The 57,671-nt window shown below is 41.4% G+C and carries 51 protein-coding genes and 1 pseudogene (1 of these 52 only partly in view); 32 read left to right on the top strand and 20 right to left on the bottom strand.

Features of this window, described 5'->3' with window-relative positions; translation table 11 throughout:
- Window positions 1-442 carry the 3' portion of a hypothetical protein gene (locus CDG76_RS02435; RefSeq protein ID WP_094347482.1) on the top strand. It extends 956 nt beyond the left edge of the window, so the window shows 442 of its 1,398 coding nt (coding positions 957-1,398); the start codon falls outside the window, past its left edge; its stop codon occupies window positions 440-442.
- A gap of 201 nt (window positions 443-643) precedes the next feature.
- Here the strand turns inward: CDG76_RS02435 and CDG76_RS02430 are convergent, their stop codons facing one another.
- Window positions 644-1,531, bottom strand: a complete 888-nt coding sequence (locus CDG76_RS02430; protein WP_094347916.1) for a UTP--glucose-1-phosphate uridylyltransferase — start codon at window positions 1,529-1,531, stop codon at window positions 644-646.
- A gap of 50 nt (window positions 1,532-1,581) precedes the next feature.
- The gene (gene hemW, locus CDG76_RS02425; RefSeq protein ID WP_094347481.1) at window positions 1,582-2,763 is read right to left on the bottom strand and encodes a radical SAM family heme chaperone HemW; all 1,182 of its coding nucleotides are present in this window, start codon (window positions 2,761-2,763) and stop codon (window positions 1,582-1,584) included.
- 251 nt (window positions 2,764-3,014) lie between these two features.
- On the opposite strand from hemW, the gene CDG76_RS02420 reads away from it, so the two are divergent.
- Window positions 3,015-4,091 carry a PIN/TRAM domain-containing protein gene (locus tag CDG76_RS02420; protein ID WP_094347480.1) on the top strand — a complete coding sequence of 359 codons (1,077 nt, stop codon included), beginning with the start codon at window positions 3,015-3,017 and terminating at the stop codon, window positions 4,089-4,091.
- A 67-nt stretch (window positions 4,092-4,158) separates the two neighbouring features.
- Here the strand turns inward: CDG76_RS02420 and CDG76_RS02415 are convergent, their stop codons facing one another.
- Entirely contained in the window at window positions 4,159-4,965 is an 807-nt protein-coding gene (locus CDG76_RS02415) for an Rpn family recombination-promoting nuclease/putative transposase (RefSeq protein WP_094347479.1), read from the bottom strand.
- A 521-nt stretch (window positions 4,966-5,486) separates the two neighbouring features.
- On the opposite strand from CDG76_RS02415, the gene CDG76_RS02410 reads away from it, so the two are divergent.
- From CDG76_RS02410 to CDG76_RS02400, 3 genes are all read left to right on the top strand, one after another.
- Window positions 5,487-7,433, top strand: coding sequence for an amino acid transporter (locus tag CDG76_RS02410; protein WP_094347478.1), 1,947 nt, complete (start codon window positions 5,487-5,489; stop codon window positions 7,431-7,433).
- A gap of 291 nt (window positions 7,434-7,724) precedes the next feature.
- The gene (locus CDG76_RS02405) at window positions 7,725-10,967 is read left to right on the top strand and encodes a PAS domain-containing protein (RefSeq protein ID WP_094347477.1); all 3,243 of its coding nucleotides are present in this window, start codon (window positions 7,725-7,727) and stop codon (window positions 10,965-10,967) included.
- Between the two features lie 97 nt (window positions 10,968-11,064).
- Window positions 11,065-11,637 carry a prolyl hydroxylase family protein gene (locus CDG76_RS02400; RefSeq protein ID WP_094347476.1) on the top strand — a complete coding sequence of 191 codons (573 nt, stop codon included), beginning with the start codon at window positions 11,065-11,067 and terminating at the stop codon, window positions 11,635-11,637.
- 35 nt (window positions 11,638-11,672) lie between these two features.
- Here CDG76_RS02400 and recR read toward each other — a convergent pair whose 3' ends face one another.
- Together recR and CDG76_RS02390 are read right to left on the bottom strand one after the other, a co-directional pair.
- On the bottom strand, window positions 11,673-12,230 hold the full coding sequence (gene recR / locus CDG76_RS02395; RefSeq protein ID WP_262984297.1) for a recombination mediator RecR: 558 nt from the start codon (window positions 12,228-12,230) through the stop codon (window positions 11,673-11,675).
- Window positions 12,231-12,465: 235 nt separating this feature from the next.
- Window positions 12,466-13,503, bottom strand: a complete 1,038-nt coding sequence (locus tag CDG76_RS02390) for an aldo/keto reductase (RefSeq protein WP_094347474.1) — start codon at window positions 13,501-13,503, stop codon at window positions 12,466-12,468.
- 494 nt (window positions 13,504-13,997) lie between these two features.
- Between CDG76_RS02390 and CDG76_RS02385 the strand changes: the two genes are divergently transcribed.
- The 3 genes from CDG76_RS02385 to CDG76_RS02375 all read left to right on the top strand — a co-directional run bounded on the left by CDG76_RS02385 (window position 13,998) and on the right by CDG76_RS02375 (window position 18,039).
- Entirely contained in the window at window positions 13,998-15,890 is a 1,893-nt protein-coding gene (locus tag CDG76_RS02385) for a lipoxygenase family protein (RefSeq protein ID WP_094347473.1), read from the top strand.
- A gap of 47 nt (window positions 15,891-15,937) precedes the next feature.
- Window positions 15,938-17,287 carry a cytochrome P450 gene (locus CDG76_RS02380; protein ID WP_094347472.1) on the top strand — a complete coding sequence of 450 codons (1,350 nt, stop codon included), beginning with the start codon at window positions 15,938-15,940 and terminating at the stop codon, window positions 17,285-17,287.
- Between the two features lie 191 nt (window positions 17,288-17,478).
- Window positions 17,479-18,039, top strand: coding sequence for a hypothetical protein (locus tag CDG76_RS02375; protein WP_094347471.1), 561 nt, complete (start codon window positions 17,479-17,481; stop codon window positions 18,037-18,039).
- Between the two features lie 56 nt (window positions 18,040-18,095).
- Here CDG76_RS02375 and CDG76_RS02370 read toward each other — a convergent pair whose 3' ends face one another.
- The gene (locus tag CDG76_RS02370) at window positions 18,096-18,830 is read right to left on the bottom strand and encodes a chromophore lyase CpcT/CpeT (protein ID WP_094347470.1); all 735 of its coding nucleotides are present in this window, start codon (window positions 18,828-18,830) and stop codon (window positions 18,096-18,098) included.
- A gap of 204 nt (window positions 18,831-19,034) precedes the next feature.
- Window positions 19,035-19,514, bottom strand: a complete 480-nt coding sequence (locus tag CDG76_RS02365; RefSeq protein ID WP_190240731.1) for a GNAT family N-acetyltransferase — start codon at window positions 19,512-19,514, stop codon at window positions 19,035-19,037.
- A 373-nt stretch (window positions 19,515-19,887) separates the two neighbouring features.
- Between CDG76_RS02365 and CDG76_RS02360 the strand changes: the two genes are divergently transcribed.
- On the top strand, window positions 19,888-20,508 hold the full coding sequence (locus tag CDG76_RS02360) for a serine/threonine-protein kinase (RefSeq protein ID WP_094347468.1): 621 nt from the start codon (window positions 19,888-19,890) through the stop codon (window positions 20,506-20,508).
- On the opposite strand, the gene CDG76_RS02355 is transcribed toward CDG76_RS02360, so the two are convergent.
- On the bottom strand, window positions 20,505-21,617 hold the full coding sequence (locus CDG76_RS02355) for an IS630 family transposase (protein WP_094347467.1): 1,113 nt from the start codon (window positions 21,615-21,617) through the stop codon (window positions 20,505-20,507). The two genes, CDG76_RS02360 and CDG76_RS02355, sit on opposite strands and share 4 nt — an antisense overlap.
- Window positions 21,618-21,698: 81 nt before the next feature.
- Window positions 21,699-23,033: an IS701 family transposase gene (locus CDG76_RS02350; RefSeq protein WP_094347135.1), complete on the bottom strand. Its 1,335-nt coding sequence runs from the start codon at window positions 23,031-23,033 to the stop codon at window positions 21,699-21,701.
- A gap of 92 nt (window positions 23,034-23,125) precedes the next feature.
- Between CDG76_RS02350 and CDG76_RS02345 the strand changes: the two genes are divergently transcribed.
- Both CDG76_RS02345 and CDG76_RS02340 read left to right on the top strand, forming a co-directional pair.
- Window positions 23,126-23,848, top strand: coding sequence for a GUN4 domain-containing protein (locus CDG76_RS02345; RefSeq protein WP_094347466.1), 723 nt, complete (start codon window positions 23,126-23,128; stop codon window positions 23,846-23,848).
- Between the two features lie 486 nt (window positions 23,849-24,334).
- Window positions 24,335-25,354 carry a tRNA-dihydrouridine synthase family protein gene (locus tag CDG76_RS02340; protein ID WP_094347465.1) on the top strand — a complete coding sequence of 340 codons (1,020 nt, stop codon included), beginning with the start codon at window positions 24,335-24,337 and terminating at the stop codon, window positions 25,352-25,354.
- A 31-nt stretch (window positions 25,355-25,385) separates the two neighbouring features.
- On the opposite strand, the gene CDG76_RS02335 is transcribed toward CDG76_RS02340, so the two are convergent.
- The 3 genes from CDG76_RS02335 to dpdE form a co-directional block, all read right to left on the bottom strand.
- The gene (locus tag CDG76_RS02335) at window positions 25,386-26,189 is read right to left on the bottom strand and encodes an oxidoreductase (RefSeq protein ID WP_094347464.1); all 804 of its coding nucleotides are present in this window, start codon (window positions 26,187-26,189) and stop codon (window positions 25,386-25,388) included.
- Between the two features lie 626 nt (window positions 26,190-26,815).
- The gene (locus tag CDG76_RS02330; RefSeq protein ID WP_442946347.1) at window positions 26,816-27,094 is read right to left on the bottom strand and encodes a cold shock domain-containing protein; all 279 of its coding nucleotides are present in this window, start codon (window positions 27,092-27,094) and stop codon (window positions 26,816-26,818) included.
- 195 nt (window positions 27,095-27,289) lie between these two features.
- On the bottom strand, window positions 27,290-30,601 hold the full coding sequence (dpdE, locus tag CDG76_RS02325) for a protein DpdE (protein WP_094347463.1): 3,312 nt from the start codon (window positions 30,599-30,601) through the stop codon (window positions 27,290-27,292).
- Between the two features lie 570 nt (window positions 30,602-31,171).
- On the opposite strand from dpdE, the gene CDG76_RS02320 reads away from it, so the two are divergent.
- The 7 genes from CDG76_RS02320 to CDG76_RS02290 all read left to right on the top strand — a co-directional run bounded on the left by CDG76_RS02320 (window position 31,172) and on the right by CDG76_RS02290 (window position 36,942).
- Complete coding sequence (locus tag CDG76_RS02320) at window positions 31,172-31,426, top strand: RNA-binding S4 domain-containing protein (protein ID WP_094347462.1); 255 nt, start codon at window positions 31,172-31,174, stop codon at window positions 31,424-31,426.
- 47 nt (window positions 31,427-31,473) lie between these two features.
- Complete coding sequence (arfB, locus tag CDG76_RS02315) at window positions 31,474-31,890, top strand: alternative ribosome rescue aminoacyl-tRNA hydrolase ArfB (protein ID WP_094347461.1); 417 nt, start codon at window positions 31,474-31,476, stop codon at window positions 31,888-31,890.
- A gap of 49 nt (window positions 31,891-31,939) precedes the next feature.
- Window positions 31,940-32,116, top strand: a complete 177-nt coding sequence (locus CDG76_RS36945; protein ID WP_190240730.1) for a hypothetical protein — start codon at window positions 31,940-31,942, stop codon at window positions 32,114-32,116.
- 573 nt (window positions 32,117-32,689) lie between these two features.
- Window positions 32,690-33,574 carry a lipid kinase gene (locus CDG76_RS02310; RefSeq protein WP_094347460.1) on the top strand — a complete coding sequence of 295 codons (885 nt, stop codon included), beginning with the start codon at window positions 32,690-32,692 and terminating at the stop codon, window positions 33,572-33,574.
- Between the two features lie 131 nt (window positions 33,575-33,705).
- The gene (locus CDG76_RS02305; RefSeq protein WP_190240729.1) at window positions 33,706-34,311 is read left to right on the top strand and encodes an exopolysaccharide biosynthesis protein; all 606 of its coding nucleotides are present in this window, start codon (window positions 33,706-33,708) and stop codon (window positions 34,309-34,311) included.
- Window positions 34,312-35,239: 928 nt separating this feature from the next.
- On the top strand, window positions 35,240-35,797 hold the full coding sequence (locus CDG76_RS02300; protein ID WP_094347458.1) for a hypothetical protein: 558 nt from the start codon (window positions 35,240-35,242) through the stop codon (window positions 35,795-35,797).
- A 368-nt stretch (window positions 35,798-36,165) separates the two neighbouring features.
- Window positions 36,166-36,942 (top strand): SDR family NAD(P)-dependent oxidoreductase, encoded by a 777-nt coding sequence (locus tag CDG76_RS02290; RefSeq protein WP_094347456.1) that lies wholly within the window; start codon window positions 36,166-36,168, stop codon window positions 36,940-36,942.
- 158 nt (window positions 36,943-37,100) lie between these two features.
- Here CDG76_RS02290 and CDG76_RS02285 read toward each other — a convergent pair whose 3' ends face one another.
- The 5 genes and pseudogenes from CDG76_RS02285 to CDG76_RS02260 form a co-directional block, all read right to left on the bottom strand.
- The gene (locus CDG76_RS02285) at window positions 37,101-37,880 is read right to left on the bottom strand and encodes a photosystem II S4 domain protein (RefSeq protein ID WP_094347455.1); all 780 of its coding nucleotides are present in this window, start codon (window positions 37,878-37,880) and stop codon (window positions 37,101-37,103) included.
- A 181-nt stretch (window positions 37,881-38,061) separates the two neighbouring features.
- Entirely contained in the window at window positions 38,062-39,636 is a 1,575-nt protein-coding gene (locus CDG76_RS02280) for a group II intron reverse transcriptase/maturase (protein ID WP_094347454.1), read from the bottom strand.
- Between the two features lie 562 nt (window positions 39,637-40,198).
- Window positions 40,199-40,954 (bottom strand): annotated as a pseudogene (locus CDG76_RS02275) (serine/threonine protein kinase); the annotation flags it as partial.
- A gap of 43 nt (window positions 40,955-40,997) precedes the next feature.
- A complete protein-coding gene (locus tag CDG76_RS38080; protein ID WP_223265102.1) occupies window positions 40,998-41,462 on the bottom strand; it encodes a hypothetical protein in 465 nt (154 codons plus the stop codon).
- Entirely contained in the window at window positions 41,449-41,907 is a 459-nt protein-coding gene (locus tag CDG76_RS02260; protein ID WP_094347453.1) for a PIN domain-containing protein, read from the bottom strand. The genes CDG76_RS38080 and CDG76_RS02260 overlap by 14 nt, the downstream gene beginning before the upstream one ends.
- Window positions 41,908-41,967: 60 nt before the next feature.
- On the opposite strand from CDG76_RS02260, the gene leuB reads away from it, so the two are divergent.
- From leuB to accD, 5 genes are all read left to right on the top strand, one after another.
- Window positions 41,968-43,056, top strand: a complete 1,089-nt coding sequence (leuB, locus tag CDG76_RS02255) for a 3-isopropylmalate dehydrogenase (protein ID WP_094347452.1) — start codon at window positions 41,968-41,970, stop codon at window positions 43,054-43,056.
- A 90-nt stretch (window positions 43,057-43,146) separates the two neighbouring features.
- The gene (locus CDG76_RS02250; protein ID WP_094347451.1) at window positions 43,147-43,407 is read left to right on the top strand and encodes a hypothetical protein; all 261 of its coding nucleotides are present in this window, start codon (window positions 43,147-43,149) and stop codon (window positions 43,405-43,407) included.
- Window positions 43,408-43,516: 109 nt separating this feature from the next.
- Window positions 43,517-44,344 carry a prepilin peptidase gene (locus CDG76_RS02245; RefSeq protein WP_094347450.1) on the top strand — a complete coding sequence of 276 codons (828 nt, stop codon included), beginning with the start codon at window positions 43,517-43,519 and terminating at the stop codon, window positions 44,342-44,344.
- Between the two features lie 192 nt (window positions 44,345-44,536).
- Window positions 44,537-44,710, top strand: coding sequence for a hypothetical protein (locus CDG76_RS36940; RefSeq protein ID WP_190240728.1), 174 nt, complete (start codon window positions 44,537-44,539; stop codon window positions 44,708-44,710).
- 213 nt (window positions 44,711-44,923) lie between these two features.
- Window positions 44,924-45,874, top strand: coding sequence for an acetyl-CoA carboxylase, carboxyltransferase subunit beta (accD, locus tag CDG76_RS02240; RefSeq protein ID WP_094347449.1), 951 nt, complete (start codon window positions 44,924-44,926; stop codon window positions 45,872-45,874).
- 67 nt (window positions 45,875-45,941) lie between these two features.
- Here the strand turns inward: accD and CDG76_RS02235 are convergent, their stop codons facing one another.
- Complete coding sequence (locus CDG76_RS02235) at window positions 45,942-47,363, bottom strand: MFS transporter (protein ID WP_094347448.1); 1,422 nt, start codon at window positions 47,361-47,363, stop codon at window positions 45,942-45,944.
- 224 nt (window positions 47,364-47,587) lie between these two features.
- Between CDG76_RS02235 and CDG76_RS02230 the strand changes: the two genes are divergently transcribed.
- Complete coding sequence (locus CDG76_RS02230; protein WP_094347914.1) at window positions 47,588-48,808, top strand: ABC transporter substrate-binding protein; 1,221 nt, start codon at window positions 47,588-47,590, stop codon at window positions 48,806-48,808.
- 8 nt (window positions 48,809-48,816) lie between these two features.
- On the opposite strand, the gene CDG76_RS02225 is transcribed toward CDG76_RS02230, so the two are convergent.
- Window positions 48,817-49,089 (bottom strand): type II toxin-antitoxin system Phd/YefM family antitoxin, encoded by a 273-nt coding sequence (locus CDG76_RS02225; RefSeq protein WP_223265101.1) that lies wholly within the window; start codon window positions 49,087-49,089, stop codon window positions 48,817-48,819.
- A gap of 379 nt (window positions 49,090-49,468) precedes the next feature.
- Between CDG76_RS02225 and CDG76_RS02220 the strand changes: the two genes are divergently transcribed.
- The 6 genes from CDG76_RS02220 to petJ all read left to right on the top strand — a co-directional run bounded on the left by CDG76_RS02220 (window position 49,469) and on the right by petJ (window position 53,507).
- The gene (locus CDG76_RS02220) at window positions 49,469-50,377 is read left to right on the top strand and encodes a carbohydrate ABC transporter permease (RefSeq protein ID WP_094347447.1); all 909 of its coding nucleotides are present in this window, start codon (window positions 49,469-49,471) and stop codon (window positions 50,375-50,377) included.
- On the top strand, window positions 50,374-51,210 hold the full coding sequence (locus CDG76_RS02215) for a carbohydrate ABC transporter permease (RefSeq protein WP_094347446.1): 837 nt from the start codon (window positions 50,374-50,376) through the stop codon (window positions 51,208-51,210). The genes CDG76_RS02220 and CDG76_RS02215 overlap by 4 nt, the downstream gene beginning before the upstream one ends.
- A 182-nt stretch (window positions 51,211-51,392) precedes the next feature.
- Window positions 51,393-51,608, top strand: coding sequence for a hypothetical protein (locus CDG76_RS02210; RefSeq protein ID WP_094347445.1), 216 nt, complete (start codon window positions 51,393-51,395; stop codon window positions 51,606-51,608).
- Between the two features lie 133 nt (window positions 51,609-51,741).
- A complete protein-coding gene (gene psbV, locus CDG76_RS02205) occupies window positions 51,742-52,233 on the top strand; it encodes a photosystem II cytochrome c-550 (protein WP_094347444.1) in 492 nt (163 codons plus the stop codon).
- Window positions 52,234-52,498: 265 nt separating this feature from the next.
- Complete coding sequence (gene petE / locus CDG76_RS02200; protein WP_094347443.1) at window positions 52,499-52,918, top strand: plastocyanin; 420 nt, start codon at window positions 52,499-52,501, stop codon at window positions 52,916-52,918.
- A 244-nt stretch (window positions 52,919-53,162) separates the two neighbouring features.
- Window positions 53,163-53,507 carry a cytochrome c6 PetJ gene (gene petJ, locus CDG76_RS02195; RefSeq protein ID WP_094347442.1) on the top strand — a complete coding sequence of 115 codons (345 nt, stop codon included), beginning with the start codon at window positions 53,163-53,165 and terminating at the stop codon, window positions 53,505-53,507.
- Window positions 53,508-53,925: 418 nt separating this feature from the next.
- Here the strand turns inward: petJ and CDG76_RS02190 are convergent, their stop codons facing one another.
- A complete protein-coding gene (locus tag CDG76_RS02190; RefSeq protein ID WP_094347441.1) occupies window positions 53,926-55,431 on the bottom strand; it encodes a hypothetical protein in 1,506 nt (501 codons plus the stop codon).
- A 612-nt stretch (window positions 55,432-56,043) separates the two neighbouring features.
- Between CDG76_RS02190 and CDG76_RS02185 the strand changes: the two genes are divergently transcribed.
- Together CDG76_RS02185 and CDG76_RS02180 are read left to right on the top strand one after the other, a co-directional pair.
- A complete protein-coding gene (locus CDG76_RS02185; RefSeq protein WP_094347440.1) occupies window positions 56,044-56,739 on the top strand; it encodes an esterase/lipase family protein in 696 nt (231 codons plus the stop codon).
- 101 nt (window positions 56,740-56,840) lie between these two features.
- Window positions 56,841-57,473, top strand: coding sequence for a cytochrome b N-terminal domain-containing protein (locus CDG76_RS02180; protein WP_094347439.1), 633 nt, complete (start codon window positions 56,841-56,843; stop codon window positions 57,471-57,473).
- Window positions 57,474-57,671 lie beyond the last annotated feature (198 nt).

The raw sequence follows: 57,671 nt of genomic DNA, 5'->3' as shown, positions 1-57,671 counted from the left end.
TATTCTGATCGGGAACAAAGGCAACGATTACCTACAGGGAGATAGTGGGGACGACTTACTAGAAGGAGGCGCTGGCTCAGATAAGTTTGCATTTGCAACAGGATCAAAGTTTAATATTAGGGAACTCGGAGTTGATACTATTAGTGACTTCACTCCTGGGAAAGACAAGATCCAACTGTCTAAATCTACCTTTACTGCTCTAAGGAACTCAGTCTTCCCGACTCAATTAAATTCCGCAGACTTTGCCACAGTGACGAACGATACTTTAGCTGCAAGTAGTAGTGCAGCGATCGTTTATAATAGCGCAAATGGTAGTCTCTTTTATAACCCTAATAGTTCGGCAGATGATTTTGCTGAGATTAATTCCGGGGGTAAATTTGCACAATTGGATACTACCTCTTTTCCTGCTCTAACTACCGCTAGTTTTGAGGTAGTTTTTTAAGGTTTGTGTCTGATTTAGAGTCCTGCATTTTGTAACTCATTTACCTGAAAACTGCTTTAACAAAAAAAGGAGGCTATCACCAGGAGCAAATTAAACAGTATAGTTTCAAGATGCCTCTGCTTACCTCAATAGACTACTATCTATTTGAACCATCTTAAAAAGTGAGATCCTCCCAGACAAATGAATTGAACCGAGATTAATCTATATTTTTCTAAAATCAATCATTGTCTGACGATAAGCATCTGGCAAACCTGTATCAAAACACTTGCCTTTAACAACATATCCTGTCATTCCCTCTTCCTGACGCAATTTTTCCAGACAAGATGTTAACTGAAATTCACCTCGTTCTCGGAAATTTTGGTTGATATGTTCTGCGAGAAAGTCAAAAATTTTCGGTGTTAGTAAATATAAGCCAAATATACATAAAAAATTATTTTCTGACATTCCCTCTATACGTAAATGCTGTTGTGCATACTCTATAGTTGGTTTCTCAGACAGTTGGGTAACTGACAAAATCGAGTTTAACTCTTGCCAAACTCCTGTTACACACCCAGCTTGATGAATAATTTCTGCTGGCATTGTCGTTAAGCCAATAACGTTTTGATTAACTTGTTCGTAAATATCTAAAACTTGACGCGTACAAGATTTTTCAATATCAGATGCATAAATGTGGTCGCCCAACATGAGCAAAAATGGCTCATTTTGTACCCAATCCTTGGCACAAAATACCGCATGACCATAGCCTAATTGTTCCTCTTGTAACAAAATGGTAATTCTACTTCCTAAATTTTCGAGATACCGGCTATATTCTTGATTTTGCGGTGAAAGTTTATCGAAAAGTTCTTTTTTAGGTGGGTTTTTCAAGAAATCTGCAAATATTTCTTTGTCATCTGGCTGCACCACAATTCCTACTTCTGTAATTCCAGCACTAATTGCCTCTTCAATAATTGCGAGAATCACAGGTTTTGCCCTACCATCTCGATCGATAATCGGGAAAAGTTCTTTTTTGACAACTTTAGTAGCTGGAAACAAACGAGTCCCGAAACCAGCTACCGGAATCACAGCTTTTCTAACTTTATTTTTCTGCATAAACCTCTCCTCCCCTCCTCTCTCTGTGCCCTCTGCGCCTCTGCGGTTCGTCATCCCAACTTCTCAAACAATTCCGCCAACACCACATTAGAAAATAAAAACCCTTGGGGATCAATCAAACGCAACCTTCCCCTTGTAACTTCCACCCAACCTTTCTCAAAATACAATTGCAAATACCTGCAAATTTCCTCCACCTTCGCTTCGCCATAAGCTGCCGTCAACGCCGCCAAACTCAAACCCTCTGCCAGACGCAACCCCAACATTAACGTTTCTAACAATACTTCCTTTGGGGGAGTTACATCACAATCAATTACACCGCCAGCTTGTACCCACTGGTAATACTCCTTAGTTTTACGCGGACGGGTGAATCGTTTCCCCTGAACATAACTCGCCGCACCCATACCAAAGCCATAATAAGGGCGGTTTTCCCAATACACGCGATTATGCCGACACTGATGATCGGGTTGAGCATAATTAGAAATTTCATAATGCTCATAACCAGCACTAGTTAAAACCTGCTGCCCCATCTGGTACATTTTGACTGTGGCTTCATCCGTGGGTAAAGGAGTATCGCCAGGTTTGTAGTAACGACCAAAGGCTGTACCTGGTTCGATGGTGAGATCGTAAATGGAAATGTGAGTGGGTGCGATCGCTACGGCTTTTAAGAGAGAATCTTGCCATTGATCCAAAGACTGATGCGGCAATCCAGAAATTAAGTCTAAGCTAAATACGGGAATCTCGACTTGGTGGATTAGTTCCACAGCTGCAAAAATATCTTCAACTGAGTGCGATCGCCCCGCCCTTTGCAATAATTCTTCTTGAAAGGCTTGTACACCCAAACTTACCCGGTTCACGCCTGCACTGCGATAGCCTACTATGTGGGCTAAATCAAAGGTGCCTGGGTCAATTTCCATAGAAATCTCTGCCCCAGACGCAATCCCAAAATGCTTCTGTAGCTCTGTCAGTATCCGTTGTAGCTGCTCTATTGAGAGCAGCGAAGGAGTACCACCACCGAAGAAAATTGTCTTCAGAGGTTGACCAAATGCTGGTGTCATGGCAATTTCTTGACATAGCACCTCAACATATTGGGAGATAGTACCAGATGTTTCGCCCCGCAAGCGATCACCTACAACAGACACCGGGAAATCACAATAAAAACACCGCCGTCTGCAAAAGGGAATATGCACATAAGCAGAACTCGCAATTCCAGAAATACTAAATTTTTTACTCATTTTGAGAAAAGTTTTAAGTTAATCCAACTGCGAATTAGAGACAATGAAAATAAGTAGTTTATTTACAAGTTTTTGTCTTTTTACAACAAAACAATGAAAAATATTAAGATAAAAGCCTTTAGTTATAATAATTGCAGATATTGTCAGCCTAAACCCTTAGTGTAAGTCAATATTGATTAGTTTATCTTACCGATGAAATAAAAAATACTTAACTTTATCGGTGAACACAGTTGCAGGAAAACAAGACAACCATGCTTGACGCCATTATTATTTTCTCATTTATCCTAGCAGCGTCGGGAATAGGGTTCTACAGCATTGAACTACTACCCAATAGCACGCTAGATCAGGTAACGAATCTAGAAGCTCTACGTTTAGTTGTTGCCGTCTTTGCCGCTATTATTGGTGGTGCGATCGGGCTGAGTTTCCAGACGACATATCGTCGCCTAGAATCACAAGTCAAAGAAATGCCTCTAGAAGTGATTTTAACTCGTGCGATCGGCTTAGTGATTGGGCTATTACTAGCCAACTTGATGTTAGCCCCACTATTTTTGCTCCCTATCCCGGCGGATTTTGGATTTATTAAGCCATTGGTGGCAGTTGTTGGTAGTATCATCCTCTCCGTTACTGGCATGAATTTGGCAGACACCCACGGGCGAGGCTTATTGCGGTTCATTAATCCCAACACCGTTGAATCGATGGTAGTGGAAGGAACATTAAAACCAGCCAATACCAAAGTTCTAGATACTAGCTGTATTATTGATGGTCGTATTGAAGCCTTACTAGAAACAGGATTTTTAGAAGGGCAAATTCTTGTACCGCAGTTTGTCTTGCAAGAACTTCAACAAGTAGCGGATGCTAGCAAAGACCAAAAGCGGGTGCGGGGAAGGAGAGGACTAGAAATTCTCAACCGTATTAAGGAAGATTATCCCGATCGCATCCTAATTAATGCAGTTGACTACGAAGATATTCCCACAGTGGATGCCAAGTTAGTGCGCTTCGCCCAAGAAATTAGCGGTACACTGCTAACCAACGATTACAACTTGTCTAAAGTTGCCAGTGTTCAGAAAGTACCTGTTTTGAATGTGAATGATTTAGTGAATGCCGTCCGTCCCAGTTATTTACCAGGTGACAACCTGGATTTAAAAATCCTCAAGGAAGGCAAAGAACCCAGTCAAGGTATTGGCTACTTAGATGACGGCACAATGGTAGTCGTTGAAGAAGGTAGCAGTTATGTGGGTGGTGAACTGCGAGTAGTAGTTACCAGTGCTTTACAAACTACAGCAGGAAGAATGATTTTTGCCAAACCCCAAGCTTCAGCATTGGCGTGAAACAATTGGATGTTTGTTCAATTCGAGTGACATTTGGTAATCGGTGCAGTCAACCTGCACCGATTATTTATTGATTGGACTCACGAGACTCACTTACCTGTAAATACTGTAACTGCTCAATTGATAACCCTGTGACTCTGCCGATTTGCTTTAATGGCATACCAGTACTAAATAGATTTCTTGCCACTTCGAGTAACGCTTCAGCCTTACCTTCGGCCTTGCCTTCAGCCTTGCCTTCAGCTTTACCTTCTTGTAAAATGTCTTGATAAATTGCTGACTCGCGCATAATATCTGACCTCAAAACTCGTTTAATAACCTCTTTATCTAATACTAAACCAGCTAAAATCGCTGTAGAAGCAGCAATATTACTTTGAGTTCTTAATTCTGTAATACCGTTAATTTCCCGTGCCACTTCATTCAGTATAACTTCTGGATCAATTGTACTGCTTAACACCGCCAAGGGTAAAAGTCCAGGTGTTCTCAAAAATACTTCTGTAGGTTGTTCCCAAAGTCTGATAACTGCAAATTCATGTCGTGTCCCAGCAATTGTAAATGTATTTTGTTGCACCAAATTTGAATTTGTCTGCTTGAGGTAAATTACGACTTGATGCATTGCTTTGTCTGGAAAGCGGCGATATACTCGCAATCGATAGTCAATCATCCGAAAAGGAATTTCCGCATCGACTTGGGTTTGAAATTCCAAATGCAATATGCTTTGCTCCGACTGCAACAGAATTAGAGCATCAGCCCGAATGGGTTCGAGAGATAATTCTTTTGGACTTAGTTCTGTTAAATTAATAGATTCGCCTAATAACCATGTAGCGAAGTCACTGGAGAAGTTCTCAACTAAAAACTTACAGATATTGTCAAACATCTGAATTAGTGTAGTTGGTGCAGATGGGTTCGCATGATGCTGGAAACCTATCTAATACATTGTTTGTATATTGTGTACGACTATATATGTCCATAATTCCATCAAACTAAAGTCTACGGCTACACAAACAGAGTTATAGATTAGCAGGCTAATTATCTTATGGTCATTTACACAAACATCATATAACTAAAAGTGACTTTTATTTTAGGGCTGATTTGTTGATTGCGTACATACCTTGTTTAGCAGCATCGTTTTTTTAGAATTTATACGGCTTAAAGGTGCTAAGAGTGCAAAAGCGTTAATCCCAAAATATACGGTTGCAGTATTGATTATTCCTATACCAAAACCTACAACCGATCTTGATATGGTAGACGACTACGAACAGCTACTATATATTTTGTAAATCGGACAGGATGCTTAACATACAATAATAGTGCTATGCCTTTGTAGTTAAAAATTTTAATAAACCACGAAGGCTTAAAAAAATCACAAAGCCGACTTTTGCAACACAACCGTATTTGATGGCTAAATCAATTGTTTCAACAAAACGGCTCGGCAGTCAGTTAATCCACTGGTTGCTTGAAGAAGACCGACGAGAAAAAAAAGGGCCTTACCGCAAAGAAGAAGTACATCGCCAGCATTCTTGGTGGCAGGTGATGTGCTTGACTGGTGTAGATTATTTCTCGACCCTTGGCTATCAACCAGGGATTGCAGCACTGGCGGCTGGCGCTCTTTCTCCTATAGCTACCCTAATTCTGGTTTTACTGACGCTTTTTGGAGCGTTGCCAATTTATCGGCGCATTGCTGCCGAAAGCCCTCATGGTGAAGGGTCGATCGCAATGTTAGAACGTTTACTTCCCTGGTGGCAAGGCAAATTACTTGTACTGTGCTTACTTGGCTTTGTGGCAACTGACTTTATTATTACCATTACCTTGTCAGCAGCTGATGCCACAGCCCATATCATCGAAAATCCGCTGACACCAAATTGGCTTCACAATCAGACGATCGCAATTACCCTGATATTAGTTGCATTACTAGGTGCAGTTTTCTTGAGAGGTTTTCGAGAAGCCATTGGGATTGCAGTAGTTTTGGTGGCAGCTTATCTGCTGTTAAACTTTATTGTCGTTGGCGTCGGTGTGTACCAGATATTAACTCACACAGAAGCGATCGCTAACTGGCAAACTGCACTTTTTGCACGCCATTCTAACCCTTTGATGCTAATCGGCATCTCTCTCCTTATCTTTCCCAAACTCGCACTGGGATTGTCAGGTTTTGAGACTGGTGTTACCGTTATGCCCCTGGTTAAAGGTAGCAGTAACAGCACTCCGCAGCATCCCAAAGGGCGGATTCGGAATACACGCAAGCTGCTCACCACTGCTGCTGTGATTATGAGTTTCTTTCTGCTTACCACCAGCTTTATAACCACTCTACTGATTCCAACCGCAGAATTTGCATCGGGGGGCAAAGCCAACGGACGGGCCCTTGCTTATTTAGCACATTTGTATTTAGGCAATGCCTTTGGCACAATTTACGATTTAAGTACTATTTCTATTTTGTGGTTTGCAGGTGCATCTGCAATGGCAGGGCTATTGAATATCGTGCCTCGCTACCTACCACGCTATGGCATGGCACCCAATTGGGCACGAGTAAGCCGACCTTTAGTGTTAGTCTACACAGCGATCGCTTTTGTTGTCACAATTATCTTCAAAGCAAGTGTAGAAGCCCAAGGTGGGGCTTATGCAACTGGTGTGCTGGTGTTGATCACCTCAGCCGCCTTTGCTGTAACTTTATCAGCCCACCGTCACAGACAGAAGCGAGCAAGATTTGTTTTTGGCATCATTACACTGTTATTTTTATATACCACCATTGTCAATATCATCGAAAGGCCAGAAGGGATTAGGATTGCTGGGTTTTTCATCGGTGCAATCATTTTTACCTCGCTGGTTTCTCGTGTTTGGCGTTCAACGGAACTGCGAGCAGAGCGAATTGAAGTTGACGAACTTGCTAACCAATTCTTTGCTGAAGATAGCCGGGGAACAATACGACTGATTGCAAATCGGTTGAATAAGGGTGATGCCCTAGAGTATTTTATGAAAGAGAAAGAGGTACGCGAAGACAACCATATTCCAGCCAACGATCCAATTCTGTTTCTAGAAATTCATGTATCCGATGCTTCGGAATTTGCGGATGTGATTGTAGTAAAAGGGGTACAAGTTGGTGACTATCGCATCCTCCGGGCTGAAAGTGCAGCAGTACCGAATGCGATCGCAGCTTTACTACTTTACATTCGCGACCAAACAGGTAAGATTCCCCATGCTTACTTCGGCTGGGTTGAGGGAAATCCCATACAATACCTATTGCGTTTTATCTTGTTTGGCGAAGGTGACATTGCTGTAGTTACCCGTGAAGTACTGCGGCGAGCTGAAAAGAATCCCCACATGCGACCTGGTATTCATGTTGGGGGTTGATTTAGGAGTGCTGATTTAAGAGTGCTGAGTTGCTGAGTGCTGAGTTTAATTTTCTGCGTAAGTTCCCTAAGTCTATAAGATTTAAGAGTGCTGAGTGCGATTATTAGTTTTTTTACTCAGCACTAGTTACTCAGCACGGGCTAAACCTTAGCTATCCGCTAACAGCACTGTTTCGGTGATAGGAGTAGCGATCGCAGCTTCTGGTTCAAGATCGAAGAAATGGCCTTAAAATTTATGTAAATATGAGCCGCTCAATCTGAGATTAACTTTAAAATTATTTAACTTTTTAGAATGCCAGACGCGGAAAAGTTCCACAACCAGCTGGCTAATCACAAGCTGCTGCATCGGCAAGTTAGTAAAAAGGCAAAATCTTCGCTAGTCGCCAGTGGAGAAGAAGGAATGGTGCTTCAGTTGCCTGATGGCACTATCCAGGCTTGCAATGCCGCTAGCGATCGCATTTTGGGACTAACCGCAGAACAGCTTGTGGGGCAAAATTTGCTCGATCCTAAGTGGCAATTTATTCATGAAGATGGCTCTCCTTTACTCAGTAAAGCTCACCCTGCGATCGTTGCCCAAAATACAGGTAAACCTTGCTTAAATGTGGTGTGTGGCTTTTATAAGCCAAATGGTGAGTTAGTCTGGCTCTTGTTGTCCTCGCAACCTCTGTTTCAAACTGAAGGAAGCAATCTGTATGCGATCGTGACAACTTTTTCGGATATTACGGCATCTAAGCACGCCCAGTTCGAGGATGACTGTAGTTGTGAACAAGATACTCAACAAGTTGATGCAGATGAATTTCAGACACTGTGGGATAGTCACCGTTTGTTTCAACAAATTGCTGGGACTCTTCCAGGGATAATCTACATTTATGACCTAATTGAGCAGCGAAATTCTTACGTTAATTACGAAATTGCTCAAGGTTGGGGCTACACACCAGTAGAAATTCAGGCGATGGGAAAGGAGTTATTTACTCAACTTTTACACCCTGAAGATTTGGCTCGACTCCCTAGCTATTTTGAAAAATTTAATTCTACTTATCAGGGCGAAGTTCTCAGCTTTGAATACCGAATTCGACACGCTAATGGAGAGTGGCGCTGGTTTTGTAGCTATGACACTGTGTACAGCAGAACAGCTGATGGATTGCCACAATATCTTTTGGGGATCGCTTTTGATATTACAGAGCGACGACACATAGAAATTTCCTTGCGGCAAAGTAACGAAAGGTTTGAGCTAGCAGCAGCGGCGGTTAATTGCCTAATCTATGACTGGGAGATTGGCAGAAATACTGTGGAAAGAACTCAAGGTCTAACCCAGGTTTTTGGCTACACCCAACAAGAAACTGAACCGACCTTCCAGTGGTGGCAAGAACGCATTCATCCCGATGACCAACAAAGAGTTAATGACCAATTCATGGCTAGTATGGCCAATGGAAACCGTTATCGGATTGAATATCGAGTGCGTCACCAGGATGGGCGCTATTTGTGGGTGCAAGACCAGGGGTTTGCTGTCCGGGATGCAAATGGTCTGGTAGTTAGGGTAGTTGGTGCGAGTACTGATATTACCGAACAGCAAGCTGCCCTAGGGGAACGTCAAAAAATTGAAACAAATCTGCGCGAGAGTGAAGAACGGATTCGGTTGGCCACTAATGCTGCTGAAATGGGTATGTGGTTTTGGAATATCACCACCAACGAGGTAATTTGGACAGACAAATGTCGGCAGCTGTTTGGAGTGTCCCTAGAAGCCGAAATCAGCTTTGATATTTTCCTCAACTGTGTACATCCTGAAGACCGCCAATACATTCAGGAAGCGATCGCCCGCTCTATTGAAGAACAGGTTGACTGTGATATTGAATACCGCATCCCTTGGTCTGATGATAGTATTCATTGGATTTCTGCTAAAGGTCGCGTCTTTTATGATGCCGATGGTAAGCCAGTACGAATGATGGGAACTACCCAGGATATTACCCAACGCAAACAGGTAGAAAATGATTTACGCCAGCGTGAAACTCAATTAAGGCGGTTAGTTGATTCCAACATTATTGGCATTATGTTCGCCACTCCTGATTACATTACTGAGGCGAACGAGGCTTTTTTAGAAATGGTGGGTTATACGCGAGAGGAACTTTTAGCGGGTAAGATACGCAGACAACACATCACCCCACCTGAATATCACGCTCTCGATCGGCAGGGGATAGAACAACTTTTAACGCTTGGGCTATTTACTCCCTTTGAAAAAGAATACATCCGCAAGGATGGTTCCCGTATTCCCATACTAATTGGTGGTGCCTTGGTGGAGCGAGATCCCGCATCTTGGATCTGTTTTATTCTAGACTTAACCCCCAGAAAGCAATTAGAAAAGGCACTTAGACAACAAGCAGAGGAACTCAAACAGGCAAACCGGAATAAAGATGAGTTTCTCGCTATTCTCTCCCACGAATTGCGATCGCCCCTCAACCCGATTTTAGGGTGGTCATCGCTACTCAAAAGCCGCAAATTTGATGAAGTGACTACAAATCGTGCTTTAGAAACCATCGAAAGAAATGCTCAATTGCAGATTCAATTAATTGATGAGTTGCTTGATGTCTCCCGAATTATTCGCGGTAAGTTGAACCTGACTTTTGCCACTGTTAACCTAGTAGCTGTAATTGATGCTGCATTAGAAACAGTCCGGTTAATTGCCGAAACGAAATCTATCCAGATTAAAGTACAGGTTGACCCCAAGGTTGGTAAAGTGTTAGGCGATTATAATCGCTTACAGCAAGTTGTAGGGAATTTACTCTCGAACGCAGTCAAGTTTACTCCCTCTCGTGGTTCAGTGGAAATCAGTTTATCATTGAGTCGTGAATTAACTTTCCACTCTGCACTAATTCAAGTTAAAGATACAGGTCAAGGTATTTCCCCTGAGTTTCTACCCCACGTATTTGAATATTTTCGTCAAGCGGATAGCAGCACAACCAGGACATTTGGCGGACTGGGACTGGGATTGGCAATAGTTCGTCACTTAGTAGAGTTGCATGGTGGTACTGTAAAAGCAGACAGTCCAGGAATTGGACAGGGAGCAGTTTTTACTGTCAGACTGCCCGTGATGAAAGAGAGTGACGGTGCAGAGAAAGCAGGAGGAGCAGGGGAGAAATTTAACTCGTCAGTTCTGCGTGGACTACGGGTATTAATTGTCGATGATGATGTTGATACACGGGAGTTTCTGCACTTCTTGCTACAACAGAATGGGGCGTTGATAACTGCCGCAGCATCGGTAAATGAGGCGCTAAAGATTATAGCACAGGCTGTACCTAATTTATTAATCAGTGATTTAGGAATGCCAGAAATGGATGGCTACAGCTTGATTAAGATGCTCAGAGCTATGCCCAAAGAGGAGGGCGGGGAAATTCCGGCGATCGCTCTTACCGCCTATGCTGGAGAAAGCGATCGCGATCGAGTTTTAGCAGCTGGTTTTCAGAAACACATTGCCAAACCAGTACAACCAACCGAATTACTCACCTCAATTGCAGATTTACTAGGGCAAAATCATGGCTAAAACCCTATTTCTGCTCATTAGATTTTAGGCTGAACTGAACCGTATTGAGTTATAAGGAATACACTATCATCAGGCTTAAATCTCAATCAGCTTAACCATGACCAAGAAAGATTTGCTTCGCAACCAAATTTTCACGCTGGAAAATATTCTTTCGCCAGCAGAATGCGCTGAGTATATTACCTTAACAGAAAACATTGGCTATACAGATGCTCCTATTACTACCCACCGAGGTTTTAAAATGCGTCCCGACATCCGCAATAATCAGCGCGTTATTCTAGATGACCGGGAGCGTGCTTTTGATTTATGGCAGCGTGTGTCAAATTATATCCCTAAGACCATTGGTAGATGGCATCCAGTTGGGCTGAATGAGCGTTTTCGTTTCTATCGCTACGATCCAGGTCAGAGGTTTGCACCTCACCATGATGGTTCTTATCGCCGAACTAACGGTGAGGAAAGTTTATTGACTTTTATGATTTATCTGAATGAAGGGTTTGAAGGCGGCGAAACTCGTTTTTATCTTCCTGAATACTACATAGATTTATCTAATCTAGCTGTGCTTCCAGTAACAGGTATGGCTTTGTGTTTTGTCCACGAGCTAGTACATGAGGGCGCTACTATTATCCAGGGGCGAAAGTACGTTTTGCGATCGGATGTTATGTACAGTCAATAGTTGAGAAAGTCGTTAACCAGCAAAATCAACAAAATTTAATCTAACTCCCGACGGCCTTCCAACGCCCTCGCCAAAGTAACCTCATCTGCGTACTCCAAATCGCCACCTACAGGTAAACCAAAAGCAATCCGTGTCACCTTAGTAAATGGTTTCAATAGCTGACCGATATACAGGGTTGTTGTCTCCCCTTCTACACTCGGACTAATTGCGAGAATTACTTCTTGAGGTTTTTGCTGACTCACCCGGCGCTGCAAAGCTAGTATAGTCAACTGATCTGGGCCAATTCCATCAATTGGCGAAATCACCCCGCCCAAAACGTGATACTTACCTTTGTATTCGCGGGTTTTTTCCAGCGCAATCACATCACGAGGATCTGCAACAACACAGATAGTGTTATTGTCACGGTTGGCATTGCGGCAAATTTCACAAACAGGTTCAGCAGATAAGTGAAAGCAAACAGAACACAAGCCTATCTGTTTTTTTGCCTCAACTAAAGCTTGCGCCAAAGCTTCTACTTCTGCTTCTGGTCGCTTCAAAATATGCAAAGCCAGTCGTTGGGCACTTTTGGGGCCAACTCCCGGTAGGCGTTGCAATTGTTCAATTAACCGTGCTAAAGGGCGTGCGTAAACCGTTGTCTTGTCTCCAGAATGTTTTCACTTTAACTATGATGACATTTTTTGAGTACTTCCATCAGGCGCAACATTTCCAACTCGCGATCGCTCAGGCTCAGTTCTGGATTTTGCAGGCGCTCTACCAGTTTTGTGTCCACAGCAGGGTATACGGTTGTTTGCTGTGAACCTTAGTTTTCAAACACGCCCTAGCTAAAACTCAACCTAACCACTCAGGATTTTTGGCTGTACTATCAAATTGGTTAGTAGTTTTAAACAGTTCATACTGACCTTTGAGAGCAGCTTGGCGAGTCCGATTCAGTAATGCTCTGACTTTTTCCTGGCTCATGGGTGTAAAAGTACGTACTGCCTCGAAAGCCTGGTTTAAGATGGGCATACTTTCAATGCCTGTAATCACCGTTGAAGTTGGCAGATTCATCGCGTAATGCAGACATTCGATCGGTTTGACCACATTGCTTTTGAGAATGTTTTGGTCGCCCATTGATTTCATCCCCAGTACAGCAATTCCGTCTTTAACCAGTCTGGGTAAAACTTGCCTCTCAAAACTGCGGAAATGGGCATCCATAACATTTAACGGCATCTGCACTGCATCAAAACGGAAGTTGTTTTGATTAGCAACTTCCAACATTCTCAGGTGTACTAAAGGGTCTTTGTGTCCAGTAAAGCCTATGTAGCGAATCTTGCCAGCTTTTTGTGCTTCCACAACTGCTTCCATCGCACCACCAGGGGCAAAAATCCGGTCTGGGTCTTCCATACGAATGACTTCATGATGCTGCAACAAATCAATGTGGTCTGTTTGCAAACGTTTTAAAGATTCATCAATTTGTTGAGCAGCAGCCGCCTTTGTGCGACCGTCGATTTTAGTCATCAGAAAAGCTTTTTGACGATAACCATTTTGGAGAGCTTTACCCATGCGAATTTCGCTACCTCCATTATGGTAATCCCAGCTATTGTCCATAAAATTAATCCCGCGATCAAGAGCAGTACGGATCAGATTAATACCCTCTTGCTCATCTTTTGGTCTACCAATATGATGACCACCTAGACCAATTACAGATATTTGTTCTTTGGTGCGCCCTAGTTGCCTGTAAAGCATTTCCCCTTTTTTAATCTGGAGTGGGGTAGACTGATTTTGCGCTAAAACCTGTTTGGTTAAACCTTGTAAAGCAAATACCCCGGCTCCACCTAAACCAGAAGCAGAAACTACCTTCAGTAAATTTCGTCTGCTAATATCCACAATTTTATCCTTTGTCCACAGTATGAGAACTTTCTTTCATAGCTTTGCATGGAGCAAAATTCGTTGCTTCTAACTGTTGAAGGATAAAGGCAGTGAAATAGAGATAGATTTTTGATAGAGGGAAGGTAATAGAAAAATATTCCATCGCTGTGTAAGCAGAAGAAGCATTTGAGACATCGGCAGCAGAGAAAGAATCTGATAGTCGTATTCCCAATCTTATTTCAGTGGTTCAAATGTCAACTCAAACACAATACCTTAGTAGGAAAGTTTTAATTGAGAATTGTTTCTAAATCTTGGCAAATATTATTTGTATTGCTAAATATTCCTTGCAAGATTTCTAAACATTTAGTGCGTGGTTCAGGAGTTGAGAAAATCCAGAAAATTTCTTTAGAAAAATCGTAATTCTAAACTTGATTGCGATAATACGTTTAGGTAACTCAAACCTGTTTATCCGAAACTATTACAGTTCCCCATACTAAACATGAGTAGGGTCAATGACTGCTTCATCACCAGAAAATTCAATCAGCTTATCAAGTACTCATACTTTAGATATAGCTAGGCAAGAGTATCAATATAACTACACCCATATTCCATCTATTGCGATGCTAGATCGGCTTTCTATTGCCGAAGAGTTCGCTACTAACTGGTATTTTTTATTAGCCCAGCAGTTACGAGTTGTGTTTATTAATACCTTGATTGTCAACAGAGGCAATCAAGGTTCTAAATCGATTCGTGATGATGTCGAAAGGTTTATTTTAGAAGCCTTTCTCAAGGGAGCAGTACCAGTAAAAATCACTATTCTGGCAAGAATCCTGCAAATTATCCCTCAGTTTTTGCTCAATGGCATCTCTAAGGATGTTAGAGAACTCGACGATCTTTTTTATTCTATTCTGAAAGAAAACGGACTTGTGATCCTCAGAGATGCTCTAAATAGGATAATTAACCTTCTATACGAAGGACAGCCTACAGGACATGCAACCAGTCTTAAGGACTACGAAAATTTGTTTCCGGTGATTGGTGTGCCAGGAATCGCTAAAACTTACCAAGAAGATGAAGTATTTGCCTATATGCGAGTGGCTGGCTACAATCCCGTCACGATCGCGCGAGTAACGACTCCAGGCGATCGCTTCCCAGTCATAGACGAACATTACCAAGGAGTGATGGGAACTGACGATTCATTAGCAGCAGCCGGACTTGAAGGCAGACTCTACTTAGCTGACTATAAAATTTTAGATGGTGCGGTCAACGGTACATTCCCACACGAGCAAAAATATCTCTATGCTCCCCTAGCACTATTTGCCTTACCCAAAGGCTCAGACCCCACCCGTTTATTGCGTCCAATAGCCATTCAATGCGGTCAAACCCCAGACCCAGATTATCCAATTGTTACCCCTAACTCCGGTAAATACTCTTGGCTTTTTGCCAAAACAGTAGTCCAAATAGCAGATGCAAACTACCACGAAGCTGTTACTCATCTAGCAAGAACTCACCTGTTTGTTGGTGTTTTTGCGATCGCCACCGCTCGACAATTGCCACTCACCCATCCCCTAAGAATTCTCCTGCACCCGCATTTTGACAGCACTTTAGCAATTAACGATGCCGCCCAACGTATTCTCATAGCTCCAGGCGGTGGTGTCGATAGATTACTCTCATCATCAATCGATAACTCTCGCGTTTTAGTAGTGCTAGGGTTGCAAAGCTATGGTTTTAATAGCGCCATCTTACCTAAGCAATTCCAACAGCGCGGTGTAGACGATCCCAACCTCTTGCCTGTTTATCCTTACCGGGATGATGCGCTACTAGTCTGGGATGCCATTCATCAATGGGTTGCAGACTACCTAAATCTTTACTACACCACCGATGAAGACATTCAAAAAGACACAGCATTGCAAGCCTGGGCAGCCGAAATCTCAGCTTACGATGGTGGTCGCATCCCCGATTTTGGCGAAGATGGGGGCATCAAAACGCGCAATTACCTGATTGATGCCACTACGCTGATTATTTTCACTGCCAGCGCTCAACACGCTGCGGTTAACTTTCCGCAAAAAGATTTTATGAGCTACGCCGCAGCGATTCCAATGGCAGGTTATTTACCAGCCTCAACTCTCAAAAGAGAAGTTACTGAGCAAGACTACCTTAATTTGCTCCCTCCCTTAGATCAGGCGCAACGGCAATACAACCTACTCAGCTTATTGGGATCTGTGTATTACAACAAGCTGGGTGATTATCAGCAAGGATACTTTACAGACCAGAAAGTAAAACCATTGCTACAAGCATTCCAAAGTAATCTTCAGCAGGTAGAAGATACCATCAAGCAACGTAATTTGCACCGTCCACCCTATGAGTATCTACTTCCTTCTAAAATTCCTCAGAGCATCAATATCTAGGGGACAAATGACAAATGACAAATGATAAATGACTCAAAATAAATACTATGACACTTAAAGATAAAGTCCTTAAAGGTCACAAGCGCCAGCTTTGGCTTGCACCTATACTAGCTAAAGTAGGTTACGACACTGCGATCGGCAAGTTTCTCCGCTTGATTTTTTATTACATGGATGCGTCAATCATGCTCAACGCATGGCGGGACTTTCTCTACATCCGTAAAGACAATATTGGAGACAAGTATTTTGCAGTAGACCAAGCAATTATGCATTCCTCTCACTCACAGGTGAGAGAATTAATGCAAACCCAACCACAACTGCGAGGAAATGATTTAGGCATCATCAGAATATTAGCTCCTAGCTACTTGCTGGATAATCCTCTGAGCTTGGGAACAAACGGTAACGAACACACGGGACTACGTACTGTAATCTTACAAGCCTTACCGGAACCGTCAGGGCAGATAGACTTTTTAGGGGATTTAGTAGAGCAAAGCCTGTTAGAAGCTGCTAAACAAGGCAAATTACACATCGGCAACGATTTGCCAAAGATTATGCTGTCGATTTTGCACCAACTGGTTTTTCAGATATCTTTATCTGAGGAAGAAATCACAGCATCCAATAGTTACATTAAAGGTTTGGCTCTTGCATCCTTGCCTAATTTTATCAGCAAGTATCTGCTGGCAATATTAACAGCGCCAAAAATTCGGCATCGTCAAGATTTAACTAAGCGATATAAACAATCAGCTAAATGGGCATCTTACTTTGAAACAGGCGCTCAGTATCAGTTGAACGAACACCAAATCGCTAATACCCTTTTCGATATGATTCATATCGCTGGTACTGCCGGTACGAGTGCGCTTTTAGGATCAGTTATTGGTGTTCTTTGCTTGGATAATACTCTCAGAAATGATGTAATGTCAGAAGTGAATGCAATTTGGAATGGTAAGAAAGCTTTAGGCTCAGACGCTCTAGAACGGTCAACACTTCTCAATCAAGTGATTCTAGAAACAGCTCGTCTCTATCCACCTGTGCGATTTGTTAGCCAACTGACTATTGAAGCGGGTGAAGTTGAGATTGGAGAACAAAAATGTCCATTCCAAAAAGGTACTCGCTTGCTTGGCTCTATTCTTACAGCTAATCGGGATACCAATAGATACCAAAATCCAGATGATTTTGACCTCACACGAAATTTTTCAGATATCTTATCTTGGAACGGCGAAGGGCATGAGCGAGCCTGTCCTGGTACATCCTTATCAATTGGCTTTATCAAAATTTTCTGTTTACATCTATTCCACAACTATCAATGGAACTCAATTACAGAAGTCAAGTGGGATTTTGAAAAAGTGACTGCCGTTACTCCTAATAATTTAGTACTACAAGGTTTTGCTCAACGACTGTGAGTAAGGGAATTCCAGTAGGGGCGCACAGATTACGCCCCTACTTCTCGTGCAAAATTATAAGTTGGTAATTGTTCTGGTTTTTTGAGTTGATTTTACTCTTTTTCTAGTGCAAGATTACTCAGATTTTCTCTTACTCGGTTCTTTACAAATTTAGGTATTCTTTTAGCTGAAAGGAAGTAATTACAAATTATATGGCTGAATTAATTGAAAAAAAGCAACTTAATAATATTGCAACCTGGATGATTTCAATCAAAGAAACAAACTTACCATCTGTCCTTAAAGGTGTGTTTTTTATGGATGGCAATCCACTGCCAGATACTTGCATTACTATGTACAATTTAGAATGGGATATACAGAATAAAGCTTTGCTTTTACCGATATTTGCCCCGTTACAGTGGACTTTTCATGACTCGATTGCTGGCTGGATATTACTACGTTCAATTCAATGGTTTAAAGTAAGTTACAAAATTCAGTTTGAAGATGAAACTTTGCAACAAGCTCAAATCACACCTGTTTTTCTAGGAATATCAGTTCCAAAATCGATTGTTAGTTTCACAATGTCCCAAGACAACAATTCTCTCAATGGAGATATTTGGCACAGAAAGAACGTTTGGTTCGGCGGACTTTCTCGGGCTGGGGAGTATACTCTCCGTAGGGTTGTTGATAAAGATGGTTGTTATACTCCTGCTTTTAACGATATGCTTACCAGGGTACAAAATGAATGTTTAGTAATTGGACGCCACTCAAATTGATTCGGCTCAGGTTATTCAGCTAAAGCTTAGAGCCGTATCGCCCTCCATCGCTAACTTTAAACAGAGATTTTATTCTTTTTTGATTTCTGTTTTCGACGATCTGAAATTGCATTTTTTGTACTCCAAATTCCCAAAGCCAGCAACCCAAATGTGACAGAGGGTTCTGGAACAGAATTAACTCGACGGAATTCGATAGGTGTGGCCACGAGTAAATTGCCTTTCTTGTCAAAAATTTTGTCTAAGGAGTCGATGCTACTCTGCTCAATAGTTATATCAGAAACCACTTTGAAGCCATTATTTGTTATACAGCCATTGGGAGCGTTATTCCCAATGTAACTGTTCGGCTCCCAAAATAATTGCAGATTACAGGTGTTCTTCTCAACATTGTTAATACTAAGCTGTGGCCTAGACTGAGAATGATTGCATAACCCGCGTACAGTATTTTCATTTAAAAAGCTGCTAATACTTAGATTCACAGCCGAATTTCCTTGATTAAAAGAATAAAGGCGTAGCCGCTCAAAACCTGGGCTTTCTTGCTCTAGATAAACGTTCTGTGTTTCAGCCAGAGGATTAGTATCATCCAGTTGTACACTACAACTTGATATAGTAATTAATGGCACAGAGGGGCTATTAGCAACCTGTTGAGCATTATCAAAAAAACCAGTGAACCACTGTGCTACTTGCTGAACCTGTATCTTAATTGGTGGCGCACTGGTATCAGCACGGCTTTGTTGAACAAATGAAAATGTAGTGACGAAAAATGTCAAAATTGATACCTTGAGTAAATGCATAGAGGTTCGGATTCCAACAAGAGCAAATTACAGACTTATGGCAAATAATTTACACCATCAAGCCCCATTTTCCGTCATGAAATAAATTTCTTGGCTGTTGGCTAATAACTCTTGTGTCATTTTCCAGATTAAGCAAGTAGTAAATAACTTAAATTATTCCAGATTAGCTACTCAGTTTAATTTTAAAGAGAACCTATAAAGTAGTTAGCTATTATACGCGAATATCAAAAATTCAGTGCCTTCATAGATGAACTCTGCTATCTTGCACACACCCATCTTTTGATGTGCTTGAAGTGATGCTTTGTTATTTGCCTTGATAAACAGTATTCCTTCCCGCTTTGGTAGAAAATCTTTCAACTTAGCAAACATTACCGCAGCAATACCTTGCCCACGCATAGTTTCATCAACACAAATGGGGCCATACAAATAAGCATCTTTTGTACCAGGATAGGCTTGTAACATCACTGTTATAATTGGTAAATTAGCAGTTGTCTTTGACCAGCTGAGTAAGAATCCTACAACTTGACTATTTTTACGGGCTACAACGCTCGGCATTTGAGAGATAGTCATCATTACAGCCTCTGGCTCAAGATGACCTAATAACATACCACCATGTTCTGCGTCATTGGCTTGGGCCAACTTGACGATTCCAGTAACATCACCGGGGCTGGCACGGTCGATCACTACATCATTGAGACACATACCTGGTTAATATAAATAGGAGAAAGACTTGGAGCAAAAGAATTTTCTTTTAGAAGAATAACAGAGAATAACGCTTTGGGGAACGCATTGCAGAGACAATTAAACGTTAGTTTCAGTAGCTTTTGACACTTGTATTCGGTTATATCACCCTTGTATCTGACAAAAATTCAAAGAGTCGAAGTTGCACCAAATCAGCGATCGCTTGCAACAAGCAGTACACTGCTACTATGCCAAAACTTTTAAAGTGCGTAGGCGTAGCCCGCCGTCGGCATCGCTGTCTTTTCTACTAGTAAGAGTGCTTTTCTAATGGGAATACTTTATATATAGTAATTCCAACAAATAGAACTCCTGTAGTATGAGCTACTGTACCAATATTGATTGCCTACGTCCCCAAAATTCTGACAGTTCTCGTTTTTGCAATAGTTGTGGTCAGGAATTATTACTTAAACAGCGATATCGTCCACTCGCGGTCATTGGAAGCGGTGGCTTTGGGAGAACGTTTTTAGCTATTGATGAACATCTTCCAGATCAACCCAAATGTGCGGTCAAACAACTATGTTTTCAAAAGGAAAATACTGAAATTTGGCATAAGGCAGTCAATTTATTTCATCAAGAAGCCCTTCGCCTCAATGAACTAGAACACTCTCAAATACCCAAATTACTAGCGCACTTTGAACAAAATCAAAAATTTTATATCGTTGAAGAATTAGTCGATGGACAAACACTCGCCCAGGAATTACAAAAACAAGGCGTTTTTCAAGAACCGCAAATTTGGGAGATATTAAAAAGTTTATTGCTCACATTGCAATTTATCCATTCCCGACAAGTAATCCACCGAGATATTAAACCGGAAAATATTATGCGCCGTTCAGGTCGAGGAGACCTGGTTTTAATCGATTTCGGAGTTGCTAAATTAGCCAATAACGCGAAGCAACTTCGTACAGGCACAATAGTAGGTAAGCTATTCCACATTTAAGTTGCAATAGTAATATTACCCTTATTCTTAATTTTTCTTCCCCATTTAATAATTAATTCTCCTTGATTTAACAGCTTATCAAGTAAATTTTTTAGTTCATCGACTGATTTAAATAACCTGTGGGCTACATATTCTTTAGCTGAATGCCATACCAATTCTACTAAATTCATATCTGGGCTATATGCCGGCAGAAAATATAGTTGAATGTTTGGCAACTCTTTCTCAATTGCCTCTATAATTACTTTCTTTTTATGGTAACTAGCGTTATCCAGAATAATTAAAATTACTGGGCCATTCTCGGAAAAATTAGATTCTAGATTTCCTGCTAAAACCCATTCTTTTTTCACAAATTCATTTAATTTTTTTAACTGCGCATAAAAAATTTCACCATTCCCTTTCTCAATGAAATAACACATTCTCTTGCTGTCGTGATATCTTACTCCTCCCATTATATTTACACGCCCGCGACTCCTCTGACCTGTTACTTTTTTACTCGAACCTTTTTTGCTCCAATTTTTACGTCTAATTACCCTGAGACTAAAACCACTCTCATCCCAAAACCAGACTTGTAACCTTTCAGGGCAAGACTTTGAAGCTTCTAGATATCCAAGCAGTTTTTCTTTAAAGACCTCTCTTTTTATCGGATCTTGCTTATCCTCTAGACTGTATTTTGCCCAAAGGTAAGCATACTTTTTTTGCTTTAATATTCTCCTGACTTGTTCTCCGCTTAACTTAATATCAGTTCTTTTGTCTAAATATGTAGCTAATCTTGCTGTTGTCCATCGTCCAAATTCATAGCCTAATTCACTTGGTTCTTTGTCAATAACTTCCATTAATAATTCAATATATTCATTTGTTGCTTTCTGGTAATTTCCTTTTCTCCTGCCATCTTTTAGACTTTCTAAATTGTCTGGATCACCATGAACACACCAATATGCTACACTTCTACATGAACAGCCTAAAAATTCACTTATCTCCTGATAAGTTTTTCCATCATTCATCAGAAGTAACATCAATATTCTCTGTATAAATTGAGAGCGATCGCTATCTTTTAAAGCTTTTTGTAAATTGTCTTTTTGAGATTGAGCTAGAAACCCTTTAGCAGGCATGATAACGCTATAGACACGGATATATCTATTTTACCATTTATGCAATTTAAATGTGGAACAGCTTAGCGCTCTTCCATCACTCTAACCAGAGGAAAATAAGAAATCCTCAGAATATAAGTTGTCTGGAATAGCGCCTTGCATTCGATTCATCAATGCAATTAGTGTGAGAAACCCAATTGATAAATGCGAAACTGGAAAGACCCTGAGCCAGGGTTTTAGTAGATTAAAGGATATCAAAGGTTGAATTACTAAGCGTAAATTGTTGAGTAAATTCTTCCAACCCGAACCCTTGTCCCACCAATCATGTTCCCTGAACTTTGCCACAACTGGATCTGTGAGTTTGTTTCCCGCAAGTTGGGGTTGATTGTTCAAAACTTGAGAGTGAAGACTTACCAGAAGATAAGCACTCATGATGATTTCCCACCATTTCTGTATTTGTGAGTAGTCAGTTACTCTAAAATCAGCCCAACCTAATTCATTTTTACTTTGTTTAAGCCCATATTCAACCCAGTTTCTTAAACCATATAAATTCCCTACTTCTTTATACTTAATACCAGGAACAAGAGTCATGATAAACCAAGTCGAATTTGGCGGTAAAGTTTCTGGGTCTGTGGTAACTTGCCAATATTGAACGGCACGGCGCTTGCCAAATACTATCTCTCGAATATACCTTTGTTCTTGCTGACCATCTGAGAATATACGGTTATAGGGTCGCCAACGGTTATATCTAACTTTCTGACCCTGTGGCAGCCATACTCCATGATTACTCCGGATCGCCACTACGAAGTTTAGTTCTAATTGGCACAATACACCAATAAAGTTACTTTCGCTTTCACCATATAAGCTATCTGCTAGTACCAGTTTAAATTTAAACCCCATTTCTCGGAGCTTTCTAATCATAAAAGCCGCAATTTCTGGTTTGGTGTGATAGACATCTGATTCTAATAACCTTTGCTTTGGTTTATAGACTTCAAATATCAGAGGGAATGTCATGCCCTCTAATAATCCATAGGCTGTAACTGCAACTATTCCATTTTCGATTTTACCTAAATTACCTATATACTGTCTTTTCACATAATCTGTGGTATTACCTTTCTTTCTATCTCCTGTCTCATCAATAATCAGTGTTATTTCTCGTCCAGCTAATACTTTCAGAATTAGCTTTAATCTAGCTTCTCTTAATTTCTCTATTTCCCAAGGGGATTCTGTTAGGAAATGTAATAACCCTTGCTCGTTACTTAATCCTACTACCCGTGCTATTTCTGGTAAGGTTTTGCGTTTAACCTCTGAAATCATTCCCAGATGAAGATATTTAAACGCTTCAAAACTTCTGACTTCTGGAAACAGCTTTCTATACCATTCACAGTAATCATCCACAAATTTTATCGTTTCAGCAGGCTCTCTTCTCCCAAACATAGTCTAGCAAAGAGTTTACGACACTTTACCCTATTATTCTCTCATAAGAGTGATGGAAGAGCGTTAGTCCAGAATATGTCGCTCCCGAACAAATGCGAGGAAAGGCATTACCAGCCAGCGATCTTTACAGCTTGGGTGTAACATGTATTTACTTGCTTACCGATGTTTCTCCCTTTGATTTGTTTGATATTGCTAGCGATCGCTGGGTATGGCAAGAACATTTACTAGCAAACAATACTGTTAGCGTTCACCTCTGTGAAATCTTAGATAAACTTTTACAAAATGCGATTTCGCAACGCTTCCAATCGGCAACAGAAGTTTTACAGACACTGGAGCAACAACCAAAGAAATTGCTAAATATTTCTAATTATCGTACAGTAACTATTATTGATTATACGCATTTGCGTGATTTATTAGCAAAAGGAAAATGGGAATTAGCAGATCGAGAAACTTGGGAACTAATATGTCAAGCACTAGCAAAGCCTAGAGGTAGCTATATATTTAGTAGCGATTTTGAGAAACTTCCCTGTGAAGATTTGCAGACCATTGACCTTTTATGGGTGAATTACAGTCATAAACGCTTTGGTTTTAGCGTACAGAGACTTATTTACAAAAACGTGAATAGCGACTATGGAATTTTTTGTCATCAAGTTGGTTGGCATATATACAATTATAGTTATGCAAATTCAGAATTCAATTTTAGTCTCAAAGCACCAATCGGTCATTTACCCTCACGTATTTGGATTGGTGGTTCTCAACCGTGGCGCTACCCCGATGCTTTAGCTGTAAAATTAGCAGCTTGTGGTATTAGTTAGTTGTGATCAAAAAGATTAGACTTCTTGCATGAATCAAAAGCCCTCACCCTAAATCCCTCTCCCATTTTTGGGAGAGGGACTTTTAAATTGGCTCCCCTTCTCCCATTTTTGGGAGAAGGGGTTGGGGGATGAGGGCAAATTTTGTATTTGTGCAAGAGGTCTATTGTTGAATAAGATTACTAATAAACCAATAGAGTTCAGTTAAGGCTAAAACTCTTTATAAAAGTCAAATTTTTTAACGAACCGCAGAGGCGCAGAGGGAACAGAGAGAAGAAAAAATGCTTAACCCAAGCGTATTGACTAATAAAGTTATAGTTTGTAATGAGCGATTCATCGCTCAAAGCAACGATAATTAGGACTAAAGTCCTTTCTACGAGACGCTATGCGTAGCTTGCTTCCCCGAAGGGGTACACTACAAACTTTAATTGATTTACGTCTAGCTATTTATAACTTAACAGTGAGCTTTGTCGATCGCTCTTCATCTTTATGCCCCAGGTATCGCTCCCCCAATCGTTCTATCCACACCTACCCCTCACCGCTCTTGCGCCCATGCAGGATGTGACAAACCTCTGGTTTATGAAGGTCATTGCCCACTACGGCAGCCCTGACTACTTTTTCACCGAATATTTCCGCGTCAATGATACCTCACGGCTCAATCGTAGCATTCTGGCAGCAATCACCGAAAACGATACCGGTCGCCCCGTTTTTGCTCAAATGATTGGCGAAAGCATTCCAGATTTAGTAAGAACAGCAAAGGAACTCTGCAACTATAATATCGCTGGAGTTGACTTGAACATGGGCTGTCCAGCACCTAGAATCTATCGCAAAAATGTTGGGGGTGGATTGCTGCTCTTACCAGAAAAAGTGGATCGGATTTTGGGAGAACTGCGACAAGCAGTCAACGATCGACCTTTAACCGTCAAGATGCGCGTAGGCTTTGAAAATACAGATAATTTTTACAAAATTCTAGATATCATCAATCGCCACAGCATTGATTTGCTGAGTTTGCATGGTCGCACGGTAAAAGATATGTACCACGGGGCAGTGAAATATGATTTAATTGCTGAAGCGGTTAGACGAGTCCATTGTCCAGTGCTTGCCAATGGTAATATCAACTCGGCGACAACTGCTGTTGAAGTGCTTTCTCAAACAGGCGCGGCGGGTGTGATGGTGGGACGCTGGGCGATTGGGAATCCTTGGCTTTTTAATCAAATTCGGCAAGCTTTGCGAAGAGAACCGATCGCGCCCGTTCCTTTAGCGGAGGTACGCAACTATATTGATCGTTTATGGCAAACCCCCACAGCGGCAACTATGCCAGAGCGATCGCGTGTAGGCTACCTAAAAATGTTCCTCAACTACATTGCCCTGAGTGTTGACACTGAAGGTCATTTTTTACGGTTGATGCGACATACTTCTACTGAGGCAGAACTGTTTAACCTTTGCGATCGCGTTCTTCTTACCGATCTGACGAAAACTTTAGCTCTAGCACCTTCCTTGAGCGTGTAATATCGAGCGTTGTAGAAGATTTGGCTATGATTTATGGTAAATTCAACCGCTTGCGCGCACCAAATCGAAATAAGTTATCTGGCAATATTGCTTTTAAGCGAGGCAACCATTGTGCCTCATTGCCAACACGATAGCGTAATCGTGGCAACCGACTACGAGCAGCAGATAGAATCGTCTGTGCAACTTTTTCAGGATCGTCGCCTTGTGCAATTGCTTGACTAACAGTTGAGCGAATCACATCGCGTACATTGTCGTAATCAGCGTAATTCAATGTGGGTGATAACATGGCGTGGTTGAAGTTGGTCTTAAAGTAACCAGGCTCAATTAAAGACACTTTAATATTGAAAGGGTCTAGTTCCACGCTCAATGCTTCACTATAACCTTCGAGTGCAAACTTACTTGCACTGTAAAAACCTTGGCCTGGTGCGCCAATCAATCCCGCCACTGAACTGATATTAATAATATGTCCACTACGCTGCTGTCTCATAACTGGCAAAACAGCATTGCTAACTCGGACAACACCCCAAAAATTGGTTTCAAAAACCTCCTTGGCTTGTTCTAAAGAAGTTTCTTCAATCATGCTGGCATGAATTTGTCCAGCATTGTTAATCAATAAATCAATGCGATTAGTCCGCGCGAGCAACTGTTTGATACAGGATTGTACTGAAGACTCAGAGGTAACATCAAGTGTCAACATTTCCACATCTTGTACAGTTGGATGTTCCTTGCGACTAGTACCGAAAACCCAGTAACCCTCTTGAGCAAGCTTTTGAGCAGTTAACAGCCCAAATCCAGATGATGCTCCTGTTACTAGCACGACCTTTTTATCAGTCATCGGTTCTCCTGTTGTTTGTGAATTATTTGATACTGCGATCGACTACACCCTGCCTAATAGTCGCGTTTTTTCTAAACCTTATTCATTCTCAATAAAAACCTAATTTTAGCGACAATCCTAATAGCTAATTTGTCAAGTATGAAACTTCAGTGTTCGAGATACAGATCAAACAAGCGTTTCAAGATTGTTAAGAAAAATGTGACTTATGGATCAATACGGTTCAGTTAAGGCTAAAACCCTTTGTGAAATCAATTTTTTAACGAACCACAGAGGCGCAGAGAACCCAGAGAGAAGGAAAAAATGCTTAATATCAAGTTCGGGTGATTACTTATAATAAAACTTATCAATGTAGGTTGGGTTGAACGGCAGTGAAACCCAACATGAACAAGGATCAAGCGTTGGGTTTCGTTCCTCAACCCAACCTACAGATGTTATAAGTATTTAACTAAAGAAGTTCAGTAGACCGAAAAATTTTGCGATCGCCCCGTGGTCGATTACCTGTTAGGTGGGTTTTAAGGCTAAACGATCGCTTGTCAGAATAGATTTTTGCGTATAGGGAAAATCCGCTTAGTTACTAAGCGGATTTCAAACTTGTGTTTATTTCAAGTCCTATATAGCGGTAACATTTACAGCAGCCGGCCCGGCCCTTTTTGACCATCTTGAATCTCAAATTGAACATTTTGACCCTCAGCTAGCGTTTTAAAACCATTGCCCTGAATAGCTGAGAAATTAACGAAAACATCTTTAGATCCGTCTACAGGTGTAATGAAGCCAAATCCTTTGGACTCATTAAACCATTTTACTTGTCCTTTAATGAGCGCGCCCCCTACTAGTGCCGCTGCTTCCAAGTCATTAAGTTCCTCGATTTCAGGAGCTTGCAAATTTTTAATTTCTATTGTCTTCATATCTAATAATCCTAATGTCAGTTCAATAACAGGCTAACAACAGGCAATAAGAAAATCAACAAAAACAGTAAAACATCCTACCTTTCCTACTTTTCCTACTTTGTACGGGAACAAAAAGATCCCCGACTTTTTAAAAAAGTCGGGGATCTCAAGCTTTCAAATAGGATTACCAAAGCTATTTAATCGCACATAATATCACTCAAATTGCACAAGCGATCGCCCCGATACCACAATAAAACCCACAGAATCAAGTCTCAGAAGCGGCTGGCGAATTCCCTCTAGAATAGCTGCATTTAAAGCAGTTTCTATCTTCAATTCTTCCGCTAATGCATTATCCCAACTTTGCTGATTTAAACGTAGGCCTAATTGTTCTACTCTATTGGCTAATTTCTTTTCGGCGACTTTAGCACAACTTTGACATAAGTCAATAAAATCGGGACGATTTGAAAGTAATTCCACAGAAGTGTTACGCATTTCATAGCAAAAATTTTGCCATTTACTAGGGTCAACAAAATCGTCAATAATTCCTAAGCGCTCTTTTGCCAGATTGTAATCTCGTCCTTGATTATTGTTTTTATCTTTATATGGACGTTGTAGAATACTTAAGAGCGCTTTATCCTCAACAACCCGGATTGGCTGCTTGCGACCATCAACATAGATAGTTTCTATAATTGGTGGAAATAGAGCATCAACACGTCGCTGCAAGTTTTTGAATTGAGAATTATCTAGTTTGTTATCTAGTAAAACTTGTTTGGCAGTTCTTAAATTTGCCTCGACTACATAATTGCATTGAAAACCGAACCATTCCTTCCCTTCTTTCGCATCCCAAGATGCATCAGTGCGCCACAGAGCAAAGGCTTCACCTCGGTCATCCCAGTTGATATAGTTCAAGAGTGCTTCGACAAATCCTTCGCCAACTCGAAAGAGTTTAACACCATCATTCTGGTTTGCTACTCTGCGATTATAAGTACCAAATTGGTCTAAGTAACTCTCAGCAAAACGGTTTTGTAACTCATTTATCGGCACCAATGTCCGCGTTGTCGGTTGATAACGTCGCATTTCTGATGAATCGGGGTTATTCAGTCCCCTGAATCCCAGCGCGTCGCAAATCCAGCCTTCAATTGCTCGTTTCATTTCTAGATGACGAGCATCGTAATTATCTAGCTCTTGAAAATACTCGGTAGCAATTTCATCGTTTGCATCAATTTCATCTAGAGCATTTTGTTCGCTAATTTTGGCTATTTCTGCTTCAATTTGCTCTTGAATTGGTGAAACCATCTCTAACAATCCAGCCGCACCTGATTGAAACAAAACTGTTTCTAATTCTGCAAGTTTCTCATCGACATAAAACTGGAGACTGGCAATTGATTGTTGGAAAATACCAAACCCATCTTTTAATACTTTATACCAAGCATTGTGAGGGCTATCTTCCAAGTAGGGGCCAATTAAGGCGCTAGATTGGATGCCAATTTTGCTGCCAATGCGGTCAAGTCTACCAATTCTCTGCTCTAATTGATTAGGCGACCAAGGAAGGTCAAAATGAATTAACCAATCGGCAAACTGGAGGTTACGTCCTTCTTCTCCAGAGCGATCGCATACTAAAATAAAGCAGTTGGGGTTATTCTTGAACCGATTTAAGCCTTCCTCAACTTTGTCTGGTGATTCTCCAAATTGATGGCTGGCTACTGTCTCTGCACCAAAGGTATCAGATAAATACCGGACAATTTCGCCACAAGTTTGCACAAAACTGGTAAATACAATAAATTTGGGCAGAATATCGCCACTAATTGGTCTTTTAATTCTCTGCTGTATCCTGGTGATGAATTCCTTTTGATTCTTCCGAACGTTTGCGGGAATTTTGAAATAAGTACCTAGCTGATTCAGCAGCACTGTTTTCAAATTTTCCGTCCGTTGTCCGTCCTCTTGAGGTTGACGAATAATTTTTAGTAAGGATTGGAGAATCTCTTCTTCCCCTGAGAATTTGGGGGTTGTAGTTAATAGGCGAACATCATCTTCTTTAAACTCCTGGATGAGTTTAGCATGAGGTTTCGCAGTTAAACGCGCCGTAATTACCTGCTCTAAAATCCCTAACCAAGTACCAGCAGCGAGAAATAACAGCAGAAAAACTCGCTGATATTGCTTTTCAGCAGGAGCAACACTCCGCCATTGATTGAGGAGTTCGTGAATATCAGGCGATCGCTCGTCTAAATCATACTCTTCTTTCGGCGTAAAGTTGCGGTCAAATATCACGTCTTCCACGGCAGCGCGACGGTTGCGAAGCATTCGCCGATGTAGTCGATAGATATCGCTGACATGGACGCGAATCGCTTGGACGATTTGCTCTTGCTCGGTAGAATTTGCTTGTAAACAATTTTCTAAATCATCCGCCAGCTTCAGTAAATACTTATCCTCAGCCAAGAGGTTTCGCAATTGCTGCAAGTTGCTTTTGAGAACCTCTGGTTCTGCACCTTCTTTAAAAGAAAGCAGAAGTTTACCAATTTGCTGACGGCTTTCAACTTTGGTACGGAAACCTGCTAAATCGTCCAGTTTATAGGTTGTCGGGTCGAGCAAGTGCAACATGGCCAGAAAATCCTGCTCGTGATTGAGAACCGGAGTGGCAGATAATAAAAGTAAGCGATCGCTTTTATGAGCAAGTTCTTTGCAAGTCTGAAAACGCTGGCGCACTGTTGCATCCTTAGAGGTTGCCATTGCGGCGATGTGATGAGCTTCATCTAAAATTAAGCAGCCTATCCTTGCTTTCAGGTTGATTTTATGGATATCTTCAACCGCCAGCACCGCTACCCGTTTGCCAAAATGGGAGATGTAAAACTTGTTTTCTAACTCAGTCCGCCATTGTTTGAGCAAATATTGCGGAACTAATACCACCGCATTTTTTTTCGGTTCATCGAGAAGAAATTGACGCAGAATCGCACCCGCTTCGATGGTTTTTCCCAGTCCCACCTCATCTGCTAGCAAGTAGCGTTGAATTGGGTCTTCCAGTACCCGCCGCACTACTTCAACTTGGTGAGGATAAAGATTAATATTTGCCGAAATCAGTCCCGTCATCCCGCGACTCACAGCGCGTTGCTGAGTTAAGGATTTCACGAAAGCCAATCTTTTGTCGTGGAAATAGGGCGTTTCGTGACCCTTCATCGCCAGAGTTTGGATGGGGTCTGTATTTGGTAGATTACAACGAACGTAAATGTCTTCAACAGATGCGATCGCAGTTTTCTTATCTGGTAAATCAATTTGATACATTTCTGTATCATCATCCCAGATAAAAACTCTGCCCACTATCCATTTATCCTGAGTTGGGAACTTGATATAGCATCTAGCTTGGGGTTCAAGCTTGACTTCAGAGAGCGAACTTAAAGGTAAAGTTTTTTGGAGACGTTGGCCTATAGAGCAGAAATACTCAACGATCGCATTGGTATCAGATATTTCCGTAACTTTTCCGATACCCAAAGAGTTATTCTGGGACTGTACCAATAAACCAAGCTTAATCATAGATCCAGTCCCCTGAACACATTAAAAGAACTTTCCAGACTAGTTTTTAGCCCATATCTGGCAGTTTTGTCGATCAACATTATAGATAATAACTGGTATTACAGTTTTTGTTAGAGCGATATCTACGACGGGCTACTCGGCGTCGCTCCATTACAGCCAATTAATAAAATTAGCAATTTTCAGGTAAATACACCACACAGTAGAGGTACAGCATTGTTCTGCTTTTACAACATATAGCGTTTCCTAATCACATGAGGTACATCTTAGCCCCCTCCTTGCTTGCGGGGAGGGGGTTGGGGGTGGGGTTCTTGTACCTCACTTAACCGAGAACCGCTATATACAGTTCAATTAAATGAAAACTGCTGTAAATTCACATTTCTCAGTAAAGTTTTGCGTAAAAGCGTGACTTTGTTAAATGTTTGCCAACACAATGCCATTGCAGGGTATTGCCAAATTAAATTTGCTACGAATTAATGAAATGCTGTACTTAGCTGATTATCTGGTGTAACAGATTTACGCTTTAGCTTGAGAAGGCCACGATACAATTAAGATTGTGTACATTTATTTACTATGAAGAAAGTTAGAGACAACACAATTAAGTTAAATCAATTTTTAAAGTTAATGGGTATAGTGCCAACAGGAGGTCAAGCCAAGCTGATGATTCAAGGTGGCGATGTTCAAGTAAATGGGATGCTGGAAACTCGACGAGGACGGCGACTAGTACCGGGCGATAAAGTGACAATCCAAGGACAGACTTTAGAGGTGAATTTGAACAACAATGAAGACCCAGATGTAATGATAGATTTAGCCGAACAAACCGAGTAAAGAAAGTTGATCTCAAAGTTACAAGTTTCTTTTTTTATTTGTGAGTAATGCTGCAAATTTCCAACAAAGTTATTATCCCACAGACTGAGATTGAAATTACTGCGATTCGCTCGCAAGGAGCAGGAGGTCAAAATGTAAATAAGGTTTCTACCGCGATCCACTTGCGCTTCGATATTGCGGCTTCATCATTACCCGATTATTATAAACAACAGCTTTTAAAGCTCAACGATCGACGCATTAACCAAGAAGGAGTAGTTGTAATTAAAGCCCAGGAACACCGAAGCCAAGAGAACAATCGCGAGTCAGCCTTGAAACGACTTCAAGAACTCATTCAAAGCGCAGTTGTCGTGACAATAAAACGCAAACCCACTAAACCAACTCGCAGTTCTCAAAGAAAACGCCTTGACCACAAAAGTAAGCGCGCACAGATAAAATCTAACAGAGGACAGGTGACAGATTGTTGATTCATCGATTATTTGTAGAGAATACACATATTATTCAAAAGGAAAAAAGATGAATAAGACATTACTAAAGATTTTAATGTTTGTGCTTTTAATCTTGTTTATTATCTCTCCCTTTGCTTCCCTTGCGGGTTTAATGCTTGTAGTATTGGTTGGAGCGTTTTTCTTTTTGCTAGGAGACGTGTTTCAAGCAATTATTGGTGGCGACACCGATCCGAAAAAGTCATAAAATCAAAATTCCAAATGAATATAGGGATTTCCCGCCGTTAAGCAACCAACTAGCGTTGCATTGAATTCAACACAGAAGCGCTATATACAGCGTTCGTTTTTTAAGTAAATGACGTACACAGTTAGGGGTACAACATTGTTGTGTCCTTAAAATAATCTGTACCTCACCTTGGCGTAGCCTCTGTCTGCGACACGCTGCGCGTTCGCGTAAGCGTCCCGCAGGGAACGTAGAGAAGTTGCAATCTGCTGTAAATGTATCTATTTTAATGAAAAATATCTCTTGTGTTTGGCATAATAATATTTGAACAACTCGCTATTTTATAAATAAAAACACCTAAAATTCATTTATCTAGGAAGTAATAATTATATTTGCTGAAGATAAACACACTGAGGTCTAGTAGAGCTAAACTAAAGAAAAAGAAAAATTAAAAATTATTAGTCACAATATAATAAGTGTTAGGTAAATGAATTGTTGATAACTTTCATAACAGCCTAAACACTTTTTTATAGTCAACATCAAGCAGAATACATAGATGCGGATAATTGGACATATCAACAACAAAAGGTACCACCCATGAGTTCCCGCGCACTGCTGTTAGTAAATCGTCACGCTCGTCAAGGGCAAAAGGGTCTGTCGGAAGCGATTCAAAGTCTGAAAACACTTGGCCTTGATTTAATTGAGGAGTCTACAGAAGATCCCAAACATCTTGCTGAAGTTATACTTCGCTATAAGCATCAAGTTGACTTGGTAATTATTGGCGGAGGAGATGGTACTCTAAATGCTGCCGTAGATGCTTTAATTGAAACTCAGTTACCTTTGGGAATCTTGCCTCTGGGAACTGCCAACGATCTAGCGAGAACTTTAGGAATTCCAAATTCCCTCAACGAAGCTTGCAAAATTATTGGAGATGGACATTTACAGCGCATCGACTTGGGTTGTGTGAATGGCAAGCACTTTTTTAACGTTGCCAGTATGGGATTGAGTGTAAAAATTACTCAACGACTTACCAAAGAAGTCAAGCGTCGTTGGGGAGTATTTGCTTATGCTGCCACTGCATTGCAAGTAATTTTGGAAGCCAGACCTTTTACAGCAGAAATTGCAATCAACGGTGAATTAGTTCGCGTCAAAACAGTGCAAATTGCAGTCGGTAACGGCCGCTATTACGGTGGTGGTATGGCAGTGGCTGACGATGCCACAATAGACGATCAAAGGCTAGACCTTTATAGCTTGGAGATTGAACACTGGTGGCAGGTTATATTACTACTACCCGCAATGCGACGAGGGCGACATATACATTGGCAGAGTGTACGCTCCCTTCAAGGTCAAGAAATAGAGGTACATACTCGCAAACCTCGCCCTATCAATACAGATGGTGAAATCACTACTTACACACCTGCTCATTTTCGGGTTATACCTAAAGCTATAGCTGTTTTTGTACCCTCGGAAAGCAGGAGTTAGGAGTCATTCAATTTTAGATTTTAGATTTTAGATTTTCCTTCAATTGAAAATCTAAAATTGGCAGAGTTTAGAAGTTATTCTCCCTCATCTCCCTCTACTACAAAGTGGGAACTCGCATTAACTCACGCCAAATGCATCTGAGATTTTCTCAAGATATAAAGTCCCTGTTGCAACGCCTAGCTGAACAACCTCTAACTCTAGGTGATATTCTGACAGAAACCTCAGAACGGGGCTTCAGCCTGGTAATTACATTATTAGTTTTGCCTTTTTTGCTTCCTATGCCACCGGGATTAACTGGCCCATTTGGTGGTGCTTGTTTACTATTATCAGTGCAAATGGTTTTAGGAAGGCGATCGCCTTGGCTACCGAAAAGAATCGCTAACTACAAATTTCCTCGTTCCTTCGCCCAGTTACTTTTGCAAAATTTGGGACGGCTTACCAAAGTTTTCCAGAAAATCGCCCGTCCCCGATTACCAAAAATAGCTCATAATCCTTTAATTTGGCGAATTAATGGGTTTTGTATCTCTTTATTAACAGTATTACTAATATTACCAATCCCGTTTACAAATCCTATCCCGACTATCGGGATTTTACTTTTGACTGTTGCCACGATCGAATCTGATGGTTTATTAATTTGCATCAGCTACGGCATTACTGCCCTAATTACTTTGCTATTTGGATTTATTGGTTATGCATTGTGGTTAGCTCCCAGTTTGCTGCCATCGATATTGAAATAATAAAAGCCTCCAGCTTTTGGCTGAGGGCTGTAATTTTTTAGGGTGCATCTACCATTTATTAATCCACTTTATTTATTGCCATATCCGGGCAAATTAGACTTTTTAGCAAATTTATTTTATTTACGAATAAAAAAAGTATCAGCAATAAAAAAGCCTTCAACTAAAAGCTGAGGGCTATGATTTAATTAAGGTGCATCTACCATTTATTAATCCGCTTTATTTATTGCCGTATCCGGGCAAATTAGACTTGTGAACAAATTTATTTTTTTCACGACTAAAAAAAATCAGCAATAAAAAAGCCTCCAGCTTTTGGCTGAGGGCTGTAATTTTTTAGGGTGCATCTACCATTTATTAATCCGCTTTATTTATTTCCATATCCGGGCAAATTAGACTTGTGAACAAATTTATTTTTTTCATGACTAAAAAAAATCAGCAATAAAAAAGCCTCCAGCTTTTGGCTGAGGGCTGTAATTTTTTAAGGTGCATCTACCATTTATTAATCCGCTTTATTTATTGCCGTATCCGGGCAAATTAGACTTTTAATCAAATTTATTTTTTTCACGATTAAAAAAGTATCAAAAATAAAAAAAAAGCCCTCAACTAAAAGCTGAAGGCTGTGATTTAATTAAGGTGCATCTACTATTTATATATCCGCTTTAGTTGTTGCTACATCAGGAAGAATTGAAAAAAATGCATGGCTGTGGAATTGATTTCGTTAGCTACAACGGTAGTACTAGTCTCAACGAGGATTACCTACGGTATTTGACTAGGTAATCATTGACCAACTTCACATTAATTTTACAATTATCCCCATTTTCCTCTAAATACACAAAGTTTCTGTTAATATCTCTAATTGGATATCCGCAATAGTACGAATTTAGTTTATTAGTTGGGTATATGACTATGAAAGTTAGACACACCCAACTTGATGAAGCGATCGCAATTTCTATTAGCCCTTGCTAGTCTTAGTATTTTCGGGGGAAGCTTTTTTCTGAGAACAACTTTTAGCAGTACTAGCGAGCCTAAAATTATAACTGATACATCACGCTACAAAGAAATTCGTAGTCAGCTATGGTCTGAAAATGACCAAGTAAAACATTTTCCTAATGAGATTCCTCCTGATGCTAAAGACGTTCGTATTGCTTACTCTCCCAAAGTTTTGCAAGGAAGTAGTTTTTTTCAAATTAGGTTAAAAGAGCCACCAAAGAAGATAGAAAAATTACTTTCACAATATAGAAATAGTGCCAAGCACAAATATATAGGTGGTGACACAAACGACCACATAAACCAACCTAACGGTGTGCCGACAACTTTCTTCTATACTAGTGATTCTCCTACAGAATCTTTTCCAGCTACTTATGAAATACTGGTATTAAATACAGACGACAAAGGTAGACCTGGCTTTAAGTGGAATCATGGAGATAGCTACGGCGTTGCTATTAATAGTTCCACGTCAGAAATTATCTATTGGTCTGAAAAATGGTAATTAGCAATTCAAAATGAATTTGAATCGCTATGAGAAAAATAATTATTTTTGACATTGGACTTCAGAAAAAATATCTAGATAAGCGGCAATTATACTTTCAGAGAAAACCGCAAGAAGAATCAGTCAATTGGAAGGCTGAATTTAGCAAAATTTTCCACAAACTATTTTTTGAGATTGAGATAGCGGTAAATCTGTGTTTCAATTTTTGCAATAGGTTCCATTGTGAAATTCTGAGTACAGAAAACTAACCTTCATTTCAGTACTAAGTAATGCTTTTACCCTTTTTGGTATATCACTTTGGGTAGTTAAAACTTATAGCCAACATCGCTAAAATTTATAAGTGCTTAAAAACTATCTAAATATGTAGAATGCCAACTGCTTTAATTACTGGTGCTTCTAGTGGTATTGGTAAAGCCTTTGCCCAGGAACTAGCTGCACGCAAGACAAATCTTGTACTCGTTGCTCGTTCTGAAGATAAACTAAGCCAATTAGCTAAACAACTACAAGAACAACACAACATTCAAGTAGACGTTATAGTTAAAGACCTCACAGAACCTAATGCAGCAGCTAGTGTATTTGATGCCACAAAATCAAAGGGATTAACCATTGACTTATTAATCAACAATGCTGGTTTTGGTTACTATGGTGACTTTGCTGAAGGGGATGGAGAAAAACAAGTCAAAATCGTACAATTAAACATTTTGGCATTGGTAGATTTAACTCATAAGTTTTTACCCTTGATGCGCCAACGTCGTTCTGGAAGTATTATTAACGTATCCTCGATTACCGCATTTCAACCAATACCATATCTTTCTGTTTATGCTGCAAGTAAAGCTTTTATTCTCAGCTTTAGTGAAGCATTATGGGCAGAAAATTATCAGTATGGTGTCCGTATTTTAGTCACTTGTCCAGGGCCAATAGAAACAAACTTTTTTGCAGAAGCTAATTTTCCTCCAGCGTTGGCAGGCAGTACAGATAAAGTTTATTCTTCCGAAAAAGTGGTTTGGGAATCTTTAGAGGCTTTAGAAAAAGGCTATCCAACTGTTATTAGCTCTGATACTACCACTCAAATTAGAAGCAAATTATCTCGCCTTGTACCGCGCAAACTTCTACTGAATATGTTAGCGAAACGCTTTAAAGCCTAAGTATTAAGTATATATTTAGGAGTAGAGACGCGATGAATCGCGTCTGTACAAAAGTTTGGAGTTAAGAGACGCGATGAATCGCGTCTGTACAAGAGTTTGGAGTTAAATAAACTGATGTATTTAAAACTCCTCACTCCTAACTTTTCACTCCTAACTTATTACATATATCTTGTTAATTGAACTCGGTAACGCTCTTTTTTGGTAACGGCTATTTCCCCAACTTCTAAACGCCCTTTAGAGCGAATGGCGATTAAGTCGCCGGATTTGACTTGAGAACTAGCTTGGGTAACTTCCTTCCAGTTGACGCGGACATCACCAGCATCAATGAAATCAACCATTTTGCTGCGGGACATACCAAAACCAGCAGATGCGATCGCATCTAATCTTAAAGAAGCCTCCACAGTAGTTAATTCTTTTTTCTTGGGTTCCCGAACCTTTAATTCAGTTAGCTCAATCTGCTGAGTTTTCACAGGAACCGATCGCACCTGTTTCAGGCTCATTGACAAAAATTCTACCAACTCTGGTGCAACAATCGCCTGTGCCCCCCGTTCTCCCAAGACAATCACATCTCCCGTCTTTTCACGAACAATTCCTGTCCCCAACATTGCGCCTAAAAAGTCGCGGTGAGAGGCGGTATCAAACAGGAAATTACCAGCAATTTCTACAGCTACAAGGCTGACTTGAGATTGCTCTAACGGAAGTTCTGAACGAGCGATCGCTATTCTTTGACGTTCAGCTTGCGGATATCCACCCCACGCGACTAATTGCACTTCTGTTAATCGGTTAAATACCCGTTGAATTTCTGCCAATTCTGGGGGGGATAGAAAATCTGTCAAAACTACTTCCCAAGTTTTGATTGCTTGCTCCGCTTGATCGATTGCACGAGCTACACTATCTCGATTTTCAACACCTTTTAAAAGTTCTTCTCGTGGCAACATTCTTAAAAATTATGAGTTATGAATTGAGAATTAATCTGCTATAACTATCCTGATTCTAGCTTTAATTCCCATTTCAGCCATTAGTAACTTTCATGGGTTGAGTCGATGGGGGATATTATTCCCCGCACCTCTCAGTTAAATCTGGGCGTGCGACTTTCACCGCACCCAGCTTCCGATGTTCTCAGCTTGCGCTTTTGCTCATGTGTTCGTAATCGTGGCAACTCTCATGAATTGCTTTGAGATTATTTTTCTTCCAGTTGGCGTGTTTTCCGTCGATGTGATGCAGGTGAACCCGTTCCTCATCGATGAACTTTAAACCGCAGGAAGCACATCTATGGTTTTGCTTCTTAAGAGCTTTAGAGGTTTCGCTGTCATAGAGCTTACTTTTACGTTCACTCCAGTAGGCTATATTTCCGTCATAGGGGGATTTTATTCCTTGAACCATGACGTGTTTATTTTCGGAGTAAGGAACTGCTGGGAATGCTTTGTCTAGTAATTTCTTACTGGAGTCGCGGTTTTGTTTGGTTTCCTTGTTGAATACCGTGTAAGTTCTTTTTTGGATGTGGTATAACGAGTTTCTAGACCCGTCCATCTTGCAGAACTTATGGTAGTTTCTCCAACCTCTAACTACCGGGGCTAATTTCTCCGCCTTTGTGGTAGCACCATAATTCGAGTTGTTGACGATGTGTTTTACTTTCTTACGAAAAGCTCTGAAGTTATCCACTGAGGGATTACATCTGAACTTTCCGTTTTTCTGGACTTTAAAATGCCAGCCGAGGAAATCAAACCCATCTGTCGCGGCGGTAACTTTGGTTTTCTTTTGGCTTACATTCATTCCGCGCTTGCGGAGGAACTCGCTGATTCTTTCAAGTATTTCTGTCGCATCATCTTCGGGTCGGAGTATAATAACCATGTCATCCGCGTATCGGATTGATGGTTCAGAAATATCACTGGCTGAGGTTTTATCAGTGATTCTGAATCCTTGGTTCCTATGATATCTGTGTATATTCTCAATCCCGTTGAGCGCAATATTAGCTAGTAAAGGACTGACCACTCCCCCTTGTGGGGTTCCTTGTTCGGGGAATTCTGGATTGACTCCAGCCTTGAGGCATCGGTATATTCCGAGTTTTAAGCCTTTTGGAGCAATGAGTTCGTCCATTATTGCTGAGTGATTAATCCTGTCGAAGCATTTTTCAATATCGAGTTCAATAACTCGTTTTTCTATTCCATTGCAAAAGGAGTTGAGGTTGTTGAAGATGTACTTTTGTGCATCATGGGCAGAGCGCCCAGTTCTGAACCCATAGCTCCTGGCGTGGAAAGTGGCTTCGTGTGCTGGTTCGAGTGCATATTTTGCGAGGCACTGCCAAGCTCTATCCGCGATGGTTGGTATCTTAAGCATTCTGGTAGTTCCGTCCTTTTTAGGGATGGGGATTTCCCGTAAGCCTTGATGTTTCCAATTTCCACTATTCATTTTCATTAGTTCTTCAAGGTTGAAGCGTTCTTTAAATGAGAGGGATTTCTTACCATCAATACCCGCCGTTTTTTTGCCAGCGTTTAGCTGAGATACTTGTCTTATTGCAAGAAATCGAGCCGAGGTGGATTTTAAAATAAGCTTTTGGAGTGACCGAGCTTTCCGCTTGTCTCCAACTTGAACAGCTTTAAATACGCGCTTTTGAAGGCGGAAAAGATTTCGGCGGAATTTCTTCCACGGTAAAGCTCTCCAAGATTCACTAGTATGTTTACTGTGTCTAATCATTTTCTCTTCTCTAGTTTGTATTTTCTGAACACCTCAGACCAGTTACGGTCTGTCCTACCCGACTTGTGAGAGTTCCGCTTCTCGTTTAGCCTACTTGGGGTTCGACTGCCCCATGACTCACAAATCGTTTTTATTCGTTCCCTCGGAGAGATTGATTGTTCCGTTAGATGTAGCCACTTCGACTGCTGGATTCCCTGGACTCTTACCGATACTGAAAAGAAATGTTCGGCGGGAATGGACTCCAGTGAGGTCAGGGATTTTGCGTTGCGCCCTGCCTTCAAATAAGTCGCTTTTCTAGGCTCTGTTTCATCATAGGAACTCCCTGTTAGCGCCAGTGTCAACCCGCAACGGTCGTCTGGTTGCGCCCTGTTCCCAGCTTCACTCTACAAGAACCGAGCTTGTTCGGTGTGGGCAGATAAGGAGTCAATTCTGAGNTCTGAATGGTAGGGCTTTCACCTACATCTGACCGAGAGTTCAGCCTTTGGTGACAGTAATCTGCTGTCGGGCTGGCTTAGTTATGTACGGACTGGATACCGAGATTCACTATGCAACGAATCGCACCCATTCCTTTGATAATCGCATCATTCACGCGATCGCTAATATCAGAATTAAACTGCTTTGGCGCTTTTAAGGGAATATCGCCGTCTTTTCGATAATTAGCAGGTATAGGAGTTCTCCCAGTCAACAAACTAGACAAAGTTGCAGCTAAAGCATAAACATCAGTATAAGTTCCAAAACGTCCCTGCCTTTCATACTGTTCTACTGGTGCATAGCCTTCTGTTTTAGAATTGGTCATGCTGAGGGTTTTACCAATGGTAAACTCACGCGCTAGACCAAAGTCAATCAAAACTGCTTCTTCTTTCCCATCGCGCAAAATAATATTATTCGGCTTGATATCCCGATGTAAAAAGCCTTGTTGGTGAACACATTCTAATGCTTGTCCGACTTGATTGATATAGCGTAATGCTTCATCCTCTGATAAGTGTCCGTGCTTATCAACGTAAACTCCTAAATCATCCCCATTAACGTATTCCATCAGCATTCCCCACAATCCAGCTTCTTGTATCACTTCATAGACTTTGACAATATGGGGATGCTGACAACCTCGTAATCGCAACGCTTCGTTAACAAATTGTTCTTGCTTTTCTTGGAAGTCACCTTGACTTTGCTGTACCGGATTGAGGGTTTTGATGGCAAATAATTTACCTGTGCGCTGTTCTAGTGCGCTATAGGTGACACCAAAGCCACCACCACCAAGGATTTTTTGAATGATGAATCTGCCGTTTTTGAGGGGTTGATTGGGTGTCCAAAGTTGCATAGATGCGCTAACTAATAACTGCTGAGTAGAATTTAACCTTTATTTAAAGCTGTTGTCGTCCGTCCTCAATACTGACGAAGATTTCCTCAAGAGTAATATCTCCTAATATTTGATCCCTATCTCGCGTGTAATCTCCACTACTCATCTCAAATTGCTGCATAAATCGCGCCATGCCAGCATGACCAAGGGTTTTAGTTAGTGCTTCTACTCCCAATCGCCTAATCTCAGCTTGAGAAAGTTTAGTTACATCTAGCATTTTCATATTTGTAACTTTGGGCAGAACATCTGAACTTTCAACCTGCGAGATCCGCCTTTCTTTGATTCGGGCAACTATTTGCTCAATAGTAGGATTTCCTAATATTTCATCCCTATCTCGCGTGTAATCACCGCTTCCTAAATCGAATTGATGCATAAATAGCCCCATTCCTGCTGGGCCAAGAGTTAAACTCAGCGTATCTATTCCTAATTGCTGAATTTGAGTTTGAGTCAAATTACTAACATCTATCATTTGCAACCTCTCTGAGCCACTGAAGCGGGTTCTCTACTCTCACTTGTAGCAAGTCTTTGTGCCTTGCAGCCAAACGTAACATTCTGTCATCAGTTGTGAGCAAAACATCAGCATTGCTAACTTCTGCACAAGCAATATGCAACGCATCGTAGTCTTTAAAGCCGATTTGGGCAAGTTCCCCAGCACGAAATGCAATTTGTTGAGTTATATTCACTTTACTAATTGCTAAAGCAGCCCAAATCTGCATCTGCCGTTTTCTTGCACCTTCAGGAGTGTTCCGAAGCTCATCATCAAAGGTTTCGCTTCCTTGCAGCCGCCAATCGCCCATTTGAATAATAGCTAAAATGCGAAGCACTGCCTCGGCTTCTAAAAAAATCCGTTCTTGTGTCTGGTGATCAAAAGGGCGATTCAGACAACATACATCTAAATAAATTAAAAACTCCATCGGTACATTTTGCTAGGTATGATATTTAATCTGCAAGCATTTACCTAGTAATAATCAGCTATGACCCAAAACTACCGCATTACCCTACTACCCGGCGATGGCATTGGCCCTGAAATTATGGCAGTGGCGGTAGATGTGCTGAAAGTCGTAGGGAAACAATTTGATCTGAAGTTTGAATTCCAAGAAGCCCTCATTGGTGGTGCAGCAATTGATGCCACAGGGGAACCCCTACCATCTGCCACTCTAGATACCTGCCGTAACAGTGATGCTGTATTACTCGCAGCGATTGGTGGTTATAAGTGGGATTCCCTGCCATCCAATTTACGCCCAGAAGCAGGTTTGTTAGGACTGCGTGGAGGTTTAGAATTATTTGCCAATTTGCGCCCAGCGAAAATTTTGCCCCAGCTAATCGACGCCTCGACTTTGAAACGCGAAATTGTCGAAGGCGTGGATATTATGGTGGTGCGCGAACTCACTGGTGGGATTTATTTCGGTAAACCTAAAGGGATTTTTGCTACAGAAACCGGTGAGAAACGTGGTGTAAATACAATGGTTTACACCGAATCAGAAATTGAACGCATTGGGCGGGTGGCTTTTGAGGCGGCTAGAAAACGCGGTGGGAAACTTTGTTCAGTAGATAAAGCCAACGTATTAGAAGTATCTCAGTTGTGGCGCGATCGCATCACCCAACTTTCTCAAGAATATCCAGATATCGAACTCTCTCATTTATATGTAGATAATGCTGCTATGCAGTTAGTACGCGCTCCCAAACAGTTCGACACCATAGTTACAGGCAACTTGTTTGGTGATATTCTCTCTGATGCTGCTGCCATGCTCACAGGTAGTATTGGGATGTTACCCTCAGCTAGTTTGGGTGCTTCTGGGCCTGGTGTATTTGAACCAGTTCATGGTTCCGCCCCAGATATTGCTGGGCAGGATAAGGCAAATCCTCTAGCACAGGTTTTGAGTGCGGCGATGATGTTACGCTACGGTTTAGACCAACCAGAAGCGGCAAATCGGATCGAACAAGCCGTATTGCAAGTTTTAGAGCAGGGCGATCGCACCGGGGATATAATTTCTCCAGGAAAAAATCTCCTTGGTTGCCGCGCTATGGGAGACTCACTCATCAAAGCTATCGAACAAAAATAATTTTGTATAGCAACTTGGGCAATTTGGCAACCTTTGCTATAAGTTTCGGGTAGACTAAAGGGAAATCTAGCAATCAAATAACAGTCGATAGTGTACGCATTACGACAAGGACAAGTAAATTTTACCGCCCCAAAGAACCAATCGCCTTTGATTGATCCCTCTGTAATTAGAGCTGCTGGGCAGATATACTATACTCACTGTGAAGTACATCCCGAAATAGCAGGGCAACCTTCCGGTGTAGCAATTAATCGTGTGACTCATCGAGGTAAGGTTATTTTTACTAACCAACCAGTTCTTTTACCTCAAGAGTGTTTTGTGCCCTTAAGTCAAATTGAATCCCACATGTATTAGTCATTAGTCATTGGTCATTGGTCATTAGTCATTGGTCATTAGTTATTGACAAAGGACAAATGACAAAGCACAAATGACACAGGACAAATGACAAAGGACAAATGACTGTATGGACATTTTGTTCGCCATCCCGGCGAGTGTAATAGTCTTTGCTTTGGGTGCATCTATTGGTAGTTTTCTCAATGTTATTGTTTATCGCCTACCTGCTGGGTTGTCAATTCTTTGGCCGCCTTCTCGTTGTCCTAAATGCTTAAACCAGCTAAAAGCTTACGACAACGTACCAGTGTTCGGCTGGATTTCCTTAAGAGGGCGGTGTCGATATTGCAAAAGCAAAATTTCTGTCCGTTATCCCGTGGTAGAAGGGGTAACGGGCATAATTTTTTTACTAATTTTTTTGGTATTTCAAGTTTCGACTTTAACAATAGGCTATTGGGCTTTTTGCAGTTGGTTATTAGCGCTATCACTCATCGACTTAGATACAATGACCCTACCCAATCCACTTACTCAGTCGGGTTTAGTGGTAGGGATTTTGTTTCAAATGGTAGTTGGTTTTCTACCAGAAGGTAGTTTTGTGGCATTGGTAAATCACCTGATAATGGCTACAGTTGGCGCAGTATTAGGCTTATGGCTGTTTGATGCGATCGCCCTATTGAGTTCAATTGCCTTTAGAAAAACTGCAATGGGTGCAGGTGACGCTAGGTTAGCAGCTATGATGGGAGCCTGGTTAGGTTGGAAATATTTGCTCTTGGCTAGTTTTATTGCCTGTGGGCTGGGAGCACTAATTGGCATCGGTATTTTGATTATGCAGCGATCGCGACAAAAATTAGGACAAAAGATCCCTTTTGGTCCTTTTCTGGCTTTAGGATCTGTGATTACCCTGTTTAGCGGCGAAGCCATTTTGTCTAGCTACCTGCGGTTATTTTTTCCAGCGTCTTGAATTGAAGTAGGGAGTGGGTGAGGCAGGGGAGCAGGGGAGAAGTTGCAGTAAGTTTTTCCCCTCTGCCCCTCTGCCTCTTGTGCCCAATGTCCTATACCCATAACTAATGCGCTTTCATAAGAAATATTTATAATTCGTGACTGTAACCAACATTACCCCATCTACCTTTCACATTTTGATAATATTCAGCTTGTGACTTGTATTACCCTCTTAACGACGATTAACCGTTGGCAAGCGCAACTAGTACAACAGATGCTGATTGTTCAGAACCTAGCAATACGAATAATTGATTTGGGTGGGAGGGGGAGAGCATCTTATTTGGAGGTTGGTATTCTCATGGCTTTGTCACTACGTCCATATAATTAAGTCTGCTGAAAAAAAGAGCAAGAGACTTGTATTGGTATAAGTATTTTCGTTAAGCTGGCAACCAAAGATGAAAATTAAGGTCTGAATTGCTTAAAAGCGTAGTTTAACGATGTAGCCATTAGTCTTAATAAAGAAAAATGACTAATGACTCAGGACAACCCAATACGGTTTGACATGTTTTCGACCTCATACCCACTTAAAATAAAATAAAAAATGGCTAACAACGAAGAATCACGTGGTTTAAAGTCTTTATTTGATTGGTTTGCAAATCGGAGGAAGTCAGGATCTACCAGCCTCGAGCGCCAAGAACGTGAAATTGCTGATGGATTGTGGCATAAATGTTCTAAGTGCAGCGTATTAGCATATACAAAAGACCTGAAAGCCAATCAGATGGTTTGTGTCGAATGTGGTCATCACAATCGGGTAGACAGTGATGAGCGCATCCGTCAATTGATAGATAACAATACCTGGAAACCGCTGGATGAGCATTTGCGTCCAACCGACCCGCTAGAATTTCGCGATCGCAAACTCTACAGCGATCGCTTGCGGGAAACACAAGATAAAATTGGCTTAATAGATGCAGTTAGAACTGGTTTAGGTCAAATCAATAGTTTGCCTATTGCCCTTGGGGTTATGGACTTCCGCTTCATGGGTGGTAGTATGGGTTCGGTGGTGGGAGAAAGACTCACCCGGATGATTGAGCAAGCCACTCAACGACGCTATCCTGTAGTTATCATCTGTACCTCCGGTGGCGCGAGAATGCAAGAAGGTATGCTCTCTTTGATGCAGATGGCGAAAATCTCCGCAGCCTTACAGCGCCATAAAGACGCCCGATTATTGTATATTCCAGTTTTAACCAATCCGACAACGGGCGGCGTTACCGCTAGTTTTGCAATGTTGGGCGATATAATTTTGGCAGAACCCAAGGCAACCATTGGTTTTGCTGGTCGGCGAGTGATTGAGCAAACCCTGCGGGAAAAACTACCCGAAAATTTCCAGACTGCTGAAGATTTGCTCCAGCATGGTTTTGTTGATGATATTGTACCCCGTACCCAATTAAAGAACACCCTAACCCAGCTGATTGCTCTACACCAGCCTGTATTAACAACACCTCACATGGTGTTGTGGGAAACAATGTCCTTGACTTCTACCGCCGCAGAATAAAGCAGGGGGAGCAGGCGGAGCAGGGGAAGACAAGGGAGAAAATACTACCTTGTCCTCCTCATCTATCTCATCCTCTCCCTGGCTCTTGGAGAAACATGAGTGGAACCAGGGCTACTAGTCGGAATAGAGCAGAGAGGACAAACAAGCTTAGTAAACCTCCAGACTGGGCAAATTGGGCGATGAAACTGCCTATAGTTGTGCCCAAAGCACCGCTTACTCCAGCAACGGCAGCTGCGATCGCAAAATAGATAGACTGATTTTTAGTTGGTGCGATCGCCAATTGTATATTGTTATTGCACAAGTCAATTGCCGCCCAAGTCCCTCCAATCAAGATGTGTAACAGTGGCAACCACAGCCAGATGTCAAGGCGATTAACACTAATCCCCAACCACAGCAATGGTGTAGCTGCAACCAAAATCCCAATACAGATGAGGATGGGACGATTGCCTATCTTGTCTGCTAATCTTCCCCACAGGATAAGCATTAGCAAAGTCGCCGCCGCCTGAAAGCTGTTGTAGATAGTCACATAGCTCACATCCAAATCCAGCGTATCCAGCATATAGAGGTTAAAAAAAGGACTGCTGAGGTTAACAGCAAGTGTCCAGAAGCTGAAATACAGCAGAAAAATCAAAAAGTTAGAGTTTTTCCAGATGCTGTTAGTTGACTGGTCTTGTGGTGGATGAATTGATTGAAGCACTTCAGAAGATTCATCTTTTACAACCTCTGATTTAATCTCACTTGTTTGAGTTAGCTTGCCATGATAAGTGTTTTGTGATAGTGGATTCATATCCACCTGGAAATACTGGCACCCTAATCCCATAATCCCAAATACAACGCTTACCAGTAGAACTATCCCATAACCTTGTAGAGATCCCCCATACCAATATGATACAACTAGACCGGCCATTGGTACGCAAACCAAAGTGGTAAGGTTAGCAGCACTATTGCGTGTCCCAAAATACCTGCCTCGTAATCGCCGGGGAACTATCATTGCTACCCAACTTAGCCACGATGCGCTTCCTAGTCCTCCCAAAAGATTGCTGAATAGAACAATCAAGAGTGTCAATATGACTAACTGATGAGCATCAATCACTCCCAAGCTGGCGCTGACAATACCAATTACTAAAATCAGCCATAGCAGCCGACCAATTCCGTGTGTCCGAAGCGAATATTGAAAGCGGCTGGTGCTGCGTTCCGACAAGTAAGCACCCAACGGCTGAATGAGATTGACCAACATCGGGATAGAGCAAAGCATCCCAAATACCACTGGACTAGCACCCAATTCCACCAATAAATTGCTGAGTAAAATCCCGCCAGTTCCAAGAGAGTAAACCGATGCTAAGACAGAATCCGCAGTGGAAGCTTTTAAACTAGTGCGAATAGTATCTTTGGGAATTCGAGAGTTCGGAGAGATTGATGTTGGTGGTGAGGCAATCTGGGTAAATTCTAGAGTTAGTGGCGCAGTTGTTTCAACCTGAACAGAATCCATAATCTATGTTTATGGGTAAAGTACCCTGGATAAATCCGGTTGCAGAGGAATTCAGTACGCTTTATAGCATTGCTAAGAATTTTTCGTTATTTTAGCTTGCAATTCTCAACAAAAATTTCAAATAAGTAAAATATCATTCCTTAATAACACAAGGTATAAGCGAGGAAAGAGAATATTATTTGTTTGTGAACAATAAAGGATTATTTAATTTTTTGGCATTGGTGATGGCGATCGCGATCGCTATTATTGCTTGTCAAAGCCTACAATTGCCAAGCAAACCGTTAGCATCTACCGCAATCACCATCAAACTTAGTGGTTGGGGAGGTTCTCCCGTTGAGCAAAAACTCTTGAGACAAGTACTGCAAGACTTTGAAGCACAACATCCGACAATTAAGGTCAAATATGAGGTAATTTCCGACCAATACATGGATGTAATCAAAACTCGTTTAGTTGGGGAAGCTGCACCCGATGTCTTTTATCTAGATGCGCTGGAAGCTCCTTTCTTGATGAGTCAAAATGTCTTGGAACCGTTAGATAGTTATATCACTCCTAAATTTGACTTACTAGACTTCGAGGATACCCTACTCAACAGTTTTAAATATCAGAATCAGATTTACGGTCTTCCCAAAGACTATTCCACCCTTGCTTTGTTTTATAACAAAAAAGCCTTCGCCTTTGCAGGCTTGAGTAATCCGCCAGTGACTTGGGATGAATTACGTAATTACTCGCAACAATTGACAGGCAAGCTTAACAAATATGGCTTTGGGGAAATTCCAGAATTAGCGCGTCAAGCTTATAAAATTAACGCTTTTGGTGGACAACTTGTCGATCGAAATGGTTATGCTACCTTTGCGAGTGCAGCAGGTTTACAGGGTTTAGAGTTGGTAGTAAACCAGTATCAAAAAGACCGCTCCTCTGCCCAAAAATCTGATGTGGGGACAAACTCAGGTAGTGAAATGTTTGGTCAGAGTAAAGTGGCAATGGTGATTGAAGGTAACTGGGCAATTCCCTATTTAACTGAAACCTTTCCGCAAGTAGAGTTTGGTACTGCATCAGTGCCTACTATTAATGGCAAAAATGGCACGATGGTGTTTACAGTAGCCTATGTGATGAACAAGCAAGCACAACACAAAGCCGAAGCCTGGGAGTTAATTTCTTATCTTACAGGTAAAGAAGGAATGCAAAAGTGGACAGGAACAGGGTTTGCTTTGCCAACGCGTAAATCAGTGGCAAAGAATTTGGGTTATGACCAAGACCCGTTGCGATCGCCATTAGTCGCAGGAGTTAATTATGCTACACCGTGGCAAGTAGGTCAGTATCCAGGTGCGATCGTTAATAATTTTGATAACCAGTTTGTCAGCGCCTTGTTGGGACAACAACCATTAAATGAGGCGATGGTAAAGGCAGAAAATGAAGCTAATCAGCAAATTAGGGCGATGGAGTAATACTTAGTCTAAGCAATCTTTCTTGCCTCTACCAAATCACTTCTTGTCCATTCCTCAGTGGTTGGTGTAGTTAAATCCTCAAAGTACTTCACTTTACCGCGCATCTCTCCAAATAGCTCCTCTGTTGAAGGTGTTTGCGCGTATTTGGAAATTTTCAAGACTGGCTTACTGCGATCGGTAACTACAATTTCTTCTCCTTCTGACTCTACAAGTCGTAAGAACTCAAGAAGTTGAGATTTGAGTTTACTTTTAGAAATTGATTTAATAATAACTGTAGTCATGCTCACACAAACAATGTCTTTATTGTTGTCTGGGAGTACTAGCGTGGCAAGCTTAAAATAGTGCATTAGATGTAGGTTGGGTGGAGCGCAACCCAACATATATTCAGGATGTTGGGTTACGCAAAGCCTCCACCCAACCTACAATTTTTTTGCACAAATTTAGCCTTGCCACGGCAGTACTGGCGTGTCAAGACTAAATTTGTGCATTAGCAAACTCTTGTGGGATGGGCTTCTAGCCCGTCCTAATTGGCGGGCAAGATGCCCGCCCCACAAGAAAATTTATTGCAACATTTTAGCCTTGACACGCCAGTACGATAAATAATCAAGCACAATCCATCGCTACAGTCGGGTTAGTGCGGGATTAAGCGGAGGTTCAGTAGTGTTTGAAATCAACAGGCGGCGCAGAAACTTCAGGTGGAACATCACCGAAGACGTGGCTGGGTATATGTTCATGATGCCCACCATCTTAGTCTTAGGGACTTTTGTAGTCTTACCCATTCTCTACGCCGTTTTTCTTTCCTTCCAAAAAGTTCAACTTCTCGGCGGTATTGAATACGAGTTCATCGGTTTTCGCAACTTCACGCGATTGGCTGAAGATGAAAGAGTTTGGATTGCTTTGAGAAACACAGCCGAATATGTAGCTATTGTTGTGCCAACTCAAACTATTCTGGCTTTAATTCTGGCGGTAACTCTGAATTCTGCAATTCGCGGTAAAAACTGGTGGCGTATCCTCTATTTTTTGCCGACAGTCACTTCTTCAGCAGTGCTGACACTCATCTTTATGTGGATTTATAACACTGATGGGCTATTAAACGATTTTCTCGCTTTTGTGGGGCTACCTACTTATAACTGGTTGGGCGATCCAGCAGTTGCGCTCAAAGGCATTATGATTATGAACATTTGGTCAACTGCGCCGTTTTTTATGGTAATTTATCTGGCGGCGTTGCAAGATATACCCCAAACACTTTATGAGGCGGCGGAACTCGATGGTGCAAATGGGTGGCAGCAATTTATCTACATTACTCTTCCCCTGCTTAAGCCTGTAACCTTCTTTGTGGTAGCAGTGGGGGTGATTGGGACTTTTCAACTTTTTGACCAGTCTTACATCTTTTCTGGCGGTACTGGCGGGCCGAACAACGCTACCTTAACTGTGGTGCTGTTGATTTATCAAGCTGTATTTCGGAATTTACAAATGGGATATGCAGCCGCGATCGCATTTTTGTTAACAGCAGCGATCGTTGCCATCACTTTGATTCAGCGGCAACTTTTCGGAGGCGAACGAATTTGACTAACTCCTCTGGCTTATTCTGGCTCAAAGCCCTGTTGTACGTCTTGCTGACACTTTATGCAATCATTACTCTAATTCCCTTTCTCTGGGCACTTTCAGCATCATTTAAGCCGCTATCAGAGATTGTCAGTGGTGAACCCAACTTTCTCCCCAAGAATTTTACTCTCGATAACTACAGGCAAATCTTTCTCCAAGAACCGCTTTTTTGGCGTTGGTTGTTTAACAGTGTAGCGATCGCCATCAGCGTCACTCTTTTAAACTTGTTATTAAATTCAATGGCTGGTTATGCCTTAGCAAGACTGCGCTTTGTAGGCAAACGCTTTTGGTTTTTCCTAATTTTGGCAGTACTAGCAGTACCAGCGCAAATCACCCTGATTCCGACATTTTTGATTTTGAAAGCGATCGGCTGGCTGAATTCTTACCAAGGCATGATTGTTCCTAGCATGGTTAATGCCACTTTTATCTTCATGATGCGGCAGTTTTTTGTTAATTTTCCTAAAGAACTAGAAGAAGCAGCTCAACTCGATGGCTTAAATACTTTTGGAATTTTTCGACACATTGTCTTACCTTTGGCAAAACCAGCACTAGCAGCGCAGGCGGTTTTTGTCTTCATGGGGAGTTGGAATAATTTTTTACTGCCTATAGTTATCCTATTTGACCCAGAAATGTTTACCCTCCCCTTGGGGCTGAACACCTTCAAAGGTCAATACATCAGCTATTGGAACTACATTATGGCGGCTTCTATGGTCTTTACCCTGCCAGCTTTAGGCATTTATGCCTTTTTTAATCGTTACTTTATTCAAAGCGTCACCTTTACCGGGGGAAAAGGTTAATAGGCATTAGTCATTAGTCAAAAGTTAAAAGTTAAAAGTTAAAAATTCTTCCCCTGCTTCCCCTGCTTCCCCTGCTTCCCCTGCTCTCTTTCCTCAAACAGTATTTTGGGCAACAAATTGCACTCCTAACGTGATATTGGTATTACAGCGACTCAATCTCGATCTATCAGTAAACAAGCATTATGGGTTTTGCAGACCTATCGATCGCAGAGATAGCAGCCGACTACAGCATTCCTGTAGAACAAGTGTTTTCTCTGTGCAACCAACTGGGAATCGCCTACAAACACCAAAAGACCCGTTTGGCGTTAGAAGATGCAAAGGCAATTATTTCCCAAATATCCTCTGAAATATGCCCCAAAGGTACTAACGACTTGGTGGGTGATCACGAAGTCACCTGAAGGGTTATCTCAGAACTTTGGCTAATAACTGATAGCTAATGATAAAAAACAATTAGTCATTAGCAATTAGCAGCTTGGAGATTGAGAATCGCGTTCTTAGCTGTGTTGAGCGTCAAAATCTTTAAGGGGAAACATGTTTATAAGACTAATTGGCGTTGTTGTGGCTACTGTTTTACTCTCGTTTCAGTTGATTGTCGGTAGCGCGACAGCAGTGGAACTAGACGAAGCTACCCGAACAGTGCCATTAAATACTCAGGGTGATACCGTTGTACTCAGCCTTAAACAAGTCAAAGAAGGCAAACGCTTATTTAATTACGCTTGCGCCCAATGTCATGCGGGGGGAGTTACCAAGACAAACCAAAACGTGGGACTTACTCCAGAGGACTTGGCACTGGCAACACCTAACCGTAACAACATTGAAGGTTTAGTAGATTACCTGAAAAATCCCACTACTTACGACGGGGAAGAAGAGATTTCCGAAATACACCCCAGTCTCAAAAGCGCAGATATTTTCACAGCAGTGCGAAATCTGACAGATGATGACTTGGAGGCGATCGCCGGTCATATTCTCTTACAACCCAAAATCGTTGGTACTAAGTGGGGAGGCGGAAAAATCTATTACTAAATCCCGGAGTTGAGTCATTGGGAATAGGGTACTTGTACTGAGCGTAGTCGAAGTATTGGGCATTGGGAATAGGGCATTGGGAAGAATTCAGTCTCCATTCCCCATTCCCCATTCCCCATTCCCCATTTACTGCTTATTGGACAGCTTTTTGCAATAAATTGCTCTCCATTCTTAAAAAAAAATTGATCTATGACAGATTGTCATATTTGGTGTTGATTTTATTTAAAATGAGAAAAGGAAAAAAATTGTTTGTTAGGAGAGAGCTATGAAATTAATTTCGGCAAGCTGGCGACGCCTTAGTTTAGCTGTGTTGACAATCCTTTTAGTTGTTAGCAGCTTTGCTGTTTTTACTCCCAGTGCTTCGGCTGAAACCTACAAGGTAAAATTGGGTAGCGATAAAGGAATGCTGGCATTTGAACCTAAAAAGTTGACCATTAAAGCAGGCGACACCATTGAATGGGTGAACAATAAAGTTCCTCCCCATAACGTTGTGTTTGATAATGCCAAAAACCCCACTAAGAGTGCCGATTTAGCTAAATCTCTGTCTCATAAGAAGTTGCTCATGAGTCCTGGTCAAAAGGAAACAACCACCTTTGCAGCAGACGCACCTGCTGGTGACTACACCTTCTACTGTGAACCTCATCGTGGTGCTGGTATGGTTGGTACAATCACTGTCGAAAGCTAGAAACACTAGCGTTTGACACGAGATGATTACTCAGTGAAATTAGCTCATCGCCACACGCTACACTCCTAGAGTGACGCATAAAATGCAGAAATGGCGGTAACGAGTTCTATCCTTCCCTAAGACGCTAAACAATCTGTAGCGTTCGAGGAGTGAACTTGTTACCGCCAATTTTGATCAAATTTGACTTAATCAGGGATTAATCGCGTTTATACTCTTGCTGGAGGCTTGTTGCGAGGAAATACTGTTGAGAATACTTTTATTAATTCTACTGTCGGCGATCGTCCTATTCAAATTTACATTCATTAGTCCAGCACTAGCTGCCGAAACATCCAACGGTGCGAAAATTTTCGAGGCTAACTGCGCTTCTTGCCATATAGGTGGCGGTAACATCCTTATCAGCCAGAAAACCTTGAAAAAGGAAGCATTGTCAAAGTACCTAGAAAATTACAATCAAGACTCAATCCAGGCGATTATCCACCAAGTGCAAAATGGTAAAAATGCTATGCCTGCTTTTAAAGACAAGTTAAGTTCTGAGGAGATTCTGGAGGTAGCTGCTTACGTTTTTCAAAATGCGGAACAAGGTTGGTAAAGTAGCTATACCGTCTAGTTTTTGTGGTGTGAGCGTTTGCCTATCTTTAATTACTGACAAGCTAGACGCTCACCCCAAAACATTGGAGAATTTATTTGTTGGAAATCCCTCAATGCATTTCCTTCTGGGAAGCTTTTAACGAACTTCTAAATTAAGTATTATGTATGACGAACTAGCGATCGCTAGTTCGTCAACTACTAAAAACAATATTTTAAACCCAAAACCCTGATGTATAAACGCGATTTATCGCGTCTTAAAACTACACCAATAACCCTGAACTCAAGCGTGTTGTATTTTAAACAGGACTTATGCAAAAAATAGTCGAAAAGAATGATTTTCAGGTAAGCTTTTTTATCAGACGCTGCAAATGCATCTAGATAAATCACCCCTACCTGAATCCAAAATCATCAACAGGCGATTATTTTTCTGGATTAGACTTTTGTCTGTTTTCCTTAACTTCGCGCAACCGTTCTACTAATTTTTTATCTGATTCAGCACCAGATGTAGACTGACCCTGATTGATTTTCGGCAACAATAAAGGTTCAGAAGTAGTAGCTGCCGATGAAGGCGTAGACTGGTTATTTTTAATTTGCAGTTCAGATAATGGTTTGGGAGTAGCTGCTGGTGTAATTAATGGTTTGAGAGTACCTGTTGGTGAGGACGTAGGTGGGTTATTTCTGATTTGTAAATCAGGTAATGGTTTAAAAGTAGCTGCTGGTGAGGGGGTAATCTGATTGTTATTGATTCCCGGTGTAGATAATGACGAGGGGTTTTGCTCTTGAGTAGTCCCAGTAAGATTGCTCGTGCTGTTTTGGAAACGTAGGTTGAATGGATAGGAACTAATCTGTTTATCTCCCTTGGGGGATTGCTTGTTGAAGTATTGCCTTGCTTTTAATTGCAATTCCGGGGAAATTAACTTGTCTTGAAATTTGATATCTAAGACCTTACCATCAGGATCTACAACCAATACTCCCAAAACAGCACCTTGAAGATTTGACTTATTCGTGGATAATGTTTGACGGATGACTGGTTTTTGTTCAGCGTTGGGGTATTGTTGCTGGACTTCCTTTCTCAGGTTGGCGTAGGAGTCTAACTGTGCAATTGCCTGTTGAGTTCCCTTCGGTGATAAATCCGCTGTTTGTAGCGTGCTTCCCCTAGTTCCAATTAAAGTATCCCCATTCCTTGGAGCTTGTTTTAGAGAATTTATCAGCGGGTTTTGAGCAATTGTAGACGACGCATTAGGAATTGGTTGCGTCATTGCCTGCGAAGTCGGATTTACCTGTGCCGTTGCAACGGGTGTACTGTCAGATAAGATTGGAGGCTGGGGATTCCGCAGCATATCAGCAGGTATTTGCTGCGATTGCAATTCTGGCAACCTATTTACAGCTAGCGGCTTAGGTGGCTCGTATTTGGCAACACTCTCATTCACATTTACACGAGGAACTGGTTGAGAGAATCTGGCGCTGGTATTAAATTTAGAACTATCAAATTTAGAAGCATCAAACCGCAAATTATCACTAGGAATCATCCGCAAAGATTGCCTTGTAGGCAAGGAAGAGACTCGATAGTTATTTGATGATGCGGGTAGCGGAGGCAGTACCATCTGGCTGGATGGCGATGGCGCTAATGGGGTTAATCCCGGTTGGAGGCTAAAGTTTGAAGCAGCAAGTGGGGCGACTGGAGGTAATTGTTGTAAACCAATTTGGGGGGTGCTTTGCGGCAAACGGTTTTGGTCAGCTTGGCTCAATTCCAAAAGTCCGACTGTTTTGGATGATGCTGTTTCTTTGGGCTTGTTAGACTCCATCGGCATCAATGGTACGATCATGGCGATCGCACCGTGGATACCAAGGGAGGCTATAGCTGCTATCCCAATTGGCTGGCTTAAGATTTCTGGTATATTTTTTAGCAGGGAGACGTAAGACATGGCTGTTATCGTTCACTCACTCAGTTGCAGTTGACTAGCGATTTTCTCTTTTCGACATTGCAATATCTTGCAAGATATGCGTTCTTTATAAGGAAATAATAACTTCCCCAGTTGGCAATCAAAACGCCAAAATTGCCATTTATTGAAGTTTTTAATTAATCTAATGACGCTGTATCATATCTTCAAAATTCGAGTCTGCTAAAGAGGTATTTGAAAAGTTACTACTTTTGATTTTTTATTGTTATGACACACAATTAAAATTAATATCTGGGAGTTTTATAAAGTTTAAGTAGACGCACAAGTTTGAATACATCAAAACATCTGCCAAAGTTGCCTTGTTTTTCAACTGTTTTTCAGTCAACTACACTTTTGTAACAGATGACACACGTGTTTGTGCTAGACTAGCCCCTATTTGAAAATACTACCACATCGGCAGCCCCTCAAACTGTTGCAAATTGTACAATTTTATTGACATTCTAGCCTTAAATTCCACCAAAGCTATTGGTTTTTTCTCTCAGGGGTGAGTCAGGCGATCGCAATTCTAGCTCCTCAATATGACTACTTCTTCGTCAAAAAAGTTCAAACCCTCAATCATTGCATCCAAAATTTCAAATGCCGTTACCGACAGTTATTTTGCCTGGATATCTAGAAAGCGCGATCGCTTATCGCCAACTAGAACAATCCCTACAAAACTTACATTTTCCCACAGTTACAGTCCCACTGCTGCGGCGTGACTGGCTCCCCACTTTTGGAGTAAGACCCGTAACACTGATTTTGCAACAACTCGATTACACGATCAAGCATATATTACGTCAACATAATGCTACTCAAATTAACTTAATTGGTCACTCAGCCGGAGGTTGGATATCCCGCATTTACATGGGAGAAAAGCCCTATTTAGCACGCGGTGATGTCAAACCATTTCTCTGTCAAGGGCATCCCTTAGTTGCTACTTTTGTCACCTTGGGTACACCCCATATTAGCCAAGAACGCTGGACACGTTCCAATCTAGATTTTGTCACCAATAACTACCCAGGAGCGTTTTACAAAAACGTTCGTTACGTTTGTGTAGCTGGCAAAACTATCTTTGGGAAAAGGCGACCTGGTAGTTGGTTAGCTTACAGTAGCTACCAATTAACTTGTGGTAAGGGTAACACATGGGGAGATGGCATTACGCCCATTGAAGCTGCTCATTTGGAGGGGGCGGAAAATCTAGTGATTGAAGGTGTCAAGCATTCTCCCAGAAGTCCCGGAATTTGGTATGGCTCACAAGAACCCTTAAAAGCTTGGGTGCAATATTTGATTTAAAAAACTTTATTTTTATATAAGAAAAGTAAAATTTATTAAAATTTCTTAGCTAAAATTGTAATAAGAATAAATACTTCAGTTAAGAACAGGAGGGGTGAGCCATGCAAAGCACCCAGTTCGATAAGATTTTGCGACGAATAGCGACGATATTATCAGTCGTGATTTTGACTCTGTGTTTAATTTATATCTCTACCGGAGTTTTGCTGTCTTTTTACTATGAACCGACAGCAGGCGGAGCTTATAACTCATTAAAGATGATTAATACACAACTGCCATACGGCTGGTTGTTTTGGAGAGCGCATGAGATTGCTGGTAACGGGGTAATTGCGATCGCTCTAATTCAAATTGTGGTGATGTTTTTAGGTCGGCAATTTCGCAAGAGTTGGCTGGCTGCTTGGATTAGTGTGATTTTGTTAACCCTAAGTGCGATCGGGCTGGATTGGACAGCGATGATTTTAGATTGGACTCAGGAAGGGTACTGGCGTTTTAGCATTGAGCTAGGAACCATCGAAGCCATTCCTTTGATTGGTGGGCAACTGCGCGAAATCCTGACTGGTGGTGGAGCCATTAACACAACTACCGTCGAACACCTTTACACAATCCACAGTTATCTAATTTCGGTAGCGACGCTAATTCTCGCCATAGTACATTTGTCTGCTTTACTCTGGCAAGAATGGCAAATGTATCAAGAAGCGCCAAAACCAGAAAGCGAATTTATTCCTTCCCAAGGATAATAAAGAGCCAAAGAAGAGGAAAAGGGGCAGGGTGCAGGGTGCAGTGGGAAAACGCCATAAATAAATTTAGGCGCTTGATTTTAGACGCATTATTTCTTGTGCTATGCATCTCGAAATAAATATTTAACATTAAGCATAAATAAATTTATTTGTTCTGGAACCCTCTATTGCTGGGAAACTACAGCATCTTCTCCCTGC

The sequence above is a fragment of the Nostoc sp. 'Peltigera membranacea cyanobiont' 210A genome (assembly GCF_002246015.1).
Lineage (GTDB): Bacteria > Cyanobacteriota > Cyanobacteriia > Cyanobacteriales > Nostocaceae > Nostoc.
Note: the sequence above shows the minus strand (reverse complement) of the source record. Positions and strands in the feature narration are given on the sequence as shown.

What these genes read in the sequence shown, in the direction of transcription:
- CDG76_RS02190 (WP_094347441.1), bottom strand. Translation starts at nt 55,431, where the DNA reads ATGTCTTACGTCTCCCTGCTAAAAAATATACCAGAAATCTTAAGCCAG.
- CDG76_RS02375 (WP_094347471.1), top strand. Translation starts at nt 17,479, where the DNA reads ATGGCTGAATTAATTGAAAAAAAGCAACTTAATAATATTGCAACCTGG.
- arfB (WP_094347461.1), top strand. Translation starts at nt 31,474, where the DNA reads ATGCTGCAAATTTCCAACAAAGTTATTATCCCACAGACTGAGATTGAA.
- leuB (WP_094347452.1), top strand. Translation starts at nt 41,968, where the DNA reads ATGACCCAAAACTACCGCATTACCCTACTACCCGGCGATGGCATTGGC.
- CDG76_RS02360 (WP_094347468.1), top strand. Translation starts at nt 19,888, where the DNA reads ATGAGCTACTGTACCAATATTGATTGCCTACGTCCCCAAAATTCTGAC.
- CDG76_RS02330 (WP_442946347.1), bottom strand. Translation starts at nt 27,094, where the DNA reads ATGAAGACAATAGAAATTAAAAATTTGCAAGCTCCTGAAATCGAGGAA.
- CDG76_RS02290 (WP_094347456.1), top strand. Translation starts at nt 36,166, where the DNA reads ATGCCAACTGCTTTAATTACTGGTGCTTCTAGTGGTATTGGTAAAGCC.
- CDG76_RS02345 (WP_094347466.1), top strand. Translation starts at nt 23,126, where the DNA reads ATGCGAGGAAAGGCATTACCAGCCAGCGATCTTTACAGCTTGGGTGTA.
- CDG76_RS02245 (WP_094347450.1), top strand. Translation starts at nt 43,517, where the DNA reads ATGGACATTTTGTTCGCCATCCCGGCGAGTGTAATAGTCTTTGCTTTG.
- hemW (WP_094347481.1), bottom strand. Translation starts at nt 2,763, where the DNA reads ATGAGTAAAAAATTTAGTATTTCTGGAATTGCGAGTTCTGCTTATGTG.
- CDG76_RS02340 (WP_094347465.1), top strand. Translation starts at nt 24,335, where the DNA reads ATGCCCCAGGTATCGCTCCCCCAATCGTTCTATCCACACCTACCCCTC.
- CDG76_RS02350 (WP_094347135.1), bottom strand. Translation starts at nt 23,033, where the DNA reads ATGTTTGGGAGAAGAGAGCCTGCTGAAACGATAAAATTTGTGGATGAT.
- CDG76_RS36945 (WP_190240730.1), top strand. Translation starts at nt 31,940, where the DNA reads ATGAATAAGACATTACTAAAGATTTTAATGTTTGTGCTTTTAATCTTG.
- CDG76_RS02420 (WP_094347480.1), top strand. Translation starts at nt 3,015, where the DNA reads ATGCTTGACGCCATTATTATTTTCTCATTTATCCTAGCAGCGTCGGGA.
- CDG76_RS02180 (WP_094347439.1), top strand. Translation starts at nt 56,841, where the DNA reads ATGCAAAGCACCCAGTTCGATAAGATTTTGCGACGAATAGCGACGATA.
- CDG76_RS02260 (WP_094347453.1), bottom strand. Translation starts at nt 41,907, where the DNA reads ATGGAGTTTTTAATTTATTTAGATGTATGTTGTCTGAATCGCCCTTTT.
- CDG76_RS02310 (WP_094347460.1), top strand. Translation starts at nt 32,690, where the DNA reads ATGAGTTCCCGCGCACTGCTGTTAGTAAATCGTCACGCTCGTCAAGGG.
- CDG76_RS02380 (WP_094347472.1), top strand. Translation starts at nt 15,938, where the DNA reads ATGACACTTAAAGATAAAGTCCTTAAAGGTCACAAGCGCCAGCTTTGG.
- CDG76_RS02385 (WP_094347473.1), top strand. Translation starts at nt 13,998, where the DNA reads ATGACTGCTTCATCACCAGAAAATTCAATCAGCTTATCAAGTACTCAT.
- accD (WP_094347449.1), top strand. Translation starts at nt 44,924, where the DNA reads ATGGCTAACAACGAAGAATCACGTGGTTTAAAGTCTTTATTTGATTGG.
- psbV (WP_094347444.1), top strand. Translation starts at nt 51,742, where the DNA reads ATGTTTATAAGACTAATTGGCGTTGTTGTGGCTACTGTTTTACTCTCG.
- CDG76_RS02335 (WP_094347464.1), bottom strand. Translation starts at nt 26,189, where the DNA reads ATGACTGATAAAAAGGTCGTGCTAGTAACAGGAGCATCATCTGGATTT.
- CDG76_RS02300 (WP_094347458.1), top strand. Translation starts at nt 35,240, where the DNA reads ATGAAGCGATCGCAATTTCTATTAGCCCTTGCTAGTCTTAGTATTTTC.
- CDG76_RS02430 (WP_094347916.1), bottom strand. Translation starts at nt 1,531, where the DNA reads ATGCAGAAAAATAAAGTTAGAAAAGCTGTGATTCCGGTAGCTGGTTTC.
- CDG76_RS02415 (WP_094347479.1), bottom strand. Translation starts at nt 4,965, where the DNA reads ATGTTTGACAATATCTGTAAGTTTTTAGTTGAGAACTTCTCCAGTGAC.
- CDG76_RS02370 (WP_094347470.1), bottom strand. Translation starts at nt 18,830, where the DNA reads ATGCATTTACTCAAGGTATCAATTTTGACATTTTTCGTCACTACATTT.
- dpdE (WP_094347463.1), bottom strand. Translation starts at nt 30,601, where the DNA reads ATGATTAAGCTTGGTTTATTGGTACAGTCCCAGAATAACTCTTTGGGT.
- CDG76_RS02210 (WP_094347445.1), top strand. Translation starts at nt 51,393, where the DNA reads ATGGGTTTTGCAGACCTATCGATCGCAGAGATAGCAGCCGACTACAGC.
- CDG76_RS38080 (WP_223265102.1), bottom strand. Translation starts at nt 41,462, where the DNA reads ATGATAGATGTTAGTAATTTGACTCAAACTCAAATTCAGCAATTAGGA.
- CDG76_RS02230 (WP_094347914.1), top strand. Translation starts at nt 47,588, where the DNA reads ATGGCGATCGCGATCGCTATTATTGCTTGTCAAAGCCTACAATTGCCA.
- CDG76_RS02285 (WP_094347455.1), bottom strand. Translation starts at nt 37,880, where the DNA reads ATGTTGCCACGAGAAGAACTTTTAAAAGGTGTTGAAAATCGAGATAGT.
- petE (WP_094347443.1), top strand. Translation starts at nt 52,499, where the DNA reads ATGAAATTAATTTCGGCAAGCTGGCGACGCCTTAGTTTAGCTGTGTTG.
- CDG76_RS02235 (WP_094347448.1), bottom strand. Translation starts at nt 47,363, where the DNA reads ATGGATTCTGTTCAGGTTGAAACAACTGCGCCACTAACTCTAGAATTT.
- CDG76_RS02410 (WP_094347478.1), top strand. Translation starts at nt 5,487, where the DNA reads ATGGCTAAATCAATTGTTTCAACAAAACGGCTCGGCAGTCAGTTAATC.
- CDG76_RS02355 (WP_094347467.1), bottom strand. Translation starts at nt 21,617, where the DNA reads ATGCCTGCTAAAGGGTTTCTAGCTCAATCTCAAAAAGACAATTTACAA.
- CDG76_RS02225 (WP_223265101.1), bottom strand. Translation starts at nt 49,089, where the DNA reads ATGACTACAGTTATTATTAAATCAATTTCTAAAAGTAAACTCAAATCT.
- CDG76_RS02320 (WP_094347462.1), top strand. Translation starts at nt 31,172, where the DNA reads ATGAAGAAAGTTAGAGACAACACAATTAAGTTAAATCAATTTTTAAAG.
- CDG76_RS02185 (WP_094347440.1), top strand. Translation starts at nt 56,044, where the DNA reads ATGCCGTTACCGACAGTTATTTTGCCTGGATATCTAGAAAGCGCGATC.
- CDG76_RS02305 (WP_190240729.1), top strand. Translation starts at nt 33,706, where the DNA reads ATGCATCTGAGATTTTCTCAAGATATAAAGTCCCTGTTGCAACGCCTA.
- CDG76_RS02400 (WP_094347476.1), top strand. Translation starts at nt 11,065, where the DNA reads ATGACCAAGAAAGATTTGCTTCGCAACCAAATTTTCACGCTGGAAAAT.
- CDG76_RS02405 (WP_094347477.1), top strand. Translation starts at nt 7,725, where the DNA reads ATGCCAGACGCGGAAAAGTTCCACAACCAGCTGGCTAATCACAAGCTG.
- CDG76_RS02280 (WP_094347454.1), bottom strand. Translation starts at nt 39,636, where the DNA reads ATGATTAGACACAGTAAACATACTAGTGAATCTTGGAGAGCTTTACCG.